General features: G+C 43.6%; 39 protein-coding genes, 4 tRNA genes and 1 riboswitch (2 of these 44 running past the window's edge). Of the genes, 20 read left to right on the forward strand and 23 right to left on the reverse strand.

What is annotated here, in order from left to right:
• The 3 genes from GS399_RS08460 to GS399_RS08470 form a co-directional block, all read right to left on the reverse strand.
• Positions 1 to 764 carry the beginning of a SusC/RagA family TonB-linked outer membrane protein gene (locus GS399_RS08460; protein WP_160844178.1) on the reverse strand. 2,509 nt of this gene lie to the left of the window's left edge, so 764 of the gene's 3,273 nt are visible here — the first part of the coding sequence; the start codon lies at positions 762 to 764; the stop codon falls past the left edge of the window.
• Positions 765 to 1,080: 316 nt separating this feature from the next.
• The gene (locus tag GS399_RS08465; RefSeq protein WP_160844179.1) at positions 1,081 to 2,094 is read right to left on the reverse strand and encodes a family 43 glycosylhydrolase; all 1,014 of its coding nucleotides are present in this window, start codon (positions 2,092 to 2,094) and stop codon (positions 1,081 to 1,083) included.
• Between the two features lie 25 nt (positions 2,095 to 2,119).
• Positions 2,120 to 3,274, reverse strand: coding sequence for a cellulase family glycosylhydrolase (locus tag GS399_RS08470; RefSeq protein WP_160844180.1), 1,155 nt, complete (start codon positions 3,272 to 3,274; stop codon positions 2,120 to 2,122).
• Positions 3,275 to 3,455: 181 nt separating this feature from the next.
• On the opposite strand from GS399_RS08470, the gene GS399_RS08475 reads away from it, so the two are divergent.
• Both GS399_RS08475 and GS399_RS08480 read left to right on the forward strand, forming a co-directional pair.
• A complete protein-coding gene (locus tag GS399_RS08475) occupies positions 3,456 to 6,659 on the forward strand; it encodes a ligand-binding sensor domain-containing protein (protein ID WP_237487908.1) in 3,204 nt (1,067 codons plus the stop codon).
• Entirely contained in the window at positions 6,644 to 7,462 is an 819-nt protein-coding gene (locus tag GS399_RS08480; protein ID WP_160844182.1) for a response regulator transcription factor, read from the forward strand. Before GS399_RS08475 ends, GS399_RS08480 begins: the two co-directional genes overlap by 16 nt.
• Here the strand turns inward: GS399_RS08480 and GS399_RS08485 are convergent.
• The 9 genes from GS399_RS08485 to GS399_RS08525 all read right to left on the reverse strand — a co-directional run bounded on the left by GS399_RS08485 (position 7,459) and on the right by GS399_RS08525 (position 34,996).
• Complete coding sequence (locus tag GS399_RS08485; protein WP_160844183.1) at positions 7,459 to 9,516, reverse strand: CehA/McbA family metallohydrolase domain-containing protein; 2,058 nt, start codon at positions 9,514 to 9,516, stop codon at positions 7,459 to 7,461. The two genes, GS399_RS08480 and GS399_RS08485, sit on opposite strands and share 4 nt — an antisense overlap.
• 274 nt (positions 9,517 to 9,790) lie before the next feature.
• Positions 9,791 to 11,149, reverse strand: a complete 1,359-nt coding sequence (locus GS399_RS08490) for an alkaline phosphatase family protein (protein ID WP_160844184.1) — start codon at positions 11,147 to 11,149, stop codon at positions 9,791 to 9,793.
• 18 nt (positions 11,150 to 11,167) lie between these two features.
• Positions 11,168 to 14,341, reverse strand: a complete 3,174-nt coding sequence (locus tag GS399_RS08495) for a TonB-dependent receptor (protein ID WP_202409409.1) — start codon at positions 14,339 to 14,341, stop codon at positions 11,168 to 11,170.
• A gap of 141 nt (positions 14,342 to 14,482) precedes the next feature.
• The gene (locus GS399_RS08500; protein ID WP_160844185.1) at positions 14,483 to 15,445 is read right to left on the reverse strand and encodes a PorP/SprF family type IX secretion system membrane protein; all 963 of its coding nucleotides are present in this window, start codon (positions 15,443 to 15,445) and stop codon (positions 14,483 to 14,485) included.
• A gap of 3 nt (positions 15,446 to 15,448) precedes the next feature.
• Positions 15,449 to 22,414 carry a T9SS type B sorting domain-containing protein gene (locus GS399_RS08505; RefSeq protein ID WP_160844186.1) on the reverse strand — a complete coding sequence of 2,322 codons (6,966 nt, stop codon included), beginning with the start codon at positions 22,412 to 22,414 and terminating at the stop codon, positions 15,449 to 15,451.
• A gap of 134 nt (positions 22,415 to 22,548) precedes the next feature.
• Positions 22,549 to 23,319 carry a response regulator gene (locus tag GS399_RS08510; RefSeq protein WP_160844187.1) on the reverse strand — a complete coding sequence of 257 codons (771 nt, stop codon included), beginning with the start codon at positions 23,317 to 23,319 and terminating at the stop codon, positions 22,549 to 22,551.
• A 3-nt stretch (positions 23,320 to 23,322) separates the two neighbouring features.
• Positions 23,323 to 25,113 (reverse strand): sensor histidine kinase, encoded by a 1,791-nt coding sequence (locus tag GS399_RS08515; RefSeq protein WP_160844188.1) that lies wholly within the window; start codon positions 25,111 to 25,113, stop codon positions 23,323 to 23,325.
• A 134-nt stretch (positions 25,114 to 25,247) separates the two neighbouring features.
• Complete coding sequence (locus GS399_RS08520) at positions 25,248 to 26,270, reverse strand: PorP/SprF family type IX secretion system membrane protein (protein ID WP_160844189.1); 1,023 nt, start codon at positions 26,268 to 26,270, stop codon at positions 25,248 to 25,250.
• Between the two features lie 2 nt (positions 26,271 to 26,272).
• A complete protein-coding gene (locus GS399_RS08525) occupies positions 26,273 to 34,996 on the reverse strand; it encodes a DUF8696 domain-containing protein (protein ID WP_160844190.1) in 8,724 nt (2,907 codons plus the stop codon).
• Positions 34,997 to 35,348: 352 nt separating this feature from the next.
• Between GS399_RS08525 and GS399_RS08530 the strand changes: the two genes are divergently transcribed.
• The 6 genes from GS399_RS08530 to GS399_RS08555 all read left to right on the forward strand — a co-directional run bounded on the left by GS399_RS08530 (position 35,349) and on the right by GS399_RS08555 (position 39,517).
• Positions 35,349 to 36,482, forward strand: coding sequence for a sensor histidine kinase (locus tag GS399_RS08530; protein WP_160844191.1), 1,134 nt, complete (start codon positions 35,349 to 35,351; stop codon positions 36,480 to 36,482).
• A gap of 3 nt (positions 36,483 to 36,485) precedes the next feature.
• Positions 36,486 to 37,190 (forward strand): LytR/AlgR family response regulator transcription factor, encoded by a 705-nt coding sequence (locus tag GS399_RS08535; protein ID WP_160844192.1) that lies wholly within the window; start codon positions 36,486 to 36,488, stop codon positions 37,188 to 37,190.
• A gap of 17 nt (positions 37,191 to 37,207) precedes the next feature.
• Positions 37,208 to 37,426, forward strand: a complete 219-nt coding sequence (locus tag GS399_RS08540; RefSeq protein WP_160844193.1) for a hypothetical protein — start codon at positions 37,208 to 37,210, stop codon at positions 37,424 to 37,426.
• A 184-nt stretch (positions 37,427 to 37,610) separates the two neighbouring features.
• Positions 37,611 to 38,315, forward strand: coding sequence for a dioxygenase family protein (locus GS399_RS08545; protein WP_160844194.1), 705 nt, complete (start codon positions 37,611 to 37,613; stop codon positions 38,313 to 38,315).
• A gap of 4 nt (positions 38,316 to 38,319) precedes the next feature.
• Positions 38,320 to 38,850, forward strand: coding sequence for a hypothetical protein (locus GS399_RS08550; RefSeq protein ID WP_160844195.1), 531 nt, complete (start codon positions 38,320 to 38,322; stop codon positions 38,848 to 38,850).
• A complete protein-coding gene (locus GS399_RS08555; protein ID WP_160844196.1) occupies positions 38,819 to 39,517 on the forward strand; it encodes a hypothetical protein in 699 nt (232 codons plus the stop codon). The genes GS399_RS08550 and GS399_RS08555 overlap by 32 nt, the downstream gene beginning before the upstream one ends.
• A 280-nt stretch (positions 39,518 to 39,797) precedes the next feature.
• On the opposite strand, the gene GS399_RS08560 is transcribed toward GS399_RS08555, so the two are convergent.
• Positions 39,798 to 40,481 (reverse strand): NAD-dependent epimerase/dehydratase family protein, encoded by a 684-nt coding sequence (locus GS399_RS08560; RefSeq protein WP_160844197.1) that lies wholly within the window; start codon positions 40,479 to 40,481, stop codon positions 39,798 to 39,800.
• Between the two features lie 43 nt (positions 40,482 to 40,524).
• Entirely contained in the window at positions 40,525 to 41,496 is a 972-nt protein-coding gene (locus tag GS399_RS08565) for a Gfo/Idh/MocA family protein (RefSeq protein WP_160844198.1), read from the reverse strand.
• A 90-nt stretch (positions 41,497 to 41,586) separates the two neighbouring features.
• On the opposite strand from GS399_RS08565, the gene GS399_RS08570 reads away from it, so the two are divergent.
• Positions 41,587 to 42,753: a PrnB family protein gene (locus tag GS399_RS08570; RefSeq protein WP_160844199.1), complete on the forward strand. Its 1,167-nt coding sequence runs from the start codon at positions 41,587 to 41,589 to the stop codon at positions 42,751 to 42,753.
• A complete protein-coding gene (locus GS399_RS08575; protein ID WP_160844200.1) occupies positions 42,750 to 43,865 on the forward strand; it encodes an aminotransferase class V-fold PLP-dependent enzyme in 1,116 nt (371 codons plus the stop codon). The genes GS399_RS08570 and GS399_RS08575 overlap by 4 nt, the downstream gene beginning before the upstream one ends.
• Positions 43,866 to 43,960: 95 nt before the next feature.
• Here the strand turns inward: GS399_RS08575 and GS399_RS08580 are convergent, their stop codons facing one another.
• Complete coding sequence (locus GS399_RS08580) at positions 43,961 to 44,317, reverse strand: glycoside hydrolase (RefSeq protein ID WP_160844201.1); 357 nt, start codon at positions 44,315 to 44,317, stop codon at positions 43,961 to 43,963.
• Between the two features lie 289 nt (positions 44,318 to 44,606).
• Here GS399_RS08580 and GS399_RS08585 point away from each other — a divergent pair, with 289 nt between their 5' ends.
• From GS399_RS08585 to GS399_RS08595, 3 genes are read left to right on the forward strand one after another with little or no spacing between them, the layout of a single operon-like run.
• On the forward strand, positions 44,607 to 45,479 hold the full coding sequence (locus tag GS399_RS08585; RefSeq protein WP_160844202.1) for an SDR family NAD(P)-dependent oxidoreductase: 873 nt from the start codon (positions 44,607 to 44,609) through the stop codon (positions 45,477 to 45,479).
• Positions 45,480 to 45,527: 48 nt separating this feature from the next.
• The gene (locus GS399_RS08590; RefSeq protein WP_160844203.1) at positions 45,528 to 46,541 is read left to right on the forward strand and encodes an aldo/keto reductase; all 1,014 of its coding nucleotides are present in this window, start codon (positions 45,528 to 45,530) and stop codon (positions 46,539 to 46,541) included.
• Between the two features lie 36 nt (positions 46,542 to 46,577).
• The gene (locus GS399_RS08595; protein WP_160844204.1) at positions 46,578 to 47,471 is read left to right on the forward strand and encodes a helix-turn-helix domain-containing protein; all 894 of its coding nucleotides are present in this window, start codon (positions 46,578 to 46,580) and stop codon (positions 47,469 to 47,471) included.
• 14 nt (positions 47,472 to 47,485) lie between these two features.
• Here the strand turns inward: GS399_RS08595 and xth are convergent, their stop codons facing one another.
• The 7 genes from xth to GS399_RS08630 all read right to left on the reverse strand — a co-directional run bounded on the left by xth (position 47,486) and on the right by GS399_RS08630 (position 50,456).
• A complete protein-coding gene (gene xth / locus GS399_RS08600; protein ID WP_160844205.1) occupies positions 47,486 to 48,259 on the reverse strand; it encodes an exodeoxyribonuclease III in 774 nt (257 codons plus the stop codon).
• A gap of 83 nt (positions 48,260 to 48,342) precedes the next feature.
• Entirely contained in the window at positions 48,343 to 49,461 is a 1,119-nt protein-coding gene (locus tag GS399_RS08605; protein ID WP_202409410.1) for a multinuclear nonheme iron-dependent oxidase, read from the reverse strand.
• 14 nt (positions 49,462 to 49,475) lie between these two features.
• Positions 49,476 to 49,634: a chryseobasin-related MNIO class RiPP peptide gene (locus GS399_RS08610; protein WP_160844206.1), complete on the reverse strand. Its 159-nt coding sequence runs from the start codon at positions 49,632 to 49,634 to the stop codon at positions 49,476 to 49,478.
• A 313-nt stretch (positions 49,635 to 49,947) separates the two neighbouring features.
• Positions 49,948 to 50,019 (reverse strand) — tRNA-Glu (locus GS399_RS08615).
• A gap of 89 nt (positions 50,020 to 50,108) precedes the next feature.
• A tRNA-Met gene (locus GS399_RS08620) sits at positions 50,109 to 50,181 on the reverse strand.
• A gap of 66 nt (positions 50,182 to 50,247) precedes the next feature.
• Positions 50,248 to 50,319, reverse strand: a tRNA-Glu gene (locus tag GS399_RS08625).
• 64 nt (positions 50,320 to 50,383) lie between these two features.
• Positions 50,384 to 50,456: transfer RNA gene (locus GS399_RS08630), tRNA-Met, on the reverse strand.
• A 111-nt stretch (positions 50,457 to 50,567) separates the two neighbouring features.
• Between GS399_RS08630 and era the strand changes: the two genes are divergently transcribed.
• From era to GS399_RS08645, 3 genes are all read left to right on the forward strand, one after another.
• Positions 50,568 to 51,446: a GTPase Era gene (gene era, locus GS399_RS08635; RefSeq protein WP_160844207.1), complete on the forward strand. Its 879-nt coding sequence runs from the start codon at positions 50,568 to 50,570 to the stop codon at positions 51,444 to 51,446.
• Positions 51,447 to 51,513: 67 nt separating this feature from the next.
• Positions 51,514 to 52,815: a ribosome biogenesis GTPase Der gene (gene der / locus GS399_RS08640; RefSeq protein ID WP_160844208.1), complete on the forward strand. Its 1,302-nt coding sequence runs from the start codon at positions 51,514 to 51,516 to the stop codon at positions 52,813 to 52,815.
• A gap of 2 nt (positions 52,816 to 52,817) precedes the next feature.
• Entirely contained in the window at positions 52,818 to 53,024 is a 207-nt protein-coding gene (locus GS399_RS08645; protein WP_160844209.1) for a hypothetical protein, read from the forward strand.
• 58 nt (positions 53,025 to 53,082) lie between these two features.
• On the opposite strand, the gene GS399_RS08650 is transcribed toward GS399_RS08645, so the two are convergent.
• Complete coding sequence (locus GS399_RS08650; protein ID WP_160844210.1) at positions 53,083 to 54,711, reverse strand: S41 family peptidase; 1,629 nt, start codon at positions 54,709 to 54,711, stop codon at positions 53,083 to 53,085.
• Positions 54,712 to 54,835: 124 nt separating this feature from the next.
• Between GS399_RS08650 and murQ the strand changes: the two genes are divergently transcribed.
• The 4 genes from murQ to metH all read left to right on the forward strand — a co-directional run.
• Positions 54,836 to 55,654: an N-acetylmuramic acid 6-phosphate etherase gene (murQ, locus tag GS399_RS08655; protein WP_160844211.1), complete on the forward strand. Its 819-nt coding sequence runs from the start codon at positions 54,836 to 54,838 to the stop codon at positions 55,652 to 55,654.
• 32 nt (positions 55,655 to 55,686) lie between these two features.
• Positions 55,687 to 56,253 carry a hypothetical protein gene (locus GS399_RS08660; RefSeq protein WP_160844212.1) on the forward strand — a complete coding sequence of 189 codons (567 nt, stop codon included), beginning with the start codon at positions 55,687 to 55,689 and terminating at the stop codon, positions 56,251 to 56,253.
• A gap of 49 nt (positions 56,254 to 56,302) precedes the next feature.
• Entirely contained in the window at positions 56,303 to 57,031 is a 729-nt protein-coding gene (locus tag GS399_RS08665; protein ID WP_160844213.1) for a Bax inhibitor-1/YccA family protein, read from the forward strand.
• Positions 57,032 to 57,383: 352 nt separating this feature from the next.
• Positions 57,384 to 57,488: riboswitch (SAM riboswitch) on the forward strand.
• A gap of 122 nt (positions 57,489 to 57,610) precedes the next feature.
• Positions 57,611 to 57,671, forward strand: partial view of a methionine synthase gene (gene metH / locus GS399_RS08670; protein WP_160844214.1) — the beginning only. It continues 3,623 nt past the right edge of the window; 61 of the gene's 3,684 nt are visible here — the first part of the coding sequence; it begins with the start codon at positions 57,611 to 57,613; the stop codon falls past the right edge of the window.

The following is a 57,671-nucleotide window of genomic DNA, read 5'->3' on the forward strand; positions in this document are numbered from 1 at the left end:
TGTTTAGTTGTTACCACCACTACCCCGTTAGCAGCACGCACACCGTAAATCGCAGCCGATGCATCTTTCAGTACTGTAATACTTTCGATATCTGCCGGCGATAGGTTATTGAACTGCCCCTGATCCTGCTGAATTCCGTCAATTACATAGAGCGGCGTTCCCATGTTACGTATCTGGATATTTGCACTTGCTCCCGGACGGCCGTCAGGCATACGGAATGTTACGCCAGGAATTTTTCCTGCCAATGTCGAACTTACCGTCGAGCCAGCGTGAACGCGATCAATATCTTTACTGGTAACGCTTGACACAGCTCCGGTAATTGAGCCTTTTTTCTGCCGGCCATAACCAGTAACAACTACTTCTTCCAATCCTTTAGCCTCTTCCTTGAGTTGAATTTCGATATTAGCACGGTTGTTAACCCTGATCTCCTGTGTAACATAACCTATGTACACAACCTGCAAAACGGCATTACCAGGAACATTGAGCGTAAATTTACCGTCAGCATCGGTTGAGACACCCTGATTGCTCCCCTTCACTTTAATACTTACACCAACAAGTGGTTCTCCTTTTTCAGAAGTAACCCGGCCTGTAACAGGCGCCTTTTTATCTGATGATTTAGATTCGCCTGCAAGCTTTTTCGCTGAACTTGTCAAGCTATTTGCATGAACGAAACCTCCGGAAATGGTAATTGCAATGATTAGTATCCTGACAACACTAATACTTATTGCAAACCTTCCCAAAGGCGCATATTCTTTTAATTTCATAATGATTTTTGAATTTGGTTGAATTAAAATTGATCTGAATGCAATCCTAATTGTAGGCAATTTTTAATATCTGATATTAATGCCTCTTCCTCGTTAATCGTAAAGTTTTAATCTCATATGGTTAATTGGTTAGTGGTTTTTTTTGTCATAACATACCCATTAAGGCTATCAGAGAGCAAGCCCTGATAAGTCTTTTTTTTGAATAGTTACTTAGTTATAAGTGTGGTTCTAATTGATAATCAAATGAAAACTTTTTGAGATTTAAAACCAATCCATATTGTATCAATCTTTCTTCAAAAAGTCTCAAAATGAGCAGTTAGCCGCTGGCGAGCCAAAAATCGAACGGTTTGTCGCGATCGCACACCAAAGTGCCGTTTTTGAACTCCAGTTCTGCGACGTGAATGGATGTTCGTTTATTGGAATACGAATAGGTGTGATCCGCATCCAGCTCACCTTCCGAATGAACTTTTCGTCCGGGATGGGTAAAGTAAAATATGTAAGCTTTATTTCCGGTTACAACCACATCTGCATGCGCGCCGGTTGGAGTATCTTCGGGTCTGTGCCCCGGTACGTCAAGAACCATTCCTTGCTTTACCCAATTTTTTGCATCTTTTGAGCGGTAAACACGCTGGCCTTTCCACTCATCAGTGATCATCCAGTACCAATCATTGAAAAAGAAAACTTTTGGCCCCTCATGCGGATTGCCTGCAATGGCAGGCTCCTTTTGAAGCACCCAGTTTGTCAGATCCGCGCTTTCGGCCGTCATCGTTATACTGCCTCTTGTACTGTCTTTATACCAGATATGCCACTTGCCATGCGGAAGTTTGCAAACGGTCGCGTCAATTACATCATCCGACGAAAGTTTCAGCCGGCCCTTATAAATCCATTTCCAAAGATCTTTGCTGGTATAATGAATAATATGTGCCTGCCCGCCCCAGTGATTTCTTACTCCCTCGATGTATGCCACGAACATGTGGTAAGTTCCGTTATCGTAAATTACTTCCGGCGCCCAAAAGGTATTTTGACCTGTCTCAAATTCGAGTTCTAATGCACCTTTATAAACAAAACTTTGCCCGTTGTCTTTTGAAACAGCGACGCCTATTTTCGTGCCGTAACAGAAAGCAACATCGTCCGACTGAACATTTGCACGGCGTTGGGTATACATCATCCACCAGCTCTTTTCCTGCTGGTTATATACAACTACCGGGTCAGCTGCCCCGTCATAAATAGGGTCTCTGAACAACGGTGACGCTGCTTTATGCTCTTGCGCTTTCGAACAAAAGGCGCACAACAACCCCAGCAGCAATATGGTAGAACTTTTCAATTTCATAGGTCATGTTGTTGAATAGCGCCTATTATTTCTTGTTTACTTGCGATGTTATTTGAGTTATAAATGCCGTCTCTTCCTTTTTATAAGGAGATCCGTCTTTTTGAAATATATCATGGAACCAAAGCGGCGGTTCGGCGGTATAGGTTTTTGTCCAGCTGTCCCAGGGGAATATCGTTTGTGTTTTTCCGTTTACAAAGCCCCAGTTATACATGGCTACATGGTATTTTGCGGCAATCGGAAGAAACCCCTGGAAAGTGCTTCCATTTGGGCGGGCCATGTATTCGGTACACAACAGCGGTTTTCCGTATTTCTCCAGCTGCACAATTCGCTTTTCAAAATCTTCGGGGTGATCATAATTGTGAAAAGACACGACGTCTGATTCGTGAATCTGAAGTTTTTCAATTGGCTTCAGCCTGGATGTATCTGACCAGTCGCCGGCCCAAATACCCGATGTAAGCGGCTGACTAGGATTGGAAGATCGTGCCCATTGAAATGTTTTTCTAAGCAGAGGGATTACCAAATCAACTTTATTAGGCAGTTCAACTTTTTCATAAGATGCACCAGTCATGTTATCAGGCTCGTTCCACACGTCCCACCCCAATACTCTTTTGTCCTGCGAGAACTTTGCAACAATCCTTTTAACGTAATTTTCTAACCTGGGATATTGCGTCGAATCTTTTAGCGCATTTTGTCCGGGGCTCTGCACCCACCCTGAATTGTGGACAAAAGGCTTGGGTTGGCGCTGTTTACCCGTTTTAGGGAATGGATCCCAGCATGAATCGAAAATAACAAGTAAAGGTTTTATGTGATGCCGGTCGGCCAGGGAAAGGAACACATCAACCCTGTTATAAAAGCCGGTTGAATCTTGCTCAAATGCGAGATCGTGAAGAAAGACACGCATTGTGTTCATTCCTATTTTTTCAGCGTACCCGAGCTCTTTATCGATGGTAAGCGTATCGAAAGAATCAGCCTGCCACATTTCAAGCTGATTTATCGCGGTACTGGGAATAAAGTTTGCCCCGATAAGCCACGGTTGTTTTGAATACCAGCTGGTTGCCTGTTGAGGCGTCCAAACAACACGTTCGGTATTCGTCGCCTGGTTATTAACAGACGACTGCCTGCAAGCCGTAATAGCAATGAATAATGTTAAAATTACCCCTGAAAAGTATTTCTTTTTCATTTAAATCGACTTAGGTCCTTAAATTAAACTAGTAGTTGGTTAACATGGCTGGCACTTTTGTGCCCGTTTCAAATATGAAATTAAGTGAATTACTTAACTCTATTCATTTGTATCAATTTTTCTTCAATTCTTCTCAACTTTCAAATAACGGAACAGCAGCTAATACCGTTATCACCTATATTTGAAACAACCAATTAACTTGTTATTGAAAAATATTTTCACCCTGTTTTTCTTATTATCTTTTTTTATTGGCGAAAAAGTCTTTTCTCAACCATACTACTTTAGAAGGTACCAGGTAGAAAATGGCTTATCACATAACACCGTATTCTGTAGTATGCAGGATTCTGACGGATTTATGTGGTTTGGCACCAAGGATGGCTTAAACCGCTTTGATGGCTATTCGTTTAAGACATTCCGGTACGATTCTGAAAAGCCAGGGAGCTTAAGTGAGGGTCCGATCTACAGCCTATATTCAGACAAAAAGAAACGACTTTGGGTAGGCACATTTAACGGCCTGTATATTTACAATCCTGCTAAAGAAAACTTCAGTCTTGTAAAGGCTACATCCCGGATGTCGATCAGTGAGATTCATGCAGATAACGCCGGCAATCTTTGGATTATATGCGATTACCATATTTACAGATATGAAATAGATTCGCATATTCTGACCAAGTATGAATTCAAACCCTTTTATGCGGTTACCTCTTTCTGCCTTTCCAGCGATAATAAATTTTGGGTTGGTTCCGTTTCCGGACATATTCTCAACTTTAATCCGCAAAAAAAGACCAGTAAAGTTTACGACATCTTCCAAGATTTGGATATAAGCGACGCAAAACTTGTTTCTGAAATAACTGAAACTGAAACTGGTGATTTTTTAATCGGCACACAAAGCCAGGGCGTAAAGTTGTTTAATCCCCGAAATGGCTCCGTCAAAAACATCGTAACATACAATACAAGCAAATCGAAAATTTACGTTCGCGATATACACCGTTTTTCCAATCATGAGTTTTGGATAGGTTCGGAATCCGGGATTTATATCTACAATGAATCTACGGGTCAAGTTACTAACCTGACAAAACAAAGTAACGATCCCTATTCGATATCAGATAATGCTGTTTATTCACTGTATGCAGATCGTGAAGGGGGCATTTGGGCCGGAACCTATTTCGGAGGTGTTTGCTACTATTCGGACAATTACTCGGTATTTTCGAAATATTTTCCACGGATTGGCGCAAATTCAATAAGCGGAAATGATGTAAGAGAAATTTGCCAGGATAAGTATGGAAATTTATGGATTGGCACCGAGGATGCCGGCCTAAATAAGCTGGACGCAAAAACCGGCCTTATTACACAATTTCTACCGGATGGCAGCAAAGAAAGCATTTCGTATTCAAACATCCACGCGTTGATGGCCGATGGCGACAAACTTTGGATCGGAACATTTGAACATGGGCTCGACATCATGGACATTAACACCGGAAAAGTTATCAAGCATTACTCAACCGATAATCAACCGGCCTTCCATTCTAACTTTTTCCTGACGTTTTACAAAACGCGCGACGGGACGATTCTCACCGGCACAAGCGCTGGCTTGTTTAAATATAATCCCAAAACCGATTCATTTTCCGCTATTCCCAACTTGCCCTTTGTCTTCTATCACTCTATTCTGGAAGACTCGGGCGGCACTATTTGGACTGGCACATTCGGATATGGCGCTTTTACCTTTAAACTGTCCGATCCAAAACCCAGTCATTACGGATATGAGCCAGGAAAAACCGATGGCGTAAGCAATTATAACGTAAACAGCATTTTTGAAGACAGTGAAAAACGCATCTGGCTGACAACCGACGGCGGCGGCCTTGATTTATTTAATCCGGCTTCGAAAACGTTTAAAATTTATACGATAAAAAACGGCTTACCAAGTAACCTGCTTTTTAAAATTCAGGAAGATTCAGACAAAAAATTATGGATCAGCAGCACACGCGGACTCATTAAATTCGACCCGAAAAGCGAAAAAACAAAAACTTACCGCCGTGCAAACGGCCTGCTGACAGATCAGTTTAACTATAACTCGTCATACAAAGACGCTGCTGGCCGGCTGTATTTCGGAAGCGTGAAAGGAATGATCAGCTTCGATCCCAAACAGCTACGGGAAACCGAAGCAAAGCCACCTGTATTCTTTACCGGCTTCCAGGTTAACAATGCAGACCTTCCTATCGAAAAAGATTCACCCCTTAAAAAATCAATTGCACTAACCGACACAATTGTATTGGATTACAACCAATCAACTTTTAGCATCGACTTTGCCGCGCTGAGTTTCATCGCTCCAGACATGAATGAATACGCATACAGAATGTCGGGCCTATATAAAGACTGGTCCTATTTGAATACTAACCGAAAGGTTTATTTCACCAAGCTGGCTGCCGGCGAATATGTTTTTGAAGTAAAGGCGTTGATGTATGGAAGTAATAGCTGGAGTACAAAGAATCCAACGCTGCTGATAAAAGTTTTACCGCCGATCTGGGAAAGCAAATTAGCTTATGTTTTATATACTATCCTGTTCATAAGCTTAATCTGGTATCTCATAGTCAGTTACCATAAGCGGCAAATTGTAAAGAACAAACGGTTGATGGAGATTTTCGAGAATAAAAAAGAAAAGGAAATTTACCAGGCCAAGATCGAATTTTTCACCAACGTAGCGCATGAAATACGTACGCCGCTAACACTGATCAAGGGGCCTATGGAAAAGGTTATTAAGCATGCCGACGAAAATCCGGCGATCCAGAAAAATCTGCTGATCATGGATAAAAACACTGACCGGCTGTTAACATTAACCAATCAGTTACTTGATTTTAGAAAGACAGAGGCGAACGGGTATTCTTTGAATTTCGTTAAAGCCTCGATTACAGATTTGTTGCAAGACGTATGGATAGGCTTCCAGGCGGCCGCCGAAGAAAAAGAGATTCGTTACGAAATAGAGCTTCCGCAAAAGAATTTATTGGCTTATATAGATACCGAAGCTTTTACCAAAATCATCAGCAACCTGCTTGATAATGGATTAAAGTACGGTAAAAGCCATGTTATCCTGAAATTGCTCGCGGCTCAAAGTAAAAGTGAATTTTTCAGCATTCAAGTGTGGAGCGATGGTAAGCTAATTCCGCTTGAACTTCACAAAAAAATATTCGAGCCTTTTTTCCGGGCAAAAGAAACAGAGAAGAAAAAAGGTACCGGAATCGGCCTTTCTATTTCTCGTTCATTAGCAGAATTGCATAAAGGCTCGCTCGAGCTCATAAAATCTGCAGGTGGATTTAATATATTTGAACTTAAACTACCAATACACCAACTAATCGAATTTAACCTAAAAGGAACATGGAAAAAACATTAAGTGTTTCGCTAAAAGACACCCCTCCTGAGAGCGAAAAACCGGTTGTCCTTCTCGTGGACGACAATGAAGAGATTTTGGAATTTGTTTCAGATGACCTTAGTGAAAAATACACGGTCATTACGGCACATGACGGAAAAGAAGCGCTGGAAATTTTACACAATCAAATCGCCCATCTTGTTATCAGTGATGTAATGATGCCTGAAATGGACGGCTTTGAGCTGTGTGAAACAATTAAATCGAGCTTTGAACTAAGCCACATCCCGGTTATTTTGCTGACGGCGAAAAATACTTTGCAATCTAAAATTGAAGGCTTGGAATTAGGTGCTGATGCGTATATCGAAAAACCTTTTTCGCCCGAATACCTGCAGGTCCAGGTATCCTGCCTGTTGAAAAACCGCGACAAGATCAAGCAATATTTTGCCAATTCGCCGTTGGTGCATATAAAAAGCATCGCATATTCTAAATCAGATGAAACCTTTCTGGAAAAACTGAACGACTCGATTCATAAAAATCTTTCGAATATCGAACTCGATGTTGAACATTTGGCTGACGCTATGAATATGAGCCGGCCGACTTTGTATCGCAAAATCAAATCAATTTCTGACCTTACACCGAACGAACTTATTAACCTGGCCAGGCTTAAAAAGGCTGCCGAGCTACTGAACGAGGGAACGATGAAAATTTATGAAATATCCGACATGGTTGGCTACAGTTCGCAGACGCATTTCGGCCGAAATTTTTTAAAGCAGTTCGGAATGTCGCCATCTGATTATATGAACCAGAAACAAGCAGAGAAACATTAATTACCGATAAAAATTGTTTGGCTGAATGCTCCGTTAGCTGCAACGTCCCAAACTTCGACTCTCGCCCATTTTCGCCCTTTCAAATTCAAATTGTAATGGAAGGTTTGCTTACCGAATGCGCGGGTATCACTCAAGTCGATCTTTTCACGGTAAACTTTTACTCCATCGCCGGAAATTATTTCGGCAAAATTTAACGGGAAAGTCCAGTCAATTTGAAGGTCGACCTTTGCTATTCCGGTCGCGGATATTTTACTTACCGTAAAATCCGGAATTAGTATCTCTCCTGTCGTTGAGAAAAACTTGCCGGTTTTCATAACGTCCAGAATTGGCTGCCAGCTTTCATTATATTTAGGCAAACGGTCCAGCTTCAGATAATTGATGTTCAAATGCGCGTACATTTCATTTTCCGGCTCTATGGTAAATAGATCCGCTTCGGATATCATGTGCTTTTTGTATCCCCAGTTATTCATATCATCAAGTAGATCCAACGCCCGTTTTCCGAGGCGCGGTTGTGAAAGATCAGCAGGCAAGGCCTTCCAGGCAGCGCCCAGGAAATGCTGAGATTTAAAAAACGGTTCATCTTTATACGTATCAGGAAAGCCGGTAGATCCCTTGGTGCGCGGATGTGCAGTCCATGCAAGGCCATTTTCAGCTTCAAGCAATTTCAGCATGTCTTCTTTATCGCCGATATGATATACTTTCCCAAAGCCCGGCATCTCCTGAACAAATGGAACCGATGACGGCCTGGACATGACCCAATAAACCGGCTTGGGAAATATATCCAGCCAATGGCCACCAAAAAATTCGTTGGGTTCTTCTCCTGGTAACAGTAAAAATTCGTTGTCCGAAAGCCGCCGGCATTGTTCAAAAAGATCCTTCAATTCCGATAGCCTCAGACTGTCCGGCCCTTTCGGATGAGCGGTATAATGAAATTCCGCCAAATGAACTATATCAATTCCGCTGTTTTTAAATACGTTAATAAAGCTTGGTACTTGAGGGACCGGTTTTCCTGCCCTGACAACTTTCATGATAAATTCATTATGAAAATGGCTGGCCATCGTTTTGTAGCCATCCAGTTTTTTGTAAGAATCATTATGCGTCAATTTCTTTACCTGCGTTAGCCCATCCACAGCATCTTTGTCGCTTAACAAGCAGAAAAATCCAAGTCGCTGCTTAGTTTTTGGAGGCGCGTTGAACCATGGCACAAAGCGATGATCACCGTTTAAATCCTGGCGGATTCCGATTGCATAACCATCGACCATCTTCCTATACTGGCTGCCAAACCAGGTAAATTTCAAATTAAAAGCTTCGTCAAGCGGATAAAAATATTGATGAGGCGCCGGAAAGATTGCCAGCGAACCGGCAGTGCTGCTGGCAGTAATCGCCCGATATTTTACTGCCTGATTTTGCGCTGTGTCGGCACTGTTTACCGCCACTGACGTATCAGAATCTGATGTTTTAACCCAGCTGATCTTTTTCCAGTCCTTTGATTTGCTGACGACGCCCGCATCATACAAAATTGCTGTCGAATCGACCTGAGTAGTTACAACCGCGGCGACATTAAACAAAGGGCTTCCATTATAAACGGTAAGTTCCAGCTCGCCTGTAAACCCCGGAGCACTCATGCCGGCAATAGTTACAGTCGTCCGGCTGCCGTGTTTGTTAACCTTTGTTGTTCCTTTATTAAAATTGATTTTATAAGATTGATGCGGCTTTAAAGGGACCTTGTCGAAGAATATATTCCAGCCATTTTGAGAGATCAGGTCCCGTTTACCCACTGAAAGAATAAAAACGGGGTCAAGTGATTTTGAAATTACAGTTCGCTGCTTGCCGGCAGAAATGGCTATTTCTTTTAAAAGAGGATTTCCATTTAACAGATCAAGGTCGATCTCCCCGATTTTACCTTGACCGCAAGGCCATTTTATATGAATTAGTTTATTTTGATAGATGACTGACGATTGGTTCTGTTTATCGGCCTGTGCATCCTGCTTTTTAACTTGTGCAAACGTAATTGACGAAATAAACAGAAACAGGCAGATGACGCTTTCTTTCATAAAATAGGTGCTTGGCTATAATGGTGATTTAAAAATCTATTTTTTAACCAAGCTTTACAACTCTGCAAATGCAAATCAACCAATTAGAGAAGATTGTATTAATGAATGAGACGAATAAGCGAATGTTGATGGGGGCCGGTCAATATAAATGACGAGTTATTTTTTTAAAACGACCCGTCGTTTTAACCAAAACGTCCCGTCGTTTTTTTAAAAACAACGGGACGTTTTTTGCTACTTAAAAAGGTTTTAAGCAGCTATAGACTTACCTGCCTGATTATTCCAAAAGTTCAGTATGTAACCTTCCCTGCATACCTGGCAGATCGATTCCTGAAAGTTTTACAATCAACGGCGCCACATCTATCATATCCAGTTTTTCAGCCACAGCACCCTTCTTTAAACCCGGACCAAATGCGACAAATCCTGTTTGAATTTGCTTGTGATCAGGAAAAAACCCATGGGTGCCTTTTACCTTGTCAAATGTTTCAATAATCTTATTCGTTTTGCTACCAAAGGTTGTTCCGTTTATCCCGGTTAAGGCCAGTGGACTATTAGGATCAGCCCCAATTGCAGTCATCTTATTTTTATCAATAATCGCGAAATAGCGCTTAACCGAATCAGGACAATTTTCAAGTATAAGCTTTACTTTTTCAAGAGTCTGTTTGTCGTTCGGGTCTTTCAAATGTAAAAACGACGATCCGCCTGAGCTGTGAAACTGCGCTTTCCAATCACCGGTTTTTACGTCGTTGATTAAGCCATTTTCCTTTAGCAAATAATTAGGATTGAATGAACGGTAAATATTTTCAAAGCCATGATCTCCTAAAATCACAATTAATGTACTATCGGCAATACCTGCCCGATTAACCGATTCGACAAGTGTTTTGATGCACCTGTCTGCACCGGCTACAGATGCCCGAACCATGTATGATTCACGGCCGTCCTGATGTTCATAATGATCAGTGCAAGCAAGGTGCAGCGCTGTAAATCCCGGTTTGTAAGTCCTGATCAGGTAACCTGCAATCCTTGCTACGTTCTCGTCCTGAACCAGCTCATCATGCTCGGCGGCAAGATCGTCGGCTTGCAGCACGCCGGTAGCATTCTTTTGAATTTCTTCCCATAAACCTGCAGGCGCTGTTGCTGCTGCAGTATATGGCCGTGAATCCGACATATCCTTGTAGTTCCAGTATTCAGGAATACGGTAATCGATTGGTGCCTGAAACGTGACCGGCCAGCGAACGCAGGCAGTTTTGCGTCCGGCTTTATGCATGGCATCCCAAAGCGTCGGCACTTTGATCAGCTTGTAATCCCACAGCCATTTCCCGGTAGCTCCTTCCGGTTCGAATGGTGTATTGTAATAAATTCCGTGTTTTGCCGGCGTTACACCAGTCACCATCGTCGTATGGTCTGGATAAGTAACCGACGGAAAAACAGGGTTCAGGCCTTCGGCAGCAACACCATTTTTCATAAGTTGCCTCACGGTAGGCATGCCGTAAGTACTGTCCAGGTAAAACTCCGGGCGAAATCCATCAATAGTAACAAGTATTACATGCTGAGCAGGCGCATTCTGGGCCGAAGAATCTATGTTGATTAATAACAGGAAACTAAGTGCAAAAAGTAAATGAGTGATTTTTTTCATTTGTAAACAGTGAAAATATTAAAAGCCATAACGCAGGCCGAGCTGCACTTGATAAGGATTTCCGCTCAACGATGACACACCGGCATTGGTATTTACCGCGTATTTGTAATTATTGGTTGCCGGGTCGAATCCCTTGATCGTGTAGATGCTGGTCGCGCCGAGGTTATGGTTAACGCCCCATGATTTATTAAGCAGGTTGGCAACGTTAAAAAGGTCTGCCGAAATCTCTACGTACTGCTTTTTGTAAGTATGTACTTTTTTCATCAAGCGAAGATCGAATACACCGTAAAAAGGATTCTCACCCCCGTTCCGTTCGGCGATTTTTCCATAGCTTCTGCGGATGTAATCTTTCATACCCTTTTCAACGTTTTCGTTGTTCAGAATTGCATTGATACCATCTTTTAAGTATTGCGGTGTCGATGCACTGTTTGGATCATAGACGTAAGCTAAATCATTAGTTGCTACAAAATCCCCGTTCATATTGCCATTTACAAAAAGCGAATAGCGTGTGCCGCTGATTCCGGAAAAGCGCAAGCCCGCACTGATTCCCCAAAAGGTTGGCGCCGTTCCATACACAACGATCTTATTTTTGAATTGATTATCCGAGTAGGATAAGCCGCCAAGATTACGCGGATCATCTTTGACATACTGAACCAATGTAGCTGTATTGGCTACGTTACCATTGTACGAGGTATTATCTTTTGATTGATTCAAAGTATAGGAAACCGCTATTTCGCCATCTTTATAGTAACGGTAATCTCCATCGATCACAAAAGCCATCTGATTTACTTTCCCGCTGCTTTCCAGTTGCAGAACACGCCCAACTTCCGTGGTTTTACGACCTTTTGTCCAGTCGGCAGAACCATTGCTTGTATTAATCGTCGAAGCAGGAACGTAAACGCCGCGATTGTCTTCAGCAGCGATACGGAAATAAGGTTCATCCACCATATTCCTGTCCAGGTAGGTATAATTGTTACGGCCTAAAGTCAGGTATCCATTAACACTCATCCGGAAATTCGGTGTAAAGAAATGAGAGTACGAGGCATTGGCTTTATAAACTGTGGGCACTTTCGCGTCCTTTCCGTTCATGTTAATAGTAGCCATTTTCGGAATCTCCTGGTTGTTGATCAGGTCGATGCCGGGAGCCGTCGAAGGATCCTGCCTGTAGGAAGGAAAGTTTGGAGCCGGAACAAGGTTACCGGTCACATCTACACTCAGAATGTGCGAACCATCGAACAACATGTTGTTGATCATCGAATATGGGTTCAGCGCTGACCCAAGAATTCCACCACCAACACGTATGATGTCCTTTCCGTTTTGTTTCAGATCCCATGTTGCCTGAATGCGGGGCTGAACCTGTAAAGTAGCGAGTTTATTGGAAGTATTCAGGCCGAGCGTGCGATTGACAGCTTCGTTAAAGTTAGCCTGATCGAGGTAATCGGTGTAATCCACACGGACGCCGGCTGTAACATCGAAACCCGGAAACAATGCCGTTTGAACCTGCCCGTAAACGTTTGGTGCTAGGATATTGAATTTAATATTCCAATCATTCGTCAAATAGATATCTCTCGCAAAGCGATATGCCGAAAGATTGTTGAAATTTTCAAGGCCCGTGAAGTAGTAACGACCGTTGGTTTCACTTCCGTAGATTGAATTCTGGTTTGTGAATGTCAATCCCCCACCAAAGGTGAAATTATACTTTCCGGTGTTCCAGTAAACATTATCCGTTAACTGGATAACGTTGTTGTTGAAATAGTCATTTCCGTATCGCTGTCCGCCGAGTTGAATTGCGGTTGTATAAGTGCTGCCGTCTGCCGCTGTTGAAGAAATATTCTGAACAATAGCTCTTGGAATGTTGCTGGCAGGAAGCTGGTCGTTTGCGAAAAGTTTATTGTATTCCCAATAATGCTGAAGTTTTAATTCATTTGTGAGATTTGAATTGATCGATGTACGAAGCGAAGCAAGAACACTGTTGTTCATACTTTTCCGGCTGCTGTACACTTCGTAGATATTAATTGCGGTATTGTCTCCATCCGACTGGTTGTCCATATCGTAGATAAAATTATCACGAATGGTCAACAAGCTTTTTTGTCCTAACTGCCAGTCGATACGTGCAAACCCGGCATGGGTATTTTTAAACCGGTCAAACTGGCCTACCTGCGGTGAACTGGCAACGCCGTATTTACCACGTGCAATTGCGAGATAATTATCCAGCGTAGACTGTGTTACGTTATAACGCTTTTCGTCAGCCGGAGATTGAATGTTGGCAATATACAACGGACGCGAATCGGCCTGGTGATCCCAGGCAATGAAGAAGTGCGCTTTATCTTTGATGATCGGCCCGCCGAGCGAGAATCCGTACTGGTAAGTTGAGAATTGCTGATTACGCTTCTGTCCGTTCAATCCATATGGACTCGAAAGCCAGTTTGTACGCATATATGTAAAGGCGCTTCCCGACAGTGTGTTTGTTCCCGACCGGGTAACAGTACTTACCGTTCCGCCACCTGCATTTCCATAAGTAACATCGTACTGGTTGGTTACTACCTGGAACTCGCGAACTGCTTCCATGGAGATGGAGTATGCGCCCGTAGGCAAACCGCCGGATATCGTTCCGCGAGCGGCCATGCCATCAATGGTGTAGTTCGTCGCCGAAGCCAACTGACCGGAAAGGCTTTGGCCCGCGCTCAGCGGTGAAAGGTCCGTAAGCGAGTTAAAGTTCCGGCCGTTAACCGGAAGCTTGGCAATATCCTTTGCCGTGATCGCGGTTGAGGCGCCAATGTTCTCAACCTTATTACGCAGCGATCCAGCGGAAACCACAACGGCCTGAAGTTCCTGCGTCCGCTCCTGCATTTTGAAACTTACCTGCAAAAGTTCGCCCTGGTTTAAGGCAAATCCGGTTTGCTTCTGGCTGGCCATCCCAACCATGTCGATGGTCACCGAGTAAGGTGATCCAAGCGGTAATTCCTTTAAAAGGAATTCACCTTTTTCATTTGTAACTCCTTTGGCAACGAAACCCGTAGATTCGTTTTTGACAGTTACCGAGGCACGGCTTAAAGCTGCACCATCCGGACCTGTTACTTTACCTGTAACGCCGGCCAGGTTGGCCTGCCCCAGGCATTGGATCGCAATGAAGCACATTACCGTGCTCAGGATGCTTAATTTCTTTAAAAGATTACCCTTGTTGACTAACATTTTGACTGCAGTTTGATTGCAGGCAAAAGTGAAGGAGGCATGTTATCGTGCCTTTAAATCCGTGTTAACATTTGAGCTGTGCAGGGTTATATTTTCATTAAGGAGGTATTAAATTAAGTGTTCCGATCTTATTGTTCAATTCTATTTCACCGGCAGATTGAATACAACGGATAAATCGTGACTGCCTTTGCCAACGCCAGTAGGACGCCCGGTGTTAAAACTGTAGCAATAACCGAATTTCAAACTGTTCGTTTTGCTCACGTTATATTGAATAAGCGGACGAATAATTGACTGTGTCGAATGATCGTCGCTTGTATTGGTACTTTTCAAATCAATAATATCCTGCCTGAAAGCGATGCCAAAAGTTATCGTCTTTGCCATTTCGAGCATTGCATTCAGCTCGAAGGCGGTATTACCACCGAATGTTTTTATAAAAAGAAAAGACGGCTGAAACCCGAAGCCATTTGAATATTCAAGGTTGGCTCCCAGCAGAGCGTACATATTTATTTTCCGAAACATTGGGGGAACCTGGTATTGATAATCCTCTTTATTGCTGTACACCGATATCAGGTTGTCAAATGATAACCCCCCGTAAAACTTCGAAGAGTACTCTAACCTGATACCCGCTCTTGCATCGAGTTTAGAGCTGTAAACATTGTTCATTGCTGCCGGATCATTTTCCGTAACGGTTTGTAACTGCACCATCGAAATATCGAATTGCTGAAAACCAATTCCCACGCCTGACGACATTTTAAGATCAGACGAAAGATCTACGTGATATGCATAATTAGCATAAGCAACGGTATAACTGTCATTACCGAACCGGCTGCGCGTAAGATTAAGGCCCCAGCCTGATTTATTATTGGCGAACAAACCGTCCACATCAGTCGAAATCGTATATGAATTCGATGCCTGCCCGGATTCATTCATTTGGTAATAGGCATTCGCGTTTAAGCGGCCGTCCGTTCCCACAAACGATGGGTTGACATAAACCTTGCTAAAAATGTACTGCCCCCCAAGAAGATCAGCCTGGGCAAAACTCTTGCCGGATAGCAACAAACACATCACGGTGCCCGCCGCAGTTAATTTTAATAATCTTTTCATCACTTAGTATGCGATTGTTATGTAACCCTTAAATACATGTTCTACACCATCGCTGCCGGTTGCCCGCAGGATATATCCGTACGAGCCCATCGGCAGGTGATCGCCTGACCAGTCGTTCTGGTAGTTAACCTTGTAATAAACTTTGTTGTAACTTTTATTATAGATTACCAGCACATTCGATTTGTAGTAATCGTTCAGACCACCGATCACGAATTGGTCATTGATGCCATCGCCGTTTGGTGTGAATAAACCCGGAATAAATAGCTTTGAGGCCAGGTCGGCGCGCTTATCCAGTACCGATATCTGAACAGGAATTAAGGAATTATTTGCCAGGGATGGATCATTGTTTGAACTCACCATGCCCCTGCCTAATTGAAAAATACCGACTTTATTACTCCTCAACCTGACTGTAATGGCTTGTTCAATAGCGGGATTCATGGAAGCAAGCGTGTAGGAAAACGACCGGTTCGTGGGTTCGAAAACCAGACCGGTTTGATCCGATGACACATAGTCGAAAGCCGTAGTTAAAGTATCGGCGAACCGGACATTCAGCGCCACATCCGGACCGTTATTTTTAAGTTTATAAGTAAAGGCCACGGTATCGCCTAAATTGATCTGGTCACGGCTTACTGAAGCAGTAACCTGTACATCAGCCCTACCGTCCACATAGAAGATCCGTGGCTGTTCAACCGTTCCATCGATCTTATCCTGCTGCTGAACTATTTCCGAACTGATATGATCCGGAGTGCCGGGACCCATTATCTTGTTCCCGGATTTTACACCAGCGATAATTTGATGCTTTCCTGCCTGCCCTGAGGCGATAGTAATTGGAAACACCTTATTTTGTTGTTTGTCGAATATCTTCACCTCAACATTCTTTCCATCCTGATCGTCATTACCATAAACCGGAATAAAGGCGATCGCTTGTCCATCTGTCATTTTTGTAAGCTGTGCCACAGAAACAACCTGGCCTTCGATATAAACCCTTATTTCGTATCTCGACGGGTCGTTCACCTGGTTGCCATCCTGCACAATTACCGCGGTGACTGACATGTTATTTTTAAAGTCTATCGTGTTAACCTTTACATTCGGATCTGTAGTGCTGCTTACCGAAGTTTGAGGATTGTTCACCTCGACCGGCGTTCCTGCAACAGGATTTGTTAGCGCCTGGATGAAATCACTTTCGCTTTCTTTGTCAGCCGGAGCAAAAGCCGGAACCGTTATTCCGTTGTTACTTAAAAATCTGTAGCCTTTACCCGGACGCAGGTATTTCAGGCTTCCCGACCAGCTTTGCGTTGATGCGTTGTATTGAGAGAATTCTTCCTGGCTCATCACGACATCTTTATCGGCCGGTTTAAAGTTTTTGAAGTAGCTTTTCACATCGATGTTCATGCTCATCGGGTAACCCATCCAATTCCAGCCTTTATTGAGCTGAACCAGGACCTGCTGTTGCTGTGGCTGTCCCAATACCCGAAGAGTATCGTCATGGGCCACGCTGATCATATAACTGGAGATCAGACTGATGCTGTCTAAATTTCCTACCCAACCCATTTTCTGTGAATACTGGCTATAAGCGTTGTTTCTCAGCGTTTTAATTACATCTCCGGGAGTAGATTTAAGCGATTTCAATACATTCTTTACAGACATATCCGGGTTCTTTGAATTGAGCGATACCCAGTTCCAGCCTTTTTTGAGGATGATGCTTTGGATCACTCCTTCCGCGTGGGCAATGTATGGATTGGTAACGTCGCCGACTATGCCTCCGGAGATAAAATCAAGCCTTTCTTTTGATTGATATTCAACACCGGGATAAGCGTCCCACAAACGGAAAGTCAGTTGCTCGACATTTGGATTGTTTGAATAAGCCGTTACGTAAGCGACATATTTTTGCTGCGTTTCATCAAATTCAACCTGCGCCACGCCACGGCATTGTTCGCCCACAAACACAGCGATCTTATCGCGTGAATCTTTTGAAATAAGCGTATCCGTTTCGTTCCGGCTGAATTGGGAAGTGATATTCATCGAATAGCGAAAGTTCGCCGGGTTAACTTTCCAATCAGGCGGAGTGCGCAGTACGCTCACTTCAACATATAGGTTTTGCGGTTTATTATTTACCATAGCAACCACTGTGTCCGTGTAGATTGCAGTGTTAAGGCTCCTGTCAATTGAAAAGTCAATATTCACCTCGCCAAACGGCAGCACTTTCCCGCTCTTTACGGTCGGCTTCAGCCATTGCGGATATTTAACCAGCGAAAACGATTGATTTAGCGCCGTTTTGTTTTTGATCTTCGCGCTGAATGATCCGCCCACATTTTCGATCGAATTGATCGCAACATTTGCCGGATCCCAATAAACCGGGCTACGGTTCACTACGAAAGACCAATTGATTGTGTCAGTTATCAGGTTGCCGGTATTATCCCGAAGATTCTGAAGACTGGCCACAAGTTCCACGTTTTCATAATCATTGATCAGCGTTTCAGGCACGGTACGGATCTCGATATTTTTTCCGTTGCAAATCAAGGTCGCCGGGATTTCCTTGCCGTTATCTTTGCGTGTCAGTTTTGCCAGTACGGGATTTACTTTATCATCGCAGGAAAGGTCCTTGTTAAACACGACACCGATATAATCTCCAATTCGTAAAATGCCGTCTTTCGGACTTGGAAGACCGAAAGCCACTGCTGAAACCCGATCAATTTTGCCGCGGTAGACGGGTGAATAATTCACATCCACGCCAGCACAAACTGCAACCGCTCTCAGTTCATATTCACCGTCATCAAGGCCTTTCACATTGAATGTATAGTTATAATACTTTTCATTGAGCTGACTTTTTGGAACGGTTACAACAGTTTGCCATTGAGAATTCAGAAAGAGTGTATTTAATTTCCTGTATTCAAGGCTTACAGTAGTTAGAGGAGATCCGGCAGAGGCATCGTATTTGCTGAAAGCAACGTACAATTCGTCATTGTTCGATTGATTTACAAGCCAGTTGTTTCCGGGACGGAACAGATCTACTTCGCTGCATTTATTCTGGAAATATGCGTTTATACTCACCCGCGGATGGGTTTCAACACCACCGCTACCTTCGATCACGTCATCCAGCGTGTTATCGCAGGTTGAAAACATCACCAAAGAAAGATTTTCATAAACGCTCGACGAAGGTCCGCGAAAAACTTCTACCGGCAGATTGTACGATTTTCCTGTCGGGATGGTGAACGTTGCTTGCCCGTTTACCGCGTCCTGGCCGGCAACCAGCACGCGGGCGCCGTTCGGATTGCTCAACGGATCGAGTTTAACTGCATACTCAACTGTTTCGTCACTTTCACTACGGTTTGCAATCGTAATACTGAACTTTGCAGATTGATCGGCGGGAACATTCCGCTGTTCATTTGTACCGTTTATGGTTACGGCCGGCAGGTGGCGATATTGGGTATAATCTTCATGCGGACAGCTTGATGAGCCAGTCACCGTTTTGAAGATCGGGGTTCCGTAGCGGCGGTCTTCAAACAATCCGACAGAAAAGAAATCGCCAAGGTCATTATCCTCCATATGGTAGGAAACCGTTTTGGTATTTTGTGTAGATGACCCGGAACCTTTTGTATCCAGCATCCGGACAGTCATCAGTGCACCGGCTTCAAGCGAGTTGAAATCGCCTGCGTGAATGCCAAGGCCGATCTTTGCCTCGGTGTTCACGTACACTGAAAATTCTGTCGACGTTTCTGTGAGCGTGTCAATGGTTAAAGTGTTATCATACAAAGCGCCGGCGCTGAATGAAATATTGCCACCCACAACGCCTTTGATCTGATCCGGCAACGTTCGCACCGTCGGGTTCTTCCGGGCTTTGTCATTATCATCCAGCGCTTTGTTCCATGCTTCAAGGTTCGCCTGGTTTTCGAGCATTTCTTTATTCAACTGAACAAGGGTGGCATCTGTGATACTTGTTGAACCGTTCTTCTTTTGAAGTTGCGCATCGTTAAACTTACTTTTTGACAAACCGAGTATCGTTTGCAGTTGAGGAATGAGTGTATGTTTAATATGGTATTCGGTATATAGATAAGTGGAATTGAAGCCAGTGTAATCCGCAGCGAAGGAGGTATCGCGATCCATGTCTTTTTTAGCCGGATTGTATTTTAATACATCTGTAAGAGCATACTCCATATTCAGCGATGCTCCAACATACAGGTCGCCGTCTTCACCCACCAAAGTTTCTTCTCCGGAGGTTGAAAAATCCTCGTTAAACGTAAAGGTGAAATTTGTTGTGCTTGATGAAGTATTGTCACGTCCGGCCTCGAGCTTTGCACCAACATAAACGTCCGCGCCGATCTTTCCGATGAAAGGCACATCCGTTCCTGCACCTACTTTTGCATCGACATAAGCGCCGGCACCGCCGCCTACCTGGTATTGTGTGCTGACCGACGTAGCGAATGTTGTTCCTTTGCTGATCTTAGCAGACGAAAGGTCTCCGGGCGGATCATGAAGAATAAAGAATGGTATCTGGGGCGTTTTGGTAAGGAAAGTTGAATTGCGCGGACGCTCGCCTTCCACAACGACGATGATCTCTTTTGAAACAGATTTATCGCCAACAACCGCAACAAGCTGAAGCTTCTTCTCATACGGCGACTCAAGAACAGGCTTGCCGATTTTCAATTGATACTTTACCAACCCGCCAACGCCGATCTTTATCGCTTGTCTTTCGCCTCTATCCGACACCGCATCGTATACATACACGGTTCCGCTATCCAACGGACAATCGTATTGAATGCCTTTGTACTCGTAATGCTCAAATAAACGAATATTCAGGATTGGGTTGTCGTTTTGCGCGGCCAGGTATTTCTTTTTCGGACCGAAATCCTTCAACTGAAAAACATCTGCGTCGTTCACATCGAGCTTAAGATCTTTGTGATAGATGAAAGCCAGCTCATGCGGCAACAACGCTTTAGATGTAGTAACCTTAGTTATCGTAGTGTCTTTTCCCGGAGCAATGGTGTCAATTCTACCAGAAGGAAGTGTAACCGTTTTTGGCGGTGTATGAATAGTTTCAGTTTTTGATGTACTCAGTGTCGTTGTATCTCGTTGCGCCAGATTAACCTGCAGCGGGCCATAATTCTTTTTGAAATATTCCAGCTTATTGTCGTCAGGCCCGATGTTGGTGAAGATGCCGGTGATCTCCACCTCGAAATCCGTAGCGGGCAATACCAACGTCTTGATACCGTTGGTCGCGCCAGAAGGCGGATTATTTGTTTGTCCGTCCGCATAAATCGTGTAGCTTTTATTCAGGTTCGCAGCTGCTGAAGTACTCGGATTCCAGCCAGTTCTTTTACCACGGAGAGATACCAGAATATTATCTCCGATTGGTGCGTTACAACCAGCCTGGATTTTGATATTCAGCGTGTCAGTTTTGCGATCCTCAAAGTCAATTCCGTTTACAGCCGAATTCATGACGATCGACTTCACACTGTCGGCAGTACCGCCACCTTTAAAAATAATCGGATGGTTCTTAAATCTTGTCTTTACCAGGTAAGTGCCAGCATCATAAATTGTAACCGAGTATGATCCATCCGCTTTCGTTTTAATCCCCGAGCTTTTACCGTTCACAAAGATCTCCGCTCCTTCAACCGGCAATATAACCGGTACTTCTGCATTATTCGGATAGTAAACTTTTCCGCTGATTGATAGTGCAGTGGTATCCGTAAAATCAACTGCCGACGCGGTTGCGCTGTTAATATCCAGCTTTCGTACCAGCTTATCGGGATTAAATTTATGATCCGAGTAAGATGGCGTCACCGTAAAGGAAGCTTCATTTGCTCCGAAATATATTTCTCTTAATTCGTAGTAACCTGCTGCATCTGTGGTTGTTGTATACGTCCTTAATATTCCTTCAACGGTGCCATTCGCTGTAACCGTTACCCCAGATACACCGGAATTTTGCTTGCTGCGGACGTTGCCCGAAATTTTACCAATGGCTTTTTTGTATCCTGAATCTGCTTTTTCGACGAACACCTCTGATCCGTTGATCGGAAGAATCGAATACTTGTAAGTCTTACCCGGAACACCATCAAAATCGGAATACGATTTGGAAGTTTTGTTTAATACAGCAAGCTCCTCGCCGTCCCTGAAAACCTTGATATCTGTTGCAAACTTGGAAAGATCGCTCCAGGTTAAAATAACTTTATTGTATTCTCCGTCTGAAGCGGTGAAAGTATTTGAGTATACAAAGTTGTTCACAGCATTCGAAGGATCGGATTTTTGGTCACCCCAACTGGAGCGGCCCGTGGCGTTAAGCTGCGTTTTTACGGTATAAGTATGCGTAGTATTTGTAACCGGAGAGTTGTCGCGATATGTCCTCGCTGTTCCGACAGCGGTGCCTATCAACGTTCCGTCGCGATAGATTCCATATTCAATATAGCTATCGGGAACATTACTCCCCTTCTGCCAGGCAAGATCGATGTACGTTACATCTCTGTTGATTACACTAGTCAGATTTAAGGGTTTCTTTAAAGCTGCCGTTGTAACGCTGATGTCTCCGGAGCTGTTATCAAAGTTTTTACTTTCGGTAACACAGCTTCCGTATACAGCAGGCGACGTACATCCGTCGCCATCCTTGTGTACTGATAGTGTCCAGGTTTGACTATAACCAGGACCGAGTATTACCAGCTTTGAAGCATTGTCCTGGTCGTTGCTGACAGCATCACTGAACGATAAACTATTGCTCTTTACCCCTCCTTTTACAGTTTGTCCGGTTGTTTTCCCCCATTTCCAGTTCGTACTGCCTTTGTCCTCCGGGTACTTCGCCATATCACCGAAGGAAAACGTGCCCTGGTAATCGCTTCCACCAGCGTCATAACTATAATTCTGCGCTTTCGACTGGCTGAAAAATGCTAGGAAACTTAATACAAGCAGCAAATTCCGAAAGTAACTGCCGGAATTCCGAAACGCTAACTGTTGAATAACAGAGGGTAAAGTTCTTGCCATAATATTAGGTTTAAATCGCCGGTAAAGGCGGCTTTGAACGTCAAAACTATGGCACTGATTGTACTGAAAATCAGGAATGTATGTAAACGCCGGAACTATGTATGCAAACGACTGGTCTTCGGTTGCAGCATTCCTTATAAGAAGCTAAAGTTTCTAAAAAACTCTTCTTTATAGTTTCGGCCAAGTGGAATATCATAAGGCCCGAGAATGATCGAGTAATCATTGAAAGTTTGCAAACGATTAAGATTGATCGCATATGATCTATGCACACGTACAAACTGAGGATGACTGAATTTTTCGAGCACATGCTGCAGGCTGTTGCGCAAAGCATATTTTTTATCACTTGTATGAATGTACGTATGATTGCTGTCTGCTTCAAGGTAATAAACATCGCTTAACAGGATTTTCACGAAGCGATAATTCTGTTTGACAAACACTGCATCGTTAAAATATAAGATGGTTTCATTACCCGGCTCTTTTACTTTAGGTGCATCTATTGAAACGACCTTAGCTTCTTTACTCTTCCTAACTGCAAACTGATGCAGGGCCATTTCTATCGCTATACGCAGATTGGCTGGCTGATAAGGCTTGGTTAAGTAGGCGGCCGGCATGGTGTCTTTCGCCCGGTCAATAGTATTCTTATCGCCAAACGCAGTTAGATAGATAAACGGAATCTCTTTTACTACGCTGATCTTTCGCGCCGTCTCTATGCCATCCCAGTCGCCTTTTATGTGAATATCTAACAGTACCAGGTCGATACCCTGGCTTTTGATAACTTCGAGCGCTTCGGGCCCGTTATCGACAATTCCGACTACCGTGTAACCGTCCGCCTGCAGGCTTTCTTCAAGACCCATTGCCAGGATTCCCTCGTCTTCTACGATTAAGATATTTACGGCTTCATTCATAAATTATGCAGTTTTCTTCCATTTACTCAAGGGAATATTTATGTTGAGCACCGCGCCATCCTGGTTTTGCAAGTCGCAGCTTCCGCCCAGTTGTTTTGAAAGAACTTTAACCAATTTTATCCCGAACGACTTCTGCGGCTGGTTCCATATGCTTAATGGTAATCCAGGACCATTATCGCTGACGGACAGCTCAAGGCCGTTTTGACTCTTTAAAGAAACAGACAAAACCGGGTTTGAAACATTGGCGAATGCATATTTAAACGAATTGGTTATCCATTCATTGATGATCAATCCCAAAGGCAGCGCCACGTCGACGTCAAGCTCTTCCACTTCGACATCAATACGGATTTCGACCCGGTCATCCGCATAGCCAAAAGACTGCATGATGCTTCCTATGAGATCGGTAATGTATTCCTTCATGTTCACCATATTCGGATTTTCCTGTTGGTAAAGGCTGCGGTGAATAAGCGACATCGCCTCAATACGCTGCTGCCCGATCCGGATAGCTTGCCGAGATTCTTCATCCGTCAAACGGTTCGATTGCAGGCTCAGCAAGCTGGTTACTATTTGGAGGTTGTTTTTTACGCGATGATGCAGTTCTTTCATCAACACCTGGAGTTTTTCCGACTGGCGGGTGATCTCACGGTTACTTCGCTTGATCATCCTGAACTGGTAGAAGAGCAGCCCAAGCAATAAAATGAACACAGACAGCCCGACTATAAAAGCGATGATCACTGAGGACTGCCAGCGATTTTTCTTTCCGAGTAGAAGGATTTTCTGGCTATTGCGTTCCGTTTCATATTTAACCTGAAGTTCGCTCATCTGGCGGGTGTTGTTCAGCACATTCAGCGAATCCTGCATACTGCTGAATTGGCGGTAATATCCGAAAGCCCGTTTATAATCGCCGATATAACCGAAATATTGATACAGTGCACGCATGATCTCCATCTCACGAAATGGATTTTTTATCACGCGAGTGAGTTCCAGCGATTTGGTCAGGTAATCTAATCCTGCTTTATAATCATTATGTCTGTAGCTCGCAATGGCCAGCCAGCAATATGCATAGGTTAGTGATAAGCGGCGATTGTATTTGAAGCAAAGCGGGATACTTTTGTTGCCGTAATACATGGCTTGTTTGTAATTCCCTCCCTCGGCATAGTACTGGCAGATATTATCGTAATAGGCGATGCGATTACTTTCATATTTACGGTTGCTTTCAGCAATTCGCAAACCGCGAAGATGCAAGGCAAGTGATTGCCGGATAAGCGTACTGTCATTAACATCACTTCCTTTTGCTTTGCTGAACATGGCCTGCAGGCGAATCATGTAGATAATGTTCACCGTATCCTTTAAGCGCTTTGCAGCCTCCAGACCTTTATTAGCGGCATCAAAAGCAAAGGCATAATTTCCTTTTTCTTTATGGATGTTACCGATAATTGAATATATGATGGGAAGCTTTGCGTCGAATTGATAGAAGTTGGCGTCTTTGAGTGCCTTTACAGCCATCTTCATCCCCTCTTCGTGATCGGTAACACGCCAGAAATATTTCGCTTTAAGCACCTCCGACTCAACTTTTGCTTCAGGATAAGCAGCATATTTAGCCAGCGAATCGCTAAGTGCAAGCATGCTATCCGGTGTTTCGATAACACCATTGCCAATGTCGATGAGCTGCCTTATTCGTTTACGCGCGTCGTCATCTCCATCATTTAAAGCTTCTCTCCCTGACCTACCGGTACAAGCTGTAAACAAAATAAATCCGAAAACTAAAGCTTTTGTGTACAGCCTGATATTCATTTGGTTAGCGACGCGAAATCTCGCTTTAACAAATATCCTTTTTTTTAACTTAAGTAAAAGCGATATAACAAATAAAACAAAGTATGAAAAACGGATTATTAAAATGTTCTTATTTTTATTCTAAAACCTAACAATTAATAGAAATCCGAACACTTAACCGATTCGGCAAACTGCCTGTATCCTCCATTGCGATTCGGAAAGCTGACTTCGTAACCAATGCTTCCTTCAGTAGTTCCTGTGGTATTTCCGTATCCCAGCCGGGACGTTGTCGCATCGTGACTTACCCCCAACCTGATCTTTTCATCGCGATAGGAACCTGAGAAAATATCGAATATTAGTGAAACGACAACGGCATCCGGTCCGCCCTGGCTATTGTTACGATACCAAATTCCTGCATTCAGCGCATTTTTCTTTACCTGCAATCCCGCACTGTAAGCTATTGATTTGCTTTGGCTATACACCACCACCGAGGGGATTGCGTACAAATTATCCTCATCATATCCGCCGGCGATCAGTCCAAGACGATAACTCATATAAGCCGTTGTGCGCATAGGTAATGGCGACTTCATTCCTGTAAAGGATTCATTTGGCTTGTTGAGATGCTGTACTGCGCCTCCCGCCATGAAATTGCCAACAACAAGGTTGATACCGGCTCCTGAATCGAAATAATAGCGATTATTGTATTGCAGCGGTCCGGCGGAACTGGCGGCTCCTGGAACTATACCCGTGTGAACATCCAACTGGTCGGAAAACACAAGCTTCGTCTCGTCAATCCTGTTGTTGGTAATCCCTGCTTGCAGTCCGAACGAAAGATTGAAATTATCTGAACCTACTGCATAGGAATAAACACCTGCAATGTTGTTTTTTGTCCAGAAAGCCGTTCCCTCGCTGGTGTGATTTACAATTAACCCGATGCCGCTGTTAAATTCCGGTAACTGGTAATCAAGGGAAGCTGTCATGTAGTTGAGTGTTCCCGGGACGGCTGTCCATTGGTTTCTATAAATAAAGTTCACCCGCAAATCTCCTTTGAACTGACCGTTAAGTGCCGGGTTCAAATACACGGGTGCGTTGTAAAACTGGGAATAAATATGGTCCTGTGCCCTGCCCGTCAATATACCGAACAAGCACAAAAAACCAACTGCAAATCTCCTCTTCATACTTATCGGATTAAATGAATAACTCCCACCCTTTTGGGCTCCTTGCCGTCATATGCCATACCTTTCCACTCGGAACCGTTTTTAAATTTCGCTTTGATTTCCCAGACATAAACGCCCTGCGGTGCCGGTATGCCGTTCATCATGCCGTCCCAGCCCTCTGTTGGTGTTCCTGTATCGTCGAGAGCGGTGCTTTCCCACAATTGCTGCCCCCATTTATTGAATACACGCATCCGCCATTCGCTCATGCCGGTTGCCTTAACACGGAATACGCTTAGTTCCGGCGAACGGCTTCCTGGTATAAAAGCGTTTGGCACGAACAGCTTTCCTTCGACGCTGTTGATCTTCACCATTTTCGCTATCGTATCGGCGCAACCATTTTTATTCATAACGATCAGCCGTACGTTGAAATATCCCGTATCGGTATAGGCATGTGTCGGACTTTGCAATGTTGAGAAAGTGCCATCTCCGAAATCCCAGCGCCATTTATTGGGCCTTTCCGGCGACTTATCCTGGAAAACGAAGCTATATTTCGGCACAGTTATTTCTGTTCCGGGATCGACATCGAATGCAGCCTTTGGTTTCGGATAAACATTAATGTAGTCTGGCAAAACGAGGGTATCGGTACAACCGTAGGCGGAAGTTGCAATTATTTTCACCGTGAACGGCGAGCCCACATGATCGTAAATATGTACCGGGTTTACTTCGGTTGAATAAGTTCCGTCGCCAAACTCCCAGCGATAACTTTTAGCATTTTTCGTTTGGTTATTAAATACTACCGCGATTTTGCCACAGCCTTCTGTCGGCGCCGCTGTGATTTTAAATTCCGGATTCGGGTAAACTTCAACAGAATCAATAGCGTAATTCTCGGCGCAGCCATTGGAAGCGGTTACTTTTACCCGGTATTTTCCAGGCTGTTTGTAAATGTGTTTGAAGATTTCCGGCGCCGTACTGCTTTGCTCAACGCTTCCGTCACCGAAATCATAGACATAAGTTTTCGCACGGACACTGTTGTTCTTGAATTCGGTGTAAAATGGTGCACAGCCTTTTCGCTCGCCAACCACTACCACACTGGCAACTACATCATTCGGGAATACTCGAATGCTGTAGCTGGCAGAGTCAATACCGCATTCGTTTTGCGCAACCATCGTAACCTTGAAATTTTTCAAAATATTGGTGGTGTAGATATGGCTGACAGTGCGTGTGTCGTCGTATGTTTCCGCAGGTGTGCCATCGCCAAACTTGAAGGTGTATTTGTTGCCGGTTCCGGGTGAAAGATTTGTAAAATTCACTTTGAACGGCGAACATCCTGAAAGATTATCAGGCGTAAAAATTGCGATCGGTTTTGGTCTCACCCACACTGTGTCAGTTACACTTTTTGATCCGCAGCTTGGCGTCGCCGAGGTTAAAGTGACGAAGTATAAACTGTCGCGGCCATCTGTACGCGCATCGAATGTTACGGCATCCGGATAGGTTTTATCCGAAGTTTGTCCGTTACCAAAATCCCAATGGAAAGTTACATCGTCAAAAGAACTGCTCTTATTATCAAATTGAACCGTCAGCGGGCCGCAGCCTTTTTTTACGCTCATTGTAAACTTCGGTGTCACGTTTGAGCGTGTGCCGAATGTATGTTCATAGCTTACACTGTCGCAGCCGAACTTACTGATCGCAACCAGTTTAATTACCACGCCGGTTGTAGTGAAGGTATTGATTGTATAACCTGGAAAAGTGATTCCTTTGCCGATATATCTTCCATCAGCGTACCAGTGATAGTCTCCGTTGCCATCTGCAAAATCAACGACACGGATGTTGCTAGCATCGATAGCGAAAGGAACGCAGCCTTTTTCTTCAGTGTAGGTGTAATTAGCTTTTGGAAGAGGGTTCACTGTGATAGTGATGATGTTACTTTCGAGTGGAACAGTACATTGCCCGGATTTAATAACACGTTTGAATTTGGTGGTTTTAGTGAGCGCATCAGGCTGGTAAGAAGCAGTATTAGCGCCGAAAATGTTTTTAAATCCTGTTCCGTCGCCAATATCTTTTTGCCACTGGTAGGTATAATTACCGTCGCCACCCGTTGGCGCCTGAATCTCGGTTAATGGAAGCGGAACTTTTGCATAACACACTGATTGATCAGTGCCGACCACATTATTCGACAATGCAGGCTGAACTGTTACTGTTTTAACTGTACTAACACTCAGGCATTGCCCGGAAGTAACCGTCCGACGAAATGATGTTGTTTGTGTAAGACCTGTTACGATCAGGCTCTGGTTCGTTTCACCGGGGATCACCGTCCAGCTCAGGCTGTCGGTACTGCTTTCCCATTTAAATTCATAATTTATATTATCGCCACCGGTTGGTTTTTCACCATTGATCGTCACGTCCGATCCCGAGCAAACGGTTGGCACTGCGGAAATTTTGTTTTCTAAAGGTGCAAGGTTTGTGATCGTAACGGCATCTTCGGTATAACCGCATTGTTCGTTAGAAATCCGCCAAACAAAATTGTAGATCTTTCCGGCAATTAAGCCGCTGGCTTTCGCATCCGGAATAGTATCATTATCAAAAGTAATTTCCGAGCGCGAAGGAGAAAGCGTCCATTTACCTTTTGATCCGGCATTAGCCGAATTTCCATGTAATTGATAGGTTGTTTGTGCACATAGTGTTTCATCCTCCCCGGCTTTGGCCTGGATTGGCGGATCGTTGACTGTTATCGTCGTGATAGTCGATGAGTCAGGGTTGCATACGCCATTTTGAACCCAGGCACGGTATTCCCGTGTTTTTGTTAAACCGGAGTAGTTGATAAATACGTTGGTTCGAAAAACCCGCGTCCAGTTCGAGTCACCTTTGTCTCTGTATTCCCAATAAATAGGTGTACCAATATACCGGTCGAGGTTAATCCGCCGTTCTGCCGCATCACCTGAACACACAATGTAATTTGAAGTTGTTTCTCCACCTTTGCTCGGCTCGTTTACAACAACGCTGATTCCAGTTGTGTACACAGGCTGACAGTTCGGACCGAGGCTTTTTATTTTAACACGATAGAAAAGTGTGTTCTGGATGTTGGTGAAAGTATGTGTATCACTAGTCTCAGCAATAATAATCGGATTAGTAAAACTTGCGTTGTCAGACGTCTCCCACTGTTCAATCACTCCTTTGCTGTATCCTGCCAATCTTAAAGTAGATGGATCTCCTTTACAAACTATAGCCGGAGATGGGGTAACCGCACCTGCTAGCGGTTGCGGATAGACCTGGAAGGTATCACGTGCTGCGGTGGTAACACATGGAGCATCAACCGCATCATTGTATAACTGCCAGCTAAGAATATATTCACCCGGAATCAGGTTACTGATACTGGTGTTGTATTGCGTATCGTCGGCGATGGCAGCATTACCGCCGGTGGGCTGGCTTTCTATTTTCCACTTCCCGGTTTCATTGTAGACCGAACGCGGCTGATTGGCTCTTATTAACCGGTTGTTGTTCGCCGTTTCTGTATTATCACAGACATCTGCAATCGCAGTAATCTGAGCCACCATTTTCGGCCTGATCGTAATCCTGACATCATCAGGTTTAGAAGGACACGGTGCTTGCCCGTTTAAGGTCCAGGCAAACGTGTAGGCATTACCGGGAGTAAGATTTTTAGCGATCGCATCTGCGTGACTTGCATCCGGCGAGAAGGTTACCTCGGGATGGCCGGATACTGTCCATAAGCCAGTAAAACCTGTTTCCGCATTCCCGTTTAACTGGTATTCGGTTACATTACAAACAATTTTATCATCGCCGGCATGAGCGTCGGGAACGGTTGGATTAACAGTGATTTTAACTGTATTTGATGTAGATTCCGGGCAGTCACCATTTTTTACGACCGCGCGATACCAAGTGGTGGTTTGCAAATTCAGATAAGGTTGTGTAGTTGAAGAATAGCCCGTATTTGACCATGTCAGACTATCCGCACTTGACTGCCAGGTAATCACCCCTCTGGAATTAGCGAGAGTTACATTTCCGCTAGCACTCCCCAAACACCAGGTTCTCTCTCCGGTTGCATCACCTGCCTTGGTTGGCAGAGTAAATTCGATCTTTACAACATTTGATGGCACAAAATCACAAGCTGCGTTTTCGCCAAAGACCTTAACTCTAAAAAACCTGATACCCGCCGAATTATCCGTCAGAGCATAAGTTAGCTGATCGTCATTACTCGTAATATCGGTCCATGACCCAGTAGCCGAGGTGGACGTTTGCCATTTAAAATGTGCGCCATCGCTGCCGTCAAGGGTGAGTGTCACCGGAGTTCCCTCGCAAACGGTTTGCGCATTCTTCAATACGCCGGGCTCGGGATCTTTGTAAATATTGATAGTAACCTCTTTTTCCGCACCTTCGCATGGCACGTCGTTTACCAGCTTGTAACCGAGTATGTATTTGCCCGGAATTGTATTTTTTAATGTGGCACTTGCCATTTGAGCGTTAGTAATGGTAGCGCCGCTTCCTGTTGGAAAATTTATAATCCGCCATTCACCGTGCTCGTAAGCGTGGGCAGGTGATGTGCCTGTGAGCGTGACCGTGTTATTTGAAAGCGCGTTCCAATGACAAAGATCAGTCGCGGAAGCGTCGGCATCCGCCGGTTTTGGACGAACGGTGATAGATACAAAATCCCACTTCTCACCGCAAGGGTAAGGAGTCGCTAAAGTCCCCTTTATTCTCCATTCGAACTTATAAGGATTATCGTCGGGAACAAGCCCGCTCACAACAGCATGCGGATCATGCGAAGCGTAAGTAATTCCGGTTTGGCCCGATATTAAAGTCCATGTTCCCTGTCCGACGGTTGGTGCTTCAGCGGTCATCGGATAAGTTGGCTGATCGCAGATCTTTGTATCGGATCCAGGCCTAGGAGTCGAAACCGGCGGAACTACAGTGATCGTAGTTTCGGTAGAATAAGCTTCAGGGCAGTATGCTCCGTTCTTAACCACTGCGCGATACTTTGTAGTTACTGACAGATCGGTGTATTCATACTGATTCGTAGCATTTGCGATATCTATCCAGACTGTTCCGGTATTGTATTGCCATTTTTGAACGTCTCCGGTTACTGTCGTAAGATCGAGTGTTACATAACCGTGGTTTGAATCTTTACACACGGTAGCTGCTCCAGAGCTAACACCACCGACTGATTTAGGAGTGACATTAATAACTTTTACATTGGAGAAATCCTGGCCCGGGCAAGTCGGATCCAAACTGCTTACCCGAACGCGGTAATATGTGGTTTGTGTCAGAGCGGTTGGAGTGTAAGTATTTCCACTTCCCGGGATGTCTGTAAAGCCTGCTGAAGCCGATGAGGACGACTGCCAGCTCGCGAATGTGCTGGTATAATGCGGAACGTACTCCAGTTGCAACGCTGTTGCGCCCTCGCAAATATTGTCGCCACCAGTAAGCCTACCGGCTATCGGCACCGGGTAAACAAACAACTGCATAGTGTTGGAAGCAGAACCGCAATCGTTTTTAACTTCCCATTTAAACACATAGGGTTTTGTCGGAGTGGTAGGACTTAGATTCCGTATCACTGCATTGTACTTATTTTCATCAGCAGGCAAAATGTAAGCGGCGCTCCCGTCAGGTTCTGATTGTATTGTCCATTTACCGGTTTCAAACGACGGAAGCGCGGAACCGTTATTGGCATTTAACGTGAACGTATTATTGGTTGGCGCAACCCAATTACACAATGAAGCATCGGCTCCGGGTAGCGGAGTGCTTAATGCTGGCAACGTAGTAATAACGACATCATCGTTATTATTTGAACAGCCGCTGCCAGTCACCGACCATTGGAAGGTGTAAGTTTGGTCAGGCAGCAAGCCTCCCGCTGTTGCATTGCGCACATTCGCATTTGGCGAAAAAGTCACTTCGGGATGGCCAACGATCGACCAGGTTCCTGTGAATGGAGCCACATCATTACCTTCAAGTACGTAGCTTGAGCGGCAGATCGTTTTATCAGCGCCTGCATTGGCGGCGGTTGCAGGTGGTTTTACAGTTACCACAATAGGTTTTGCAGTGCCATCACAACCATTTGCGTATGGCGTAACCGTATAAGTAACAGTTTTATCAACGGTACCTGAATTAACAAGAACATCATTTATTTCCGTTACTAAAATCGGCGTTGCCTGATTTGTTTTTCCTGTAACACCGGAACCCGAAGATGACCATGTATATGTTGTACCTGGCAAACTTGAATTCAGAGTAATGCCGGCCGCATTGCCGCTGCAAACAATCAAAGCGGCTGGCAATGTTAAAACTGGTCTTGGTTTAACCGGCACAGTTATATCAAAGGCTGTTCCGTCACAATTATTAGATCGCGGGGTAACAGAATAGGTTACGCTGCCCGGGTTTGCTGCATCGGTAAGCGTCAATATGTCATTAATGAAATTGCCGGTGCCATTAGCTGAAAACCCTGTTACATTTGTTCCGGTTGCAGTCCATGAAAATGAACTGCCAGCAACAAGTGTTGACGGCTGGCCTGTGCGGATATCATAATTCCCAAAACTGGTTTTATCGCAGATCGCGGCCAGTGTTTTATCCGCACCAATGTTTTTCGGACGAACAATAATATCCGCCCAGTTGTCGATCACGTCACAAGGAGATGGATTAAGTAATGATTTCACACGTAATGTAAGGCGGACTGTTGTGCCATATTCGCTCGCAGCCGGAGTATAAACCGGATTTAATATGGTTCTATCGGAAATTGTTCCGGCGGCGCCGCCTAGCCATTCGAAAGTAATTCCAGCGGGTAATGTCGAGACGCTGTTATATGTCGTGCCGTTGTAGACTATTTTTCCATCCAACGTAACATTGCCTTCCGGACAAATCGCCGCATAAGTTCCGGGCTGTGATTCCGGAGACGGCTTGAATTCTAAAACCTGTGTATCATCTGCTGTTCCGCAACTGTTAGTATGCGTAACCTTTATTGTATAGCTGCCCGTAGCAGTGAACTCAATTTCCGGATATTTTGTGTGAATATTGGAGCCTCCTTTGAAAGCCCAGCCAGCCGCCGGACTGATATCCCAGGTATATGTAGTTCCAGTCTCTTCTCCGGTTCCTCTTAGCGTTGTTTGTGTATCTCCATTTGTATTATCAAACTTAAAAGTCCGGTTTGCGCCACAATAAACTTTATCGGCAGAAAGCGTTGCAACCGGCACTTCATTTACCACAAAAAATTTATCCGGAGCGGTATAGATCCCACAGGCACTTGTAGTAACGCTTAAAGAAATGGTGTATTTACCCGCTTTAGTAAACTTAATTTCCGGACTTTGAGCTCCGGCATCATCAATCGTCCATCCTCCCGCCGTTCCGGAAACGGACCAGTTCCAGGTATTCGTTGCAGAACATGAAGCGTCAACAACAGATGTATTCTGCGGGTGAATCGTTGCAGGAGCGCACGATGGCGATGCTTCGATGATATTGAATGAAACTGTTGGCTGAGCCTGGATACAAACCGGAACTGAAACATTCGAAACCGGGCATGGCGTATAACTGGTGTATTTTATTGCAACTGTATGGTTACCGTTGGTTGTAAAGGTATGAGTTAGGCTGGTGCTTTTTGGAACATCCGTTAATACCTCCACGCCATCAACATACCAGGTATATGTGGAATTGGGATCTTCACAGGCACTGGCCGTACTTCCCGGAATAGAATTATTAACGAATGTAAGAGTCTTGTCGGCACACTGCTTCGCCGGAGTACCAATAGCTAATACTGGTTTTTTATAAACCACTACCGTTGGACGCTGTTGGGCGGAAGTCAGATCGCAAAATGGATGTCTGCTCTGCTGAATAACCTGGAAAGGCGCTCCTCCATTCTGGCAGATTGCTTTATTGTAGACGTGTGTTATTTTTTTATTGAGTGCAAGAATTTCGTATTTGGTAAGATATTGAATTGGCGATCCGTCTCCCCAATCAATAGTATAGATGTTACCATCAAAATTCCCTGACATTGCCACGGGATCAACCTCAAAAGTGATTATTCCGTTTTCACAGATTGGATCCTGGTAAACGTTGATAAACGGATTGCGCTCGGTGTTATTCAGGTAATAATAGGTTTTTGTGCTTACAACACCGTTTTTCACAGCTTTCACTGTAACTGAATAATAACTGTCGCCGGGAGTAAAGGATTGGGTGTTTCCTGAACTAAAATCAAGTGTACTGACGACGCTGCCAGTTTTTAAATCAACTATAGTTGCCGTTACAGCATCTGCGTTTGATGATTGATTAGTAAAGTTAAATGGACTTGTCGAATTGGTACAGCGACCAAAAACATCGGTTGTCGTACCAACAGTCGACTCGCCTTTCAGCTTAACAACCGGTACCGGAGATGCAGCTATACTAAAACTACCTGAAGTAACTGTTGAAGCCGGATTTGAAGACCTGACACGCACTTTATATCCGCTGCCTGTTGTTACAGATGCTGGCACGTTAAGATTTAAGAATCCTGTATAAACACCAGAATAAGCAGTAGTTGCAATTACGTTTCCACCTGCATCAAGCAATTCAGCAGTAAAAACATTTCCCTGATTAATATACCCTCCTGCTGACTGAGTGATTGTTATCGGCACCGCGATCGTCGATCCCTGGCCATAACTATTGCCCGCTCCAGGGTCAACATTCCCTACACTTATTGTCTGCCCTCTCGCAACACCTAAACCAACGCACAGACTTAAAATGCAGCACGTAAAAAACTTAGTAAAAATGTTCATCCAAATTGCGATAAGATTTAGTTAATACGTTTAGGTCGCAAAACGCCCTCTCAACCTATAATAGATCGCTATAATTTCAAATTAGCAGTGAATTATTTGCCGAGAGCACCGTAACACTTGGCATTATACGCCGTTATTTCACATAAGTTACACAATTGTTACACAGTCTCACATGGGAGCTAATTCGTTGAAAGATAACTATTTGACCAAAAACGACCTCCCATTTCAATATTTACCTCGACCGATTATTTCTCACTTTTTCTCATTCCGTTTTATTACTCTTTATCGGTACATTTTGACCATTTATCTGCGCTTTCGTCATTTGGCATACAGATTATGAATATTTGTATCCATGAATCAGAAAACTGCCAACGTTATCGCCCAGGCTGCCGGATGGCTGTTGTTTTCCAGTCTTCCCCTGTTGTTTATTCTCAACCAACGCGGGGAGCGGGATATTTTTTTCATGTTAAAAGAACCGGCTTATTACCTTTTCTGCCTGAGTTTTCTTTCGCTGTTTTTCCTGGTTAACGGCGTTCTGATTCCGCACCTTTATCTCAGACGACGATTTGGAGCTTACTTCGGTATGCTTGCGCTTTTATTTCTACTGGTATTCGTGCTGCGGCCTTTCGATGGCTTAATGACGGCCAATCAACGAAAGTTCTTTGCGAAGGAAAAGCCGGATAGATTTCCTCCCGATCCGCCTGACGATATTGTAAAAAAAGAGTTTCCGGGCCCGCCTCCCGGCAACCGGCCAGGTCATCCATTTCCTCCCGAAGGACGCGCGGCCTTTATGAAGGTGGATATTGTAAGCGTTTTTCTTTTCATCACAATAGTTGCTCTGGCAATGGCCGTGCAGATTAACAGGCAACTTGGTCTGACGCAAAAAAAGGCAATTAAAGCTGAAGCCGGCAGGGCTGAGGCCGAGCTATCCTTTCTTCGCGCGCAGATAAACCCCCACTTTCTGTTCAACACACTCAATAATATTTATACGCTGGCTGTGACGGCGAGTCCGCAAACTGCCGAAAGTATTATGAAGCTTTCAAACATTATGCGATACGTAACCGACGATATAAGTCAGGAAATAGTTCCGCTGAAACTTGAACTTGATTGTATTTCAGATTTCATTGGTCTCCAAAAATTGCGCCTGGGCGAAAAAGCTTCGATTGACTATACGGTAACCGGCGAATCCGGAAGCCATCGTATTGCGCCGCTGGTTCTGATGACTTTTATTGAGAATGCCTTTAAATATGGAATAAGCAAACAATTTCCGTCGCCGGTGGTGATTTTAATTTCGGTAAATGGCAAAGAAATTCATCTTTTTGCGCAAAATCGGATTTTTTCAAACGGCTCAAAAATTACCAGTACGGGTGTCGGCATAACCAATACACGACAGCGGCTGCAACATCTTTATCCCGGCAAGCATCGCTTGTCCGTTAAAAACACCGGCGAGCTTTTCACGGTTAACTTACAGATACAATTAAGCTGAGTTATGCAAAAATTAAAATCCCTGGCAATTGACGATGAACCCCTTGCTTTAAGCCTGATCAAAACTTATGTTGACCGTTTTCCGGCGCTTCAACTTTGCGGAACATTTGAAGATGCGATATCAGCGGCCGAATTTTTGAAATATAGCCAGGTCGATTTGCTGTTCATCGATATTAATATGCCCGATATTTCCGGGATCGATCTGGTTCGCTCACTGTCGGTAAAACCAATGATCATTTTCACAACAGCTTACAAAAATTTTGCATACGAAGGATTTGAACTGGAGGCAATCGACTACCTCCTAAAACCAATAGATTTCGATCGCTTTTCAAAAGCGGCCAGCAAAGCAATTGAATACCACCATTACAGATCAACATCCAATCAAAATAATGGGGAAAGCATTTTTGTTTACTCAGAATACCGCCTTGTCAGAATCCCGGTCGATGAAATTTTATGGATTGAAAGCCTCGAAGATTACATTACGATCCATTTGCAGAACGATGAATCTGTTACGACGTTGATGTCGTTAAAGAAAATACTTGAGAAATTACCGGAGGCAAATTTCAAGCGAATACATCGCAGCTATATTATACCGGTAAAATCGATTGCTTCCATCTCCAATAAAAAAGTCAAACTTCGTTTTGGGAAAGAGCTGCCTATCGGCGATAGTTATACTCAAAATGTGCAGGAACTTTTAAAAAGCAGTTAGTATGAGAGGGTTTAATTTTGAAACGAACGTCTATCTCTTTTGGCCGAAGCGGCCCTGCTCTCCATTCCAATTTTTGTGAACGCATCGTTTTGGATTGTTGGAACGACAACAAAAATTTCCTTTTCGATCAGGTTTATCGCACAAAGAACCGCTTTTCATCGGCCAGGAACAAGCTTCTGCAAACCGGAGAAAACAGCACATTCGTAGCAGATGTTCTTGAGCCTAACCAGGAATGAGAGCAGGGTTTCGTCACCGGTATGAGTGAAAGGTTAAAGATGCAGGATCAATAATAAATCACGTCGAATACCGATACCTTCACACTCTTTACCGATACTTCAAAAAATTAAAATTCCCGGATATGCAAATTTGATCAACGCTTAACAAACAAACTCGTTGTCAATCACGCTAAACCCAGTTAAAATGGAACGTAAAGGTTTTCTAAAAAGCTTAATTATCGGAACAATTTCCGCGCCTGTTTTATTCGAATCCTGTAAAAAATCTGATGGCACAACAACATCTGGAACTGTAACAGAGACCGGCTCCGGTAACAGTTCTGGCTGTACAACCGCGCCAACTGAAACAGAAGGCCCCTTCCCCACTCATTCTCCCTCGTCATATGTCCGCAACGACATAACAGATGGCAAATCGGGGTATGCAATGAACGTTAAAATTATCATCAATCAAAACTGTGTAGCCCTGGCCAACGCCATTGTTGACATCTGGCATTGTGATTCGGAAGGTAACTACTCGGAATATGGGGGCGGTGGGATGCAGGCCACGAACTATCAGTCGCTGCATTTTTTACGCGGCCGGCAAGTGACTGATTCTACCGGCCTGGCAACATTCAAAACAATTTTTCCGGGATGGTATAACGGGCGCGCGACACACATTCACGTTCATGTATATAATTCGTCAGGAATTTCGCTTAAAGTAACTCAGATTGCTTTTCCGGAAGGCTCGGGAACTGCACTGGCATTGGTAAATGGTTACAAAAAAGGTCTAAGTGGTTATACGTACAACTCCAGTGATAATGTATTTAGCGATGATAAGTCGGGTGTTGAAATTGCAGCAGTAAGCGGAAATACAACTGATGGTTTTGATCTGACCATGAAAATAAATGTTTAGCAGCATGGACCGGCAAATAATCACCCTATGTTATCGGAAGATCATCGATATAAATTCGAACGGAGCCTTGGAAAAAATGGTATTCGAGGATTCGTATACTGAATTCAAAATGCAGTTCCAATATTTTAACCAGGATAACAAACACCAGACATTTGCCGGCCTTCTCCATTATAACCCGGGAGCAGAAAAGCTGCACTTCCTGGTTAGCGGTGCTGTAACAGCTTATGTCAGGCAACTTAACGGCAAAATGCCCGATATTTTAAATACGCTCGGGAAGCAGTTTTTAAAATTTAATGCGTTTAGATTCGAGCTTATCAATTCGGATATTCACGATATTAAGAAACACCAGGTTGCACTAAATTTCTACTCGGAATCACTCATCTGGCATCACACCATTGGTCAGCAGCTATTAGTTTCATGCACAAAACAGCACAGCGATGCATATCACACTGAAATGTTTGCGCTTCAGCCATTTCTAAGTATAAACACATTAAAGGAATGTCATGAAGAAATTAGCTCAGATATTTTTAAGTGAAAAACGCGGCTCTTATAGAAGTTCCGGCTATGAAAAGCGCGCGACTTTTAATTCCACGGAATACCTTGACGATGTCGCGACTTCATTCGGTGCGCTGAAAGGTTTTAACGATGAATATCTCGCTGGAAACTCGGCAAAGGAATTAGCTGCAGACTGCCTTTGTTACATTTTGCTGCTTCCTGTTACAGGCGAGCTGGTTATCCAGGGAGTTACCGAATCGGAAATTAAGCTTCAGATCGGACAGGCATTTATTACAAACATGGCAGGCGGCAGTTCCCTTAATATTATCAATCCATATCCGGATGATGCGATAAATTTCATTCAGATACAGGTTAATCTGGTTGGTGCGTCAACTAATCATTTTGCGAGAGTTCTAACGTTTGATGATCGGAATTATCATCACCAATTTACCTGTATCAATGATGAAATCGACGACATGCAATTACCTTTCTCCTTGCATATAGGCCGATTTGCAGGAAGAGAAGACTCCCTTTTCCGGCTCGGACGAAATTTTACAGCATGCTTTTGTTTTGTGCTCGGCGGAGCTTTTGAAGTTGAAAACCGCTTACTTCAGCCACGCGATGGACTGTCGTTAACCACTACAGCCGAGGTTGAGTTTGAATCGCTAAGCCAGGATGCGGTTATGCTGATCCTGGAACTTAACTGAGACATTGTTTTGGAGTGGTGAATGCGGGGTCGGATTTCCGATCCTGCTTCTTTTTTTTGCACATCTAAAATTTTCAGCGTAAGCACTTAAATTAGTTACTTCTGAATACCTGTAATAACCAGATAATCCCGGGCAAGTTTATTAGTATGATATTATCACTCCCAAATACCCTGAACAGTGCCAACTCTGTTTGGGTTCTTCTTCGTACCTGCTTCGGCTTTCAGGCTAAAAAGACGTAGGATACCCGAAGCAGAACCCTGCCAGAACCCTTGTGGCCATGCTAACCTGACGCAGCAGACTTACGCGCTAAAGCAATGATGTCGTCGCCTTCAATGATTTTTTCAGAATAGCCATATTTTGAAACGCAGATCATGGCAATAGCCAGTTCACGTAAGGTGCAAAAACCTTTGGGGAAAAATTTACGCCCCAACGGAAACATCCAGTTTATGTATTTGTAAAAGGAATGGCCGTGTTTCTGACCTTCAATCGGCTTGATAAATCCCGGGCGAACGCCATAAGCGCTGAAAGGAAGATTCATCAGGTCATTCTCGGTTTTCCCTTTAACCCGCGCCCAGTTGCTTCCGCCTTTTTCAGATGAATTCGTTCCCGCACCTGATATGTAACAGAAGGTCATATGGGGATTCAGCCGGCTGAGCGTCTCCCCGACATGCATCGTTAGGACGTAAGTAGTTTTAAAATATTCTTCCTTGCTAATACCAACTGATGAGATTCCCAGGCAAAAATAACAGGCATTATAACCCGCTAATTGATCTTCGATAGGATTGAGGTTATAAAAATCGGCATGTATGATCTCCTTTAGCTTTGGATGAGATACTCCGCAAGGCTTTCTGTTGATTACCAGAACCTCCTCAACTTCTGGTTGTTCAAGGCAGACAAGCAACACTCCTTCGCCCACCATTCCGGTGCTGCCGGTTATGATGGCTTTAATCTTTTCGTTTTCCATTCCTAAATTTAAATCTTATTGCCAAATCGACTCCAGGCGATAATTAATCTCTGTTATCCTGCACAAATGAATCCATTATTTTCATTAGTATAACGGCCTCATCCGCACTGCAGGGGTTTGAACGTTCGTCATTAAAATATTTTACCACCTGTTCGATCATTGGCTGTTCAATGTGCGGTGGATGGACGAAGTTGAAAGTTTCATCATTCAGTTTTATATAGTTGCCAAAAAAAGCGAAGCTTATTTTACCCCCGGTTCCGACAATCTCGCAAATATCCGTCTCCTCACTTTCCGCTGTGTCAAAGCACCATGATCCGTTCACAGGAATTTTATTTTCAAAAAGTATCTGCCCGTTAACATTGTCGTCTGCTTTACTAAAGTTGCCCTGGTTGAGTGAAAATCCCTGGTATTTAACCGGTTTGCCGAAATAATACAGCATCAGATCGAGCTGGTGAGGCGCAAGGTCATGAAAATATCCGCCTCCGGATACTTCGGGGTCAAGCCGCCAGTTGTTTTCAATATCCGCTACCAATGATGGCCGGCGCGGTTGCCACAATTTTATTTGTACGGTACGGATGTCGCCTATAGACTGGCTGTTAATCAATTCTTTTACTTTTAAAAACAATGGCACATGCCGGCGGTAATGTGCTACAGCTAACTTTGCCTTGCCGGCATTTGCAGCCGCAGCCATTTGTTCTGCTTCAGCAGCATTAAGCGTTACCGGTTTTTCTACATATACATGCAGTCCTTTTTTCAGCGCAGCTAAAGCATAGTCAAGGTGCGCGGCTGGTGGAGTTGCAATATAAACTGCATTGATTCCGGCCTCGTCCATCATTTGTTCGGCGTCGCTAAACCATTTCTCAACCTGGTGCCGGCGCGCGTAGTCGGCCGCTTTAGCTGAGTCGCGTCTCATAACTGCTACCAACTGGCTGTTGGGAACCTTATTAAATGCCGGCCCGCTTTTCACTTCTGTAACGTCGCCGCAGCCAATGATTCCCCATTTAATGATATCCATGTATATTTCTGATAATCCTTTGGCTAAATGTAGGAGAATTTCGGTTGCTGCTTGACGTTTTTATGTACTTTTACAACCTTATTTTTTTTCATGACACCAAACGTAAGCAGGTTCGATCGATGGATACGTACCAGTTTCGTCGAGATCAATACGGAGCTCGAAACACTTTATTTCGCACAGGAAAACAAGGCTGCGGTTACATTTACCGGTGCCGCGCTGAAACAGCAGCTGCTGGCCGAAGGCTGTGCTTTTATCATTGACTTGCTCAACGAGGGCAATACCGATGAAGGGTTCGAGGAAGGTTTCAATCTCCTGGGCAATGTGGGTTTGTACCTGGCAGCCTGCCGCAGGCATGAAATCGACGAGGCCAACCAAAATATCATGAAAGAAGCTTCGTCTTTAGCGCTGCAATTAGGTGCTTCGCTGGGCGTAACACCTCGTTTTGCAACCAGCCACCTTACCACGCACAACACTGCATTTAACGGACGCTATAAAACATTTACGTCCCTCGAAGATGAAGCAATTTTTATCGACTATAACACGAGGGGAATTTTTTCATATAAACGTGCCGCGGATGCCTTATTGCGCATCATGCCGTTAGGAGTTTCGCATCCGGTTGCGCCGGATCTGTTTAAGGCCGCTAAAGACGCGCTGTACGACGTCATTGCTTACAACAAAACGTTATTCAAAAAATTGGATACTGATCGATTCTTTTACAACGTACGGCCCTATTATAAACCACATCGTGTTGGTGCAAGTGTATATCGCGGAGCAAATGCAGGCGACTTTGCCGGCATTAATGTCATTGACTTACTTTTGGGTTTGTGCCGGGCTGAAAACGCCTCTTACTCGCAAATGCTGGTTGATAAATTTTTATATATGATGCCGCAGGATCAGCTTCTGTTAAGAGATTGTATGCGCCAGAAAAGTATGATGAACAGTTTCCTGGAAGCATTGCCGGCAAATAGCAAATCGCCTTGGTTTCAAGAGAACCTAAAGGCATTCCTGGATGTTTGCGACGCACATGGCGAAGCGGCTGCCCAGCATCACGATCAATTGGTTGGCAAATATATCAGCCAGCCCGCAGTAAATTTGCCTGAGGAAAATCATTCAAACCTCACAGCAAGCGGCCCCCCATTGCCGGTATTGCTGGCCGTACTCGAGAAACTGCGTGATCAGCGTATGGCAGCTCCGCGGAATGATATTGAAACACGTTACAAGGATATCCAACTATTAAAAGCAGCTATAACGGAATGATCAGCACGGACGCAGTAAGAAATGATTTTGAGCTGAACGATTCAGTTTACCTCATGAATCATTCGGCCGGAAGGCCATTAAAACAGAGCAGTTCTAACCTGTCGGAGCTGTTTTTTGAGCCATGGAAAACCAATGAGCCGTGGCCACAGTGGCTTCAAGCCCTGACTGGTTTCCAGGAGAGCCTTGGATTATTGCTTAATAGCGAAGCCACTAATTTTTGCCCGCAAACAAACGTTTCTTCTGCGCTTACAAAGATCATTTCGTCATTACCCAAACGGGAAGGCAGACAGCAGATTCTGTTAAGCGAACATGATTTCCCTTCCGTAGGTTTTGTAGCCAGCCAGGCGAAAAAACCAGGCTATGGATTGAAATTTTTAAGTCGCGATGCCGATCATACAGATCCCGTGGTTTGGGGCAAAGCTATGTCCGAAGATGTACAATGGGTGATCATTACCCAGGCTCAATCCAATACAGGTGTCGGCATACCTGTGAAAGAGATTCTTGATTTGGCAAAGAAACGCCAGGTTATCACAATCGTTGATGTTGCACAATCGGTTGGAGTTTTACCAATAGACCTACAGGAATGGAATGCCGATTTTGTGATCGGGTCGTGTTTGAAATGGTTATGCGGTGGCCCGGGCGCTGGTTTCCTTTATGTCAATCCGGAGATTATTTCTTCCTGTGAACCTGTAGACGTGGGATGGTTTTCCCATGAGAATCCTTTTGAATTCGACATACATAACTTCCGGTATAACTCCCATGCATGGCGTTTTTTTGGCGGAACGCCCTCTGTTGTTCCGTTTATACTCGCGGCTCAAAGTATCCGCTATTTAACTAAAATCGGTACAACTGCAGTCAGAAATCACAATCTGGCACTAACGCAGAAATTAATTGACTCCCTTGATTCGTCATACCTGGTTTCTCCCGGATTGCCTGCTAAAAGGACGGGAACAGTGATTCTGCATTTCGGAGATCAGCACGAAACAATAACAGCACGTTTGAAAGCGAATGACATAGCTTTTGACAGCCGCGCGCTCGGGATTCGTTTATCGCCGCATATTTATACCACCACAAACGAAATGGAAAAACTGGTCGCACTGATCAATAAATAATTTTATCCCGTTAACCGGAGAATAGCATCCATATTTGACACTCAACAAAAAATCCCCGCGGCAGCGAGGATTTATACCAGGTTAGTTTATTCTTTCTATTCGGCTGCACGCTTTAATACCGTATGCAGCGGTGTACCGTTATAATCAATATCGAGAGCGATAGAATCTGTGTAAACTTTGCCTTTATGCGGTATAACCATTCCGTTAGCGCTAATATCAAAAACAAATTCATTGTCCTTAATTTTGCCATGCTCGATAGCGTTTATACCTAATGTATTGTCTGATGTACCGGTTAAATTTTCGCCATCTATTTTAAAAACGTAGGTAAGATTGTAACTGTTGCCGTCAGGACCTAATACGGCGCCTGTCCATTTACCTGTAATGTCTGTAATTGCTGCAAAAACAGCAGCTGTGCCGAAAAGCAATAAGGCCGCGATCATTGTTTTTTTCATTTGAATTATAGTTTATTTGAAACACCTGACGCTTTATGCGTCCAGATACCAAGATAAATAATTCTGTGACAACTATGTAGCTATTGTGATTGGTTATATATAATTAAAGCTGATTTAATGGGGATCGATTGAAAATTAAAAAAACATAAGAGTCAACTCATTGAATTTGCTTTTAAGTGACGTCCTGAATAAATCACCTCAATTGTTTGAATTTCGCAAGTATCAGTTTGTTTCGCACAAGCACCCACCCACCCTTTGAGTTTACATTTGTATCATAAAACTTTATAATATGATTGGCAAAAAAGTATGGCTTGTTACCGGGGCATCCAAAGGACTTGGCCTGTCTCTTATTAAGAGGTTACTGGACCAAGGGTACTCTGTAGCGGCGACATCTCGTGATGAACTTACCCTAAAAGACAGCATTGACTGCGGCAATGATCAATTTTTGGCTCTTAAAACCGACCTTACTGACAAAAGATCGATTAACCGGGCAATCGACACGGCTGTTGAAAAGTTCGGCAGGATTGATGTGGTGGTAAACAACGCGGGTTATGGTATTGGGGGAACAGTTGAAGAATTAAATGAGAAGGAGATTGCAGACAGTTTTAACATCAACGTATTCGCCCCAATATATGTTATGCAGGAGGTACTTCCACATTTCAGAAAGCAACGTTCCGGGCACATTATAAACATTTCTTCTATCGCCGGTTTTGCTCCAGCAAGCGGCTGGGCAATGTATGCAGCAACTAAATATGCTTTAACTGGTTTATCAGAAGTACTCGCAGACGACCTGAAAGAATTTGGAATTTTTGCAACGGTGGTTGCGCCCGGTGCCTTCAGCACACAATTTTTAAGCTCAGAATCGTTGGTTTTATCTAAAAACAGCATCGCCGATTATACAAACGTTAGAAACATGCATGCAAAATACCTGAGCATGAATGGAACACAAATCGGTGATCCGGGCAAAGCGGCCGAAGTATTCATCAGATTAGCTGAAATGAAAGAGCCGCCGGTACGTTTGTTTTTGGGAAGCGACTCCTATAACCGCGCTTATTCAAAACTTGAAACGCTGGAGGAAGAACTCAACAAATGGATGGATATCTCGTTTTCAACCGATTTTATAAAAGAAGAGGCAGAGCTTGAACTTAAACAAGCCTGGTAATTCACTGTTTGAAATTTGTAATCAATAATCACCATTTAAACACAGCTCATGAAATATAATTTTTTAGGAAACACCGGACTTAAAGTTTCTGAATTATGCCTTGGAACTATGACATTCGGTGGAAAAGGTATATGGACGGCAATAGGAACCTTGCCGCAGGACGAAGTAGACGCTCTTGTAAAAAAGTCCGTTGAGGCAGGAATCAATTTTATCGATACCGCCAACGTTTACAGCGAAGGATTGAGTGAAGAAATGACTGGCACAGCCATTCGTAATCTGGGCCTTAACCGGGATGATTTAATTATTGCGACGAAAGTGCGCGGTAAAATGGGTGAAGGTCCGAACCAGATCGGACTAACCCGGAAACATATTTTGCAACAGGTCGATGAAAGTTTAAAGCGCCTGCAGCTCGACTATATTGACCTTTACCAGATCCACGGCTACGACCCGCTTACACCTTTTGAAGAGACGCTGGCAGCTCTTGACATCCTTGTTCAAAGCGGTAAAGTAAGATATATCGGATGCAGCAACCTCGCTGCATGGCAGATCATGAAAGCTTTAGGAATTTCAGAATTAAAAGGTTACTCAAAATTCGTTTCGCTGCAGGCATATTATACTATCGCCGGACGTGATCTGGAACGCGAGATCGTCCCTTTACTAAACGATCAGAAACTCGGATTGATGGTTTGGAGTCCACTCGCCGGCGGATTATTAAGCGGAAAATACGGTCACAATGAAACGCCTGAAAATGCCAGGAGAGCCAGTTTTGATTTTCCGCCAGTAAATAAAGATAAAGCCTATGATATCATCGACGTTATGAAAGAAGTTGCCGGCACGAAAAATGTTTCCGTTGCTCAAATAGCGCTGGCTTGGTTATTACATCAAAAAGCTGTAACTACGGTGATAATCGGCGCTAAAAACCCAGGACAACTTGAAGATAACCTGAAAGCTGTGGAAGTTAAACTTAACGAAGATGATTTAGCTAAACTTAGCGATATCAGTAAACTTGCGCCGGAGTATCCTGCATGGATGCTTGAACGGCAGGGAACAGACAGAAAGTAATTATCAAGGAAAACAAACTTCAATACAACTAAAACAATGCCGGGCACCGAATCACTAGAAGACTTTTACAAAAACAAGGGCATTCCGGTTCCGTTATGTGATGTTACCGGCAATTTCAGCGTTTTTAAAGTTGAAGCCAAACCTGTGTCACACAAACAACCGGTACGTTATGCCCGCCGGGAATATTACAAAATATCACTGTCGCGCGGACATAACATTTATCATTATGCGGATAAAAGCCTGGAAGTTTCGGGAACGACTTTACTTTTTTTCAATCCTCATGTTCCCTATACATTTGAACATCTGGGTGATGCGGACACAAGTTATTTTTGCATTTTCAAGGAAGAATTTTTCAGCGAACACTTACGCGGAAGTTTGAAAGAACTACCGATGTATGCGCTTGGCGGGAAGCCGGCTTACTCTCTGAATGCGGAACAGGATGAAAAGGTTGCCCAGATATTTGAAAAAATGCTGGAAGAAGTCCAATCCGACTACCGCTTCAAGTACGACATGATCCGCAATTTTATAATGGAGATTGTTCACAACGCCTTAAAACTGCAGCCAGCTGAAAATCTCTACAAGCATGTGGACGCCAACTCGAGGTTGACAGCGGTGTTCAGCGAACTTTTAGAACGGCAGTTTCCAATCGAATCGACCTCGCAGAAATTCAGTCTGCGCTCGGCAAAAGATTTTGCCGGGCACCTGAATGTTCACGTTAATCATTTAAACCGGGCGATAAAACTAAGTACCGGAAAAACCACTACAAACCACATCGCAGACAGGTTATTAATTGAAGCCAAGGCGTTGCTTAAGCATACCGACTGGAATATTTCCGAGATAAGTTATTGCCTCGGATTTGAGGAGCCAGCCCATTTCAATCATTTCTTCAAAAAACAAACAAGCAGTACACCTTCTGCCTTTCGTGTGTAAAAAGTCGCAATAAATTAATCTTCGAGTTCAACCCACACAGGAGCATGATCGCTGCTTTTCTCCCAGCCGCGAACGTTTTTATCAACGCCAGCTGCTTTAAGGCGCTTATCAAGGTGTGGGCTTAACAGGAAGTGATCGATTCGTAATCCGGCATTACGACCGTATGCATTGCGAAAATAGTCCCAAAACGTATAGATCGTATCATTTGGATATAGCTTACGAATTGCATCAGTCCAGCCTTGTGCGGTTAATTTTGCAAAAGCTGCACGCGTTTCTGGCCGAAAAAGCGCATCATCAACCCAGCGCTCTGGCTTGTAGACGTCAATTTCCGTAGGCATTACATTATAGTCGCCGGTTAAAACCACCGGTTTTCCGGATGCAAAAAGTTCAGCGGCGTGCAGTGTTAGCCGTTCGAACCATTTGAGTTTATAATCAAACTTCGGCCCCGGCGCGGGATTACCGTTTGGCAGATAAAGGCATCCGATTGTAATTCCGTTTACCACCGCTTCGATATAGCGGCTATGAATATCTTCAGGATCGCCTGGTAATACTCTCCGAACTTCCTTGATCTCAGCGTTCTTAGCGAGAATGGCGACACCGTTCCAGCTCTTTTGTCCATGCCAGATAGCATTGTAGCCCGCATCCAGAATTGCCTGTTCCGGAAATTTTTCCTGCGGAGCCTTGAGTTCCTGTAAACAAGCCACATCGGGTGCAGATTCCTGGAGCCAGCGAAGAAGCACAGGCAGGCGGCCGTTCACTCCATTTACGTTGTAGGTTGCTATTTTCATATCACTAGTTGCATCATCTTAAACCATAATGTACCGATCAGCTTTCAGTTAAAAGCGAAAAAAGAATTGTGAAATCTGTCAAATTATTTCTTTTTCCACTTTTGAGCAATACTTATAGCTGTTTCAAGCATATGCGGTGCCCAGCTTTCGATACCCCAATCGGATTTTGCTAAGACTGAGGATTTTATCCGGCTAACGGCATCGTCGTAGGATGTTGAGTTCTCAAGAATATAGGATAGTTGTTGCTGTTCAATATAAAGGTTTTCATCTTCTATAATATCTCCCGGCGGAACTATCTTTGGAGGAAAAAATGTATTTTCAGCGTCGTTTGGCACGCTTGTCTTATTTCGGACGATCTGCTGCATCTTCAAAAAGTCGTTATAAAAATTTGATCGGCTTTCTTCTGTTTTCAAGCCGCTACCCAGTTGTTCCATTGTCACATACCTGACGTTTTTGCAATGATCCAATGCGCTATCTAGCAACTGATATACTTCGTCAGGAACGGCATCATCATGGGTGTCTCTCCTTATCCTTTTTCCACTTAGTGAAGAATTTTCCCAACTGCCACCTGAAATATGAAATTCCCTTACCCGGTCAACAGGATACAATTTGATAATTTCATCGAAGCTGATTGAAAAATTGTGCATCTGGCAGTATAGATTATGCAGATCGAGAATGATGAATCCATTTACCGGTTCAACAAGAGTCTCAAGAAACTCTCCATGTTTTTTTACTTCGTCAATGCTGTATGAAAAAGCAAGATTCTCTAAACCTACCGGGCACTGGCATGCGTCATAAATCCTGTTAAGGCGATCTCTTCCTATAGTCAGCGTTTTACTGTTAAACGGAACAGCCAGCGGAGCTCCGTAATGAAAATTAGCGCCCGTCATAAAGCCGAAATGTTCGGTGATATGATCAAATTTAAATCTTGCAGAAAGCTTCTTTAAATTATCCAGCCATTCTTGTTGCTGTATAGACCAGCGTCCGGAGAATATTGAGAAAAATACACCGTGCCCAATCAGGCGGCCTTCCTTGCTATAAGCGTCGATCAAATCGCTAAACCACTCGGGAACTTCTGAAAAGTCAAGAGAATCAAATGCCCATTCTATTGCCTCGACCCTAGATTCCTCAAATAGAGGAATAGCCGCTGACAAGATATCTGAATCAAGATTACAAGCTATCGTGGACGCGATTGCAGTCACTGGATCACTCTTAATTATCCCATTCCACAACCCGGGCAGCTATATGGCTGAGTTTTTTTATTTTTTTTGCCGTTAGTAGTTTCAGGATTTGCGGCATCGTCTTTTTTACATCCAGCCGCTTGTACAGTGATACCGACAATTAATGCGCTGATCAGGGCCTTTGATAGTTTCATAATTTGAGGTTAGTAGAAGTTTTCCGATAAACTAATTTGATTTAAAGATAATACAAATATTTATTGTTTAAAACCAAAGTGTTCAACTCATAAAGGTTAGTGCATATAACCGGTACGGATTAACATGATCCTTGATCACTCGTTAAAGAATCTAGCAAAACGTTCTTATTGCGCGCTGTTATCTTCGCGCTGCAATCGTGTAATGTATAAATGAGAAGTAAGGGTTTTTTGATAACTGTTCGGCACATCATTTTTTTTAAAAAGAAAAGACCTGCAATCAATGACTACAGGTCTTTAAATATTTGTTGTTTCGTAGCCCGTAGGGGAATCGAACCCCTGTTTCAAGAATGAAAATCTTGCGTCCTAACCCCTAGACGAACGGGCCTTTTAAGCTGAAAGCTTAGAGTCAAATGTTTAAAGCTTCTAGCGAGTCGCTTTAGTTTTTGAACTTTTGGCTTTCAGCCTTTTTTTAGGTAGCGGGGACCAGACTCGAACTGATGACCTTCGGGTTATGAGCCCGACGAGCTACCAACTGCTCCACCCCGCACTCTGTTAAGTTTCAAGCCTTTGAAACTTCTGATAAAAAAGACTCTGTTTCCAGAGTCATCTTTTGTAGCCCGTAGGGGAATCGAACCCCTGTTTCTAGAATGAAAATCTAACGTCCTAACCCCTAGACGAACGGGCCTTTTAAGCTTTCAGCTTCCAGATATCAGCTGTAATCTGATGGCTGAAAGCTGATTGCTTTTTAGTAGCGGGGACCAGACTCGAACTGATGACCTTCGGGTTATGAGCCCGACGAGCTACCAACTGCTCCACCCCGCACTTTAACAATTCAGGTTTTTTAGCTTTTAAGGGCTTTTAGTATCTCCCCGAATTGGACTGCAAAGATATATTTCGTTTCTTTGCAGTCCAAATATTTTTAAAAAAAATTAAATGTCGCATAAAGCCGGATTTGTAAGCCTTGTGGGGAAGCCAAATGTGGGCAAATCTACGCTGATGAATGCCCTCGTTGGAGAGCAAATGTCTATCGTAACGCCTAAAGCGCAAACTACCCGTCATCGTATACTTGGGATCGTCAACGAACCTGAGTATCAGATTGTGTTTTCCGATACCCCCGGCATTATAAAACCTAACTACGGTTTGCAGGAATCCATGATGAGCTTTGTGAACGGCTCGCTGGTTGATGCAGACATTATCATCTTCGTTACCGACATCAACGAAAGGTATGATGAGAGCGACGTATTGGAAAAACTTAAAAACACCTCCTCGCCTATCGCGGTTATTATAAACAAGATTGACAAATCAACCGAAGAGTACGTTAAAGCGAAGCTCGCGTACTGGCAGGAGACCTTAAATCCTAAAGCGATCTTTGCAGTTTCGGCACTTCATAAGCATAATGTTGAAGCTGTGATGAACTTTATCCTCGAGGAAATACCTGAACATCCGCCCTATTACGAAAAGGACGCGCTGACAGATAAGACGGAACGTTTCTTCGTATCAGAGATCATCCGTGAGAAAGTGTTTAAATTGTATGAAAAGGAAATTCCTTACAGCACCGAAATTATCATTACAGCTTACAAGGAAGAAGAAAATATAAACAGGATCAGCGCAGAAATTATCGTTGAGCGCGATTCACAAAAAAATATCCTGATTGGAAAAGGTGGTGAAATGCTTAAAAAAGTTGGAACGTATGCCCGAAAGGATATGGAGGAGTTTTTACAAAAGAAAGTTTTCCTGGAGATGTTTGTGAAGGTAATCCCGGATTGGCGCAACAGAAAAAATTACCTGAAAAAATTCGGATACGAAGAATAAAACGGGTTTATGAGTCACGATTGTTAATTGGAATAATCGTAAGCCTAAAATCCAAAATTTAATTAAAATGAGCAATATAGTAGCAATAGTAGGAAGGCCGAATGTCGGGAAATCAACATTATATAACCGCTTAACCGAAAGCCGGAAGGCGATAGTTGATGACTTCAGCGGCGTTACCCGCGACAGGCACTACGGTGTTGCAGAGTGGACGGATAAGACATTTACAGTAATTGATACCGGTGGTTATGTAGCCGGATCTGACGATATTTTCGAAGCAGCAATCCGCGAACAAGTGTTGATTGCCATCGAAGAAGCTACAGTAATCCTTTTTATGGTTGACGTAACAACCGGCGTCACCGATCTCGACGATGATATCGCCGACATTCTTCGTCGTGGAAAAAAACCGGTGTTTGTAGTCGCAAACAAGGTGGATAATAACAATCTTCGCAACGAGGCGGCTATTTTCTACAGTTTTGGGCTGGGAGATATTCACCTGATCTCATCTATGACCGGCTCTGGTACCGGAGAGTTACTGGACGAGGTTATCAAGCATTTTGAAGACGAGCCACAAGACGAAAACCAATTACCAAAATATGCGATCGTTGGCCGACCGAATGTGGGAAAATCTTCGTTGATCAACGCACTGATTGGAAAGGAACGGAACATCGTAACGCCGGTTGCCGGCACGACACGTGATTCCATCCACATCCATTACAACCAGTTCGGCCATGAATTTATGCTGGTTGATACGGCCGGGCTCCGCAAGAAAGCCAAGGTTCATGAAAATATCGAGTTCTATTCGGTGATGCGAACAATCAAGGCTCTTGAAGAATCTGACGTAGTGATTTTAATGATTGACGCTGTTGAAGGAATCGAATCGCAGGATATCAACATATTTCACCTGGCTGAAAAGAATAAAAAAGGCGTCGTGATTCTCGTCAATAAGTGGGATCTGATTGAAAAGAACAATAAAACAATTAAAGTTTTTGAAGATCTGATCAAAGAAAAAACAGCGCCGTTTACAGATGTGCCGATAATTTTTACATCGGTCGTTGAAAAACAGCGAATATTCAAAGCGATTGAAGCCGCCTCGAAGGTTTACGAAAACAAATTAAAAAAGGTGCCTACCTCCAAGTTAAACGATGTGATGCTCCCGATTATTGAAGCTACACCTCCTCCGTCGACTAAAGGAAAATATGTGAAGATCAAGTATATCACGCAAATCAGCGGATCTTCACCCATGTTTGCATTTTTCTGCAACTTGCCTCAATACATCAAAGAACCTTACAAACGCTTCCTGGAAAATAAACTGCGTGAAAATTTCGATTTTTCGGGGGTGCCAATACAAATTTATTTCAGACAAAAATAACTATGAACAAATTAGCTACCGCTTTATTACTGGTGGGATTACTGGCAGGCACTGCATGCAGTAATAATTCCGAAAAAGATAAGGAAAAACAAGATTCAATTGCAGCGAATGCTACCGCTGATTCGTTGCTAAAAGCCGCTACCGACACAGTTTCTGCAGCAGACAGCGCCGCTACTGATCATACCGCAACCGACAGCGTAAAACACTAAAAAAATCAACACTTCAGGTCCGGAAAAATTTAAACTAACGCGCCTGAAGTGCTCTTTATCAATCCCTTAAATAAGCGAGCTGTTTACCGTGAAATACTTCAAGACACTTCGCTATAGCTTTATCCTGATTATTTATTACACGATAATAAGCGCTGTCGCCAAAATAATACTTCGCGATCATCGCTTTAAGGTCCGCGGTTATGATCTTTTTTGACAAGGTAACCTCGGTGGGTGATGCGTCAATTTTCCGGGTCGAACTGTATGCGACCAATAAATTGTACGTATCGTCGGAGATTTTATAACTTTTGACAAAATCGGTGAGAGTTGTTACCTGAATTGACGGAATGATATGATTGAACATAAAATCGTTCAATATTCCTTTGTAAGATAATTGGTAATAAAACTCGGTAAAACCGGCCGTATCAACCGGGATATAAACATCAGGCACAATACCTCCACCAGAATAAATTGTTCGCCCTGCGGCAGTTTTAAAAGATTTGTTGTGGGTGTATAAGCTATCGAAGGCATGTTTACCGTCCGAAACAAGTTCGCCGCTTTTCATACGCTGACTTACTTCGTTGAAATATGCATCGGTTCCGTTTTTGTATGAACGTTGAATAGACCGGCCAGACGGTGTATAATATCGTGCAACCGTTAGGTTAAGAGCAGAACCATCGCCAAAATCAAATTGCTCCTGAACCAACCCCTTGCCAAAAGATCTCCGTCCAATTACAACGCCGCGGTCAAGATCCTGTATCGCACCGGCGACTATTTCGCTGGCCGAAGCGGTGTTTTCATCGATCAGTACCGCTAATTTTCCGTGTTCAAAGTCGCCTTCGGCTGTAGAAAAATAATCTGTCCTTGGTTCGTGTTCGCCCTGCGTATAAACGATTAGCTTTTTTTCAGGCAAAAACTGATCCGCCAGGGCCGTTGCCGCAGTAAGATAACCTCCCCCGTTTCCGCGAAGATCCAGAACAAGGTTCTTCATGTGCGAATTCTTAAGCTTTGTTAATGACTCGCTGAAATCGAGATCTGTTTGGGCGCCAAACTTGCTGATTTTAATATAGCCCGAAGTATCGTCAAGCATATAAGCCGCATCGATACTGCTAACGATGATTTTATCACGAATGACGTCAATGGTTTGGATGCCTGTTTTTTTCCGCAGGATCATAAGAGAAACTTTCGTACCACGTTTGCCCCGGATTTTTTCAACTACATTTTTACGACTTACATCGCTTCCAACTATCGGGTGATGATTTATTTCGAGGATCATATCGCCACGTTTCATCCCGGCCATCTCTGCAGGCCCGCCTGGATTTACCGATGTAACCAGCAGCGTATCATTCAGGATATAATATTCAATACCGATTCCATTGAAGTTTCCTTCCAGATCTTCTTGAAGCATCCGTGCATCAGACGGCGGCAGGTATGCCGAATGGGGATCAAGTTTTTTTAAAATATTATCAATCGCCTGGCTTTGAAGAGTATCGACTTTAACCTGATCAACGTATTTAGAACCAATGATTTGCAGTACTTTTTCAACCTTTTCGGGAACACGCGGTAATAGGGTAACACCATGCCTGTCCGGAATATCTCTGTAAAATTTCGGACCGATAATCATCCCGGCAGCAAGCGCTGCGGCGTAACAAGCGGCGATAAAAAGATTTTTTTTCGTTTGCGGCAACATCCTCTCAAATCCTGCATAAAATTACTTATTTTTTGCGTCAGATAAATGAAAACGTGGTTTTTTATTAACAAATCTTAAATTAACCCGTGAGAACCTTTGCCAATTATTTAATTAATTTTGTACTATGAAGCAAACGACCGAACAGGATTCCACATATCATGATTTAGAAACCATGTCTTTAGGTGATTTACTGCGGGGTATTAATAACGAAGACAAAACCGTTCCATACGCTGTTGAAAAAGTCATACCAACAATTGAAAAATTAGTAAAAGCTGTTGTCGAGAAAATGAAAAAAGGCGGCAGATTATTCTATATCGGTGCAGGAACCAGCGGACGGCTGGGCGTGGTTGACGCATCAGAATGCCCGCCAACTTACGGAGTTCCATACGATCTTGTGATCGGGATAATTGCGGGCGGAGATACAGCCATTCGCCGCGCTGTCGAATTTGCTGAAGATGACTGGAACCAGGCATGGAAAGATCTTGAACAGTATGATATAAGTGAAACGGATGTATTGATAGGAATTGCAGCGTCCGGAACTACTCCTTATGTGATCGGCGGTTTGCGGAAAGCCAACGAAAAAGGAATTTTAACAGGCTGCGTGGTTTGTAACGAGGGCACGCCCGTTGCAGCCGAAGCCACTTACCCGGTAGAAGTTGTGGTAGGCCCTGAATTCGTAACCGGATCAACCAGGATGAAATCGGGCACGGCGCAAAAACTTGTTCTTAACATGATCAGCACATCGGTAATGATACAGCTGGGGCGCGTTAAGGGTAATAAAATGTTTGATATGCAGTTAACAAATCATAAGCTGGTTGAACGTGCAATCAACATGGTTAAGCAGGCAACCGGCGCTGACACAGAAACCGCGCACAAATTACTTGATCAACATGGCAGTGTAAGAAAAGCTGTCGAAATTTTTCAATCGCAAAAGGGCGCTTAATAAACGGCTTTAAGGAAAGGCCTAAATTAGCTATGCACGAAATAGAACCATATTACCGCTGGCGGGATGATTATATTGCTTCGGAAGATGAGCGGTCGCCTTTCTACAATACCGAATACAGCGAGTTTGAATTCGACAAGCAGATATACAACTATTTCATCCACCCGCAATGGGACACGTTTGGATCAAGCACACTCTACTTAAAAGTTCTTTATACAGATTACGATCGCGGATATTCGATCATCGAGTTTATCGGCGAATGGAACGATGCTATTTACAATGACATAATGCTGCTTAAACGCGAAATCATCGAACTGATGATCGCCGAAGGAATTGATAAGTTTATTCTTATCGGGGAAAACGTGTTAAACTTTCATGCATCGGATGACTGCTATTACGAAGAGTGGTTCCAGGAAGTAGATGACGGATGGATAGCCGGTGTCAATTTCAGGGAGCACGTGATTGAAGAGTTTAAGCAAAGCAATATTGATTACTACATAAACTTTGGCGGAGAACTTGATGATTTTAACTGGAGAAACCTCAAACCTATTCAGTTCTTTAAGAAAGTGGAAAACCAGCTAACCAAGCGCCTTAATTAAATCTTCATTTTTAATTTATACTTTGCATCAATAATTATTCGAAATAAAAATGGATAACCATCAAAATGATCTGACCTATCAGAATGTTATACAACTGGAAGAAAGCGCGTCTTCTTCCAGAAAATTTTTGGCAAATGTTTTCCTGTGGATGTTTGTAGCGTTGGCAGTATCGGCAGGCATTGCTTTTTACTTCATAAACAATCCGTCACTTTTTGAAAATTTCATAAGTGCCGGTAGATTAAACCTATTAGGTTATGCCGCAATATTCTCACCTCTTGTCTTTGTAATTGCCATTTCCCGGGGCATGAACAAAATTTCATTTCCCGTATTAACTGTTTTGTTTATTGCTTATGCTGCGATAACAGGTATCAGCTTAAGTTTCATCATATTTCAATTTACTGCGGCATCTGTTTTAGGAGTATTCATTACGACCTCTGCATTGTTTGGCGTTATGGCTATCGCAGGCTACACAACACATCAGGATTTAACTAAGTTCGGCTCAATTTTAATTATGCTTTTAATTGGGGTAATAATTGCAACGGTCGTAAATATGTTCTTACATAGCGACGGATTGAGTTATATTCTAAACTACGTAGCGGTGGCGATATTTATCGGACTAACCGCTTATGACGTTCAAAAACTTAAGCGCATTGGTGAAGGAATTGAATATGGCGATGCTTCTTCTAAAAAGATGGCAATTATGGGTGCGTTGACATTGTATTTAGATTTCATAAATATGTTCATTTATCTTCTTCAAATTTTCGGTAGAAGAAAGTGACAAACGGCTGAACTGCAATCCATCGAAAACAAAGCTTCGTTTTTACTTAAAACGGAGCTTTGTTATTTATATATCGTATGTATTTAAGGCACCTTGATTTTGTAAAAGAACGAATGGAGGATGTTTAATAAACACGATTGACGTGAAAAGCTTTTTTGTTACGCAACAGATCAACTCGTAGAACCATTGACAAAAAACTTGCAACAAAAAGCGGGACGACAATTGCCGAAAAGCACTGACCGTTCATTTTCTTAAAATACACATAACCAAATCAGATTCTGATCTTTATTTCTTACAATAAATTCACACTTAAACCCCTTGCAGATTAACACTTTATTCAGCATATTTGCGCTGCTTATTGAGAAAGACGGAGGGAATAGACCCTGCGAAGTCTTAGCAACCTGTGCTAACAAGGTGCTACGTTCTATCCCGGCTGAACATCGGGAAAAGATAAGTTAAAAGTCAACCCCGGAAACCGACTTTTCAAAGATAAGCCAACACCAGCTTGCAGTGGCAGTTTTCGGTGGAGCACACAATCTCTGTTGCTAAAACTGTAACCGCTGGCCAGCAATGAGCAACATGAGTATAAGAGACGAGCTAAGTAAAAGAATTTTAATTATCGATGGTGCAATGGGCACCA

It is taken from the genome of Hufsiella arboris (genome assembly GCF_009834875.1).
Classification (GTDB): domain Bacteria; phylum Bacteroidota; class Bacteroidia; order Sphingobacteriales; family Sphingobacteriaceae; genus Hufsiella_A; species Hufsiella_A arboris.

What these genes read in the sequence shown, in the direction of transcription:
- GS399_RS08465 (WP_160844179.1), bottom strand. Translation starts at nt 2,094, where the DNA reads ATGAAATTGAAAAGTTCTACCATATTGCTGCTGGGGTTGTTGTGCGCC.
- GS399_RS08470 (WP_160844180.1), bottom strand. Translation starts at nt 3,274, where the DNA reads ATGAAAAAGAAATACTTTTCAGGGGTAATTTTAACATTATTCATTGCT.
- GS399_RS08480 (WP_160844182.1), top strand. Translation starts at nt 6,644, where the DNA reads ATGGAAAAAACATTAAGTGTTTCGCTAAAAGACACCCCTCCTGAGAGC.
- GS399_RS08485 (WP_160844183.1), bottom strand. Translation starts at nt 9,516, where the DNA reads ATGAAAGAAAGCGTCATCTGCCTGTTTCTGTTTATTTCGTCAATTACG.
- GS399_RS08490 (WP_160844184.1), bottom strand. Translation starts at nt 11,149, where the DNA reads ATGAAAAAAATCACTCATTTACTTTTTGCACTTAGTTTCCTGTTATTA.
- GS399_RS08495 (WP_202409409.1), bottom strand. Translation starts at nt 14,341, where the DNA reads ATGTTAGTCAACAAGGGTAATCTTTTAAAGAAATTAAGCATCCTGAGC.
- GS399_RS08500 (WP_160844185.1), bottom strand. Translation starts at nt 15,445, where the DNA reads ATGAAAAGATTATTAAAATTAACTGCGGCGGGCACCGTGATGTGTTTG.
- GS399_RS08505 (WP_160844186.1), bottom strand. Translation starts at nt 22,414, where the DNA reads ATGGCAAGAACTTTACCCTCTGTTATTCAACAGTTAGCGTTTCGGAAT.
- GS399_RS08510 (WP_160844187.1), bottom strand. Translation starts at nt 23,319, where the DNA reads ATGAATGAAGCCGTAAATATCTTAATCGTAGAAGACGAGGGAATCCTG.
- GS399_RS08515 (WP_160844188.1), bottom strand. Translation starts at nt 25,113, where the DNA reads ATGAATATCAGGCTGTACACAAAAGCTTTAGTTTTCGGATTTATTTTG.
- GS399_RS08520 (WP_160844189.1), bottom strand. Translation starts at nt 26,270, where the DNA reads ATGAAGAGGAGATTTGCAGTTGGTTTTTTGTGCTTGTTCGGTATATTG.
- GS399_RS08525 (WP_160844190.1), bottom strand. Translation starts at nt 34,996, where the DNA reads ATGAACATTTTTACTAAGTTTTTTACGTGCTGCATTTTAAGTCTGTGC.
- GS399_RS08530 (WP_160844191.1), top strand. Translation starts at nt 35,349, where the DNA reads ATGAATCAGAAAACTGCCAACGTTATCGCCCAGGCTGCCGGATGGCTG.
- GS399_RS08535 (WP_160844192.1), top strand. Translation starts at nt 36,486, where the DNA reads ATGCAAAAATTAAAATCCCTGGCAATTGACGATGAACCCCTTGCTTTA.
- GS399_RS08545 (WP_160844194.1), top strand. Translation starts at nt 37,611, where the DNA reads ATGGAACGTAAAGGTTTTCTAAAAAGCTTAATTATCGGAACAATTTCC.
- GS399_RS08550 (WP_160844195.1), top strand. Translation starts at nt 38,320, where the DNA reads ATGGACCGGCAAATAATCACCCTATGTTATCGGAAGATCATCGATATA.
- GS399_RS08555 (WP_160844196.1), top strand. Translation starts at nt 38,819, where the DNA reads ATGAAGAAATTAGCTCAGATATTTTTAAGTGAAAAACGCGGCTCTTAT.
- GS399_RS08560 (WP_160844197.1), bottom strand. Translation starts at nt 40,481, where the DNA reads ATGGAAAACGAAAAGATTAAAGCCATCATAACCGGCAGCACCGGAATG.
- GS399_RS08565 (WP_160844198.1), bottom strand. Translation starts at nt 41,496, where the DNA reads ATGGATATCATTAAATGGGGAATCATTGGCTGCGGCGACGTTACAGAA.
- GS399_RS08570 (WP_160844199.1), top strand. Translation starts at nt 41,587, where the DNA reads ATGACACCAAACGTAAGCAGGTTCGATCGATGGATACGTACCAGTTTC.
- GS399_RS08575 (WP_160844200.1), top strand. Translation starts at nt 42,750, where the DNA reads ATGATCAGCACGGACGCAGTAAGAAATGATTTTGAGCTGAACGATTCA.
- GS399_RS08580 (WP_160844201.1), bottom strand. Translation starts at nt 44,317, where the DNA reads ATGAAAAAAACAATGATCGCGGCCTTATTGCTTTTCGGCACAGCTGCT.
- GS399_RS08585 (WP_160844202.1), top strand. Translation starts at nt 44,607, where the DNA reads ATGATTGGCAAAAAAGTATGGCTTGTTACCGGGGCATCCAAAGGACTT.
- GS399_RS08590 (WP_160844203.1), top strand. Translation starts at nt 45,528, where the DNA reads ATGAAATATAATTTTTTAGGAAACACCGGACTTAAAGTTTCTGAATTA.
- GS399_RS08595 (WP_160844204.1), top strand. Translation starts at nt 46,578, where the DNA reads ATGCCGGGCACCGAATCACTAGAAGACTTTTACAAAAACAAGGGCATT.
- xth (WP_160844205.1), bottom strand. Translation starts at nt 48,259, where the DNA reads ATGAAAATAGCAACCTACAACGTAAATGGAGTGAACGGCCGCCTGCCT.
- GS399_RS08610 (WP_160844206.1), bottom strand. Translation starts at nt 49,634, where the DNA reads ATGAAACTATCAAAGGCCCTGATCAGCGCATTAATTGTCGGTATCACT.
- era (WP_160844207.1), top strand. Translation starts at nt 50,568, where the DNA reads ATGTCGCATAAAGCCGGATTTGTAAGCCTTGTGGGGAAGCCAAATGTG.
- der (WP_160844208.1), top strand. Translation starts at nt 51,514, where the DNA reads ATGAGCAATATAGTAGCAATAGTAGGAAGGCCGAATGTCGGGAAATCA.
- GS399_RS08645 (WP_160844209.1), top strand. Translation starts at nt 52,818, where the DNA reads ATGAACAAATTAGCTACCGCTTTATTACTGGTGGGATTACTGGCAGGC.
- GS399_RS08650 (WP_160844210.1), bottom strand. Translation starts at nt 54,711, where the DNA reads ATGTTGCCGCAAACGAAAAAAAATCTTTTTATCGCCGCTTGTTACGCC.
- murQ (WP_160844211.1), top strand. Translation starts at nt 54,836, where the DNA reads ATGAAGCAAACGACCGAACAGGATTCCACATATCATGATTTAGAAACC.
- GS399_RS08660 (WP_160844212.1), top strand. Translation starts at nt 55,687, where the DNA reads ATGCACGAAATAGAACCATATTACCGCTGGCGGGATGATTATATTGCT.
- GS399_RS08665 (WP_160844213.1), top strand. Translation starts at nt 56,303, where the DNA reads ATGGATAACCATCAAAATGATCTGACCTATCAGAATGTTATACAACTG.